This is a genomic window from Vibrio pacinii DSM 19139 (genome assembly GCF_000711795.1).
Lineage (GTDB): Bacteria > Pseudomonadota > Gammaproteobacteria > Enterobacterales > Vibrionaceae > Vibrio > Vibrio pacinii.
Window position 1 is genome coordinate 238,605 of record NZ_KL543977.1, and the last position, 57,671, is coordinate 296,275.

Genomic DNA, 57,671 nt, shown 5'->3' on the forward strand with positions numbered 1-57,671 from the left:
GCATGCTGAACGCGCGTTTGCCCGCTTCACTCGAAGAGAGTAATCACAAGTTTGAAAAATGGCATGTGGGTGAACTTATTCATGAGCCGCTCAACGATCGATTACGTTTTGTGATGATCGATATCCCTTTCTTACGCAACATGTACTTGCAACATGGCTATCAAGAAGGGCTAAAACTGGAGCGTGCTTTTGGTGATTTTCTAAAAGAGCGAGTGACGCACCCGGCGCGAATCTACCACTTCTCAGATGCTAATTTGCTTTATATCGAACCGAACAGTGAACAGAACACACAACCTGAGCAAGTGTTTGAAAAAATCCAACAATGGATCTTAGAGTTTGAACCTGAGCGTCACATCAATCGAATTATTCGTATCGGCATGGCGGACTACCCATTCCTACCCAGAGCTTACACCGCGGTCAATGATAAGGAACTGATTGATGTGCTACTTATGTCAACAAGCACTGCACGCACACTCAGTATGAAAGAACATTGCAGTCAGTGGGTCTATTTACGGGCGATTGAAAACGCTCCAGCCGCCAGTTTAGCCACCGGAAATATCCGCAAAGCATGTAAACATTCGATAAATCAAGGCTTGATCAAAGTCCACTCTTCGTTCAAGAATGAGGACAGTATCAAAAAACTATTAAAAGATGAGTAAAAGCTCGGCAATCGCACTCACTAAGTCGTGACGGCCCCGATTTATTTGATATTATCGACAGATTAATAAATAGCATTAGAATCCAACTTAAGTTTATTCATGGGTGTTCTTGAGCAAGATCTTCAGTCACAGCTGCACAAGCTGAAATCTCAATTGGAACAAGTCCGATTGACACAGCGGGACACCTCGTTCAAATTTAAAAGAGAACAGAAGGTCCTTCAGCGCATCATTGCGTCGCTAAGTTGTGCCTATAAAACTGAAAACCCGCGTTTAAACGCAGGGTTAACTGAGCTCAAACAAGCTATCGAGCAACAGCAAGACGTCAGTACTCTAATTCCAAAACTAGCCGTTTTGGAGCGTTTGCTTAAACAACAAGGCTTGGCTATGGATAAACACACCGATCATCTTGACTCGCAAATAAAACACAGCGGTGAAACCTTGTTGAGGCTGACGGGTTTACCGGCCAAGGTCAAACGCGATTTACGCGATTTGCTGAGCTATTCTAATGGCCTTAAGCACCCAAAGGCTGAACAGGCCGTGCGTTTACTGAGCCTGTATGAGCGTTCTGTTAAAATTATCACTGCCAATCCTGAACACACCATCAATCAAATCGCAAATAGCTCAGACCGAGAATTACTACTAAGACTTTCTGATGAACTTCAGCACTTAATCACCGAACTTGATTTCGAAGGTGAGTCGGGAGAGTTGTTGTCCGATATTCGTGCCAAGCTTCTGATTGGAGTTAATAGCCATGTGCTGCTTGAATTAACTCTACAAACTCTGAAACTGGTTATTGATGGCACAAATTATGAGCGTAAAACGTCAGAGCAGTTCTTAGAACAAGTCAACGCAAGCCTCTCTTCGTCTTTAAAAAGCTCAACGCAAAACGTACAGCAGTCGCACAGTTATTTTCAGCATAGACAAGAGATGAGCGGTGAACTCGCCGATCTGATTGACAGTACCCAATCAAAAGTAACACAAGCCACATCACTAGATGGACTCAAAGCTGAAGTTAACCCTTTACTCACTCAACTGAATTCGCTTTCAGAACGTTTGAAGCACGCAGAGCAACGTGAGCAATCCCTGCTTGAACGGATGAGTTATGGCAAAAACCAACTTGAAGCCCTCTTTGAAGTAACCCAAGATTATCGCCGTCGTCTTGAAGATCAAGCGCAACGTATGTTGTTGGATCCACTGACTAAGGTTTACAACCGCGCCGCATTTGGCGACCGTTTAGAGCTAGAGTATCGACGCTGGATTCGTGCTCAGCACCCTTTACGCGTTGTGATACTAGACATTGATGGTTTTAAATCGATTAACGATAGTTTTGGTTACACCGCTGGTGACAAAGCGCTGAAGATTATTGCGCGTACGATTAAAAAAGAGCTGCAAGATACCGATACTGTGGCTCGTTTTTCTGGTGAAGAGTTTATTTTACTGCTCCCAGAGGTCAGTGATAACGATGCGTTTAATGTCATTCAAGCCATTCAAAAACAAGTGGCTAAACTGCCATTCAAGTTCCGCGATCGCCACCTCACCATTACTCTTTCGGCAGCCAGTACCGCCTTTAAAGACTCCGACACACCAGAAGAGATACTCGAACGTTTGAATCTGTGTCTCAACGAAGCTAAAACACTCGGTAACAGCCAACTGGTTTGGCGTTAAAAGCCATTATCCCACCTCGCCCACACTTTGCCTGTCTGCGTCCTCTCTGCATTGACCTATATATATCAATAATTTAACTTTATTATTTGCGATTAACTGCTAAGCTTAAGCTATCTTTGCTCGTCGAATGCTCACGTTAAGCAACTTAAAACAGTACCAATGCAAAGCGATAACAATAACGCAGAAGAATAAAAATAATATAAAACGATAACAATAAATAATAACAGCGATGAAGCTCGATTCCGTTCATCGCCTAAGGGGTCCCCATGATTACTCATATCAGTCCAGCGGGTAGTATGGACTTACTTTCTCAACTTGAAGTTGAGCGTCTTAAGAAAACCGCTACCAGTGATCTGTATCAACTCTACCGCAACTGTACTCTCGCGGTGCTCAACTCTGGTGCGCATACTGACAACTCCAAAGAACTATTAGACAAGTATCAAGATTTTGATGTCAATGTGATGCGCCGTGAACGTGGCATCAAATTAGAACTCATCAATGCCCCTGATCACGCTTTTGTCGACGGAGAGATCATCAAAGGGATCCAAGAACATCTCTTTTCGGTCCTGCGTGACATTGTCTACGTCAATATGCACCTGGCCGACAATCAGCGCCTTAACTTAACTAACCCAAGCCATATCACTAACTTGGTGTTTGGTATATTGCGCAATGCCGGTGCCCTGACGCCAAGGATTGAGCCAAATCTTGTTGTCTGTTGGGGCGGTCACTCCATTAACGCCACCGAATACCAATATACCCGTGAAGTCGGCAATGAGCTTGGGTTACGTGAAATGAACATCTGTACTGGCTGTGGACCTGGTGCAATGGAAGGGCCAATGAAAGGGGCCGCGATTGGGCACGCTAAGCAGCGCTACTATGATCAGCGTTATCTTGGCTTAACCGAACCCTCCATCATTGCTGCTGAGCCGCCCAACCCTATCGTCAATGAACTGGTGATCATGCCTGATATTGAGAAGCGACTCGAAGCGTTTGTTCGCATGGCGCACGGTATTGTCATCTTCCCTGGCGGTGCAGGTACAGCCGAAGAGCTGCTCTACATTCTCGGCATTATGATGCACCCAGAGAATGCCGAACAGCCACTCAGAATTGTTCTCACCGGACCAAAGGAAAGTGAAGAGTATTTCTTTTCGATTGACCAGTTCATTGGTGAGACACTAGGCAGTGAAGCGCAAAAACACTATCAAATTGTTATCGATGATCCTGCCAAAGTAGCGCAAATTATGAAGCAAGGTATGGTCGATGTACGCCAACACCGCAAAGACCATGGCGATGCCTACAGCTTTAGTTGGTCGCTCAATATTGAACCTGAATTCCAGATGCCATTTGAACCGACCCACGCCAATATGGCGAGCCTTGACTTGCATCTCGATCAACCACCGGAAGCGTTAGCCGCAGCGCTGCGACGCGCTTTCTCAGGTATTGTTGCAGGTAACGTAAAATCAGAGGGTATTCTAGAGATCGAACAGCATGGTCCATATCAATTAGATGGCGATCCTCGCTTAATGGCTAAGATGGACAAATTGCTCAAAGATTTTGTTGCTCAAGATAGAATGAAGCTGCCCGGCGGCACGGCATACGACCCTTGCTATAGAATCAAAACCAGCAACTAGTGGTAATCTATCACTCATCCGATACAATAAGGGCTTGATGCCCTTATTTTTTTGCTTGCTATGTCTATTCACTTGGTCATTATTGACGCTTTAAATCTGATTCGCCGAGTTCACTCAGCACAACCCGACCCGACCGATATAGCCAGAACGATCACCACGACTTCGCGCACCTTGCAACGAATTCTTAATGAGGCGCAACCGACGCATATCATCGCCGTCTTCGATCATCACCTGCAAGAGCGCGGCTGGCGAGCGGAAATCTTGCCTGAATACAAACAAAACCGTAAACCTATGCCGGAGCCACTGCTTAATGGCCTTGAAGCGATACAAGACGCCTGGTGGAAAATGGGGATTGACTCGCTGCTTTCTGAAGGTGATGAGGCTGATGATTTAGTCGCGACACTGGCCATCAAGGTGGCAGAGCATCATGAGAAAGTCACTATTATCTCAACCGACAAAGGTTATTGTCAGTTATTGTCACCAACTTTGCAGATCCGTGACTACTTCCAGCATCGTTGGCTAGATGAACCCTTTATTGCCAAAGAGTTTGGCGTTAAACCGTATCAATTGGCTGATTACTGGGGACTCACTGGCATTAGCTCGAGTCAAGTACCTGGCGTGGCGGGAATTGGGCCTAAAGCGGCCAAAGAAATATTAACTCAGTTTAATGATATTGAGCAGGCATACGCGAGTGATGAATTAGCCGCTAAATATCGAAAAAAACTTGATCAACACATCGAGTCGGCTCGGCGATGTAAGCAAATAGCCGCCTTAAAGACCGACATAGAGCTCGGCTTTAATTTGCAAGATTTACGCTTTAATGGGCCAAATGAGTAACAAGAAGGTTTGCAGCGTTGCCAGTTGTGATCGCGTGCTTTGAGCAAGGCAGCGCTTAAGATTGTACAATGTGTAGTAGCAGCGCTCTTGTCTCCAAGAGCGCAACATTTACCGGTTTAGTGCGGCGATATGTTAGACAGACATTGAATGTGTACAGTAATTTCCTCACGGTCGTGATAAAGGTGTTTAGCTTGTAGCTTAAACTTAACCCCGTTTTCCTTAAGGAAGATTTTCAGGTTATCAATATCTTCTAGCACTTCGTCATAGCGCCCTTTCATCGGCAATTTCAGGTTAAAGATCGCTTCTTTTGCCCAACCACTAATGATCCATTCACCCATCAACTGAGCCACGCGTGACGGCTTTTCAATCATGTCACATATCAGCCAAGTGATGTTCTTACGTGCAGGTTCAAACTTAAAACCATCTTCTTGATGGTGTTTAACCTGACCCGTTTCCATCAAACTGTCGGCCATCATGCCGTTATCGACCGAGTGTACAAACATCGAACGCTTCACCAGTTGATAAGTCCAACCACCAGGACAAGCACCTAAGTCAACGCCCCACATCCCCGGCGCTAAACGTTCATCCCACTCTTCACGAGGAATAAAGACATGGAAAGCCTCTTCTAGCTTTAACGTCGAACGACTCGGCGCATCAGACGGAAATTTAAGACGCGGAATGCCCATGAAGAACTGTGAGTTATTTGTCGTCAGCGAGTAACCTATATAGCAATGTCCTGGCTCGACAAAGCACAAGTGCAGAACCGGCTTTTTCGGGCTATCTTTGGCAAACAAAATCTCTTTACCGCGAAGCGCCTGACGCATAGGTACCGTGAACTTACGACAGAACTTAAGCAGCTCTTTCGCTTCGTTAGTATCTGGGGTTTCAATGCGAAGATCGCCACAACGCGGTAAACCGTCAATATCGGCGAGCTGCTGCAAGATAGGAGAAATACGATCTTCACGAGGTAGATCATCAATTTCCACCGCAACGGCAAACATTTGGCGGGCAAAAATTAACGATTTAAAATCGATCTCTTTGACCAGTTTTTGCGCATCGCCCTCTTGATAGCACTCAAAGATAACAAAACCACTGTTCTTTTTAAGGCGAGGGAAACCAAATACTTCTAGCTGAGTGGCACGATCTTGAATTTCACCGGCACACTCTTTCTCAAAGCCACTGCGGCAGTAGAGCATTAACTGTTTCACTGTTTCACCTCTTTAATTTGCAATGCTGCGTAGACAAACAGTCCCCAACCCACCATAAAGCTCAAACCACCTAATGGCGTAATTGGCCCAAACCACTTAATGCTGGTCAACGCGAGTGCGTAGAGACTGCCGCTAAAACAAAAGACGCCGATGATAAAGCAAATTGCCGCAAGGGCGAAATATTTTTGTGACTTAGACGATAATTTTAGCTGGAGCAACAGCCCACAAAGTAAAATCGCCAGCGCATGAATTAATTGATACAACACACCAGTGTTAAACACCTCGATAAGATAGGGTGACAACAGCGTTTTTAATCCATGAGCACCAAGGGCCCCAAGAGCAACGCCTAGCCCACTCAATAGTCCGCCAATCGCGAGTAATTGCCTACTTTGCATCGCAATAAACCTCAAAAATAAACGCCGCCAATGCATCGACTGCCAGCGCGATGTTGCCAAATTCAGTATGACCTGAGACTTTACGCGGCTTAAAGCTGTGATCACCATCGGGAATAAACGTCGTAGTCACACTTTCCGCTAGGGCAAACTCGCTAAATTCTTCGCGCTTACCAAACGTATCTCGCTCACCTTGCAAAATAAGGCAAGGTTTGCTCAGTTTAGCAAGATGAGCACCTTTGTAGTTCTCCGGCTTACCGGGCGGATGGAAGGGAAAACCGAGACAGGCCACACCAGCAACCAAGGAGTCGTCAGCAAGTAAGCTCGCCATGCGTCCACCCATCGATTTACCACCAATAACCACAGGTTGCCCTTGAGCGACATCCTGAATCACCGCTTGGAACGCCTCAAGCAGTTTTGGCGCTCTGTCTGGTGGGCGCTTTTTGCCATCTTCAGCACGTTTGACCATATACGGAAAATTAAAACGCACCACTTGAATGCCCTTGTCGACTAAACCGGTTGCCACCGCCTGCATAAAAGCGTGATCCATACCCGCTCCAGCGCCATGGGCAAAGACAAACACCGGATTACCTGCTTGACCTTCTATCAGATAACTACTCATCAAGCAGATCCTCTTGTTCGCTTTGCGCTTTAGCAAGCATCCAATCACGGAAAGTGGCAATGCGTCCCATATCCGCTTGCTTCTCATGACACACGACGTAAAAAGCATTCTTGGATAGCAGCACTTCATCAAACGGTGCAATCAATCGTCCCGCCTCTAACTCTGGCTGAGCCAATACATTGTTGCCGAGCGCCACACCCTGACCATGCGCTGCAGCCTGCAGTACCATGGTTGAGTGACTGAAGATTGGTCCATGATTGACATTTAACCCCTCGATTCCGGTCTGTTTGGCAAACTGTTTCCAGTCTTTACGTGAGGTGTCGTGCAGCAGGGTATGTTGTTTCAAATCACTTAGAGTTTCTAATGGTTTGTTACCTAAAAGTAATGAAGGTGAACAAAGTGGGATTAAAAATTCTTGGTATAACTTATCGGCGCGCAGTCCCGGCCAATTGCCTCGCCCATAATAAATCGCCACATCAACATCATCGGTTAATGATCCCTCATCCATATCGACCGCCTTGATGCGCACATCAATATCAGGCTCTTGCTGATTAAAGTCCGCCAGCCGCGGCACTAACCACTGGATAGCAAAACTAGGTGGCAAACTTATCGTTAGCGCCCCTTTTTCACTACGCTCTAGAACTTTATCAGTAGCTTCTGCTAGTGATGAAAAAATATCCTTGATATCGAGAAAGTAGCTTTGACCCTCTTCGGTTAATAACAAGGAGCGATTTCGGCGACGAAATAGCTTTAAGCCGAGAAATTCTTCTAGCGCTTTTATCTGATGACTGACCGCAGCTTGCGTCACAAACAGTTCCTCTGCTGCGCGAGTAAAGCTCAAATGGCGCGCCGCAGCTTCAAACACTTTTAAAGAGTTTAATGGAGGCAATCTTCTGGACATGGTGGCCTTCTATATATTGGATTAGTTTTTTTTATCTGAAACATTATAAAATGTCCATTGCCTGACGACCAGAGAAATTCTATATTTCACCCCGCAAAGAGAAGTCAGAACGGCTTGATTCCTTTGGGAATCAATTGACTACTCTTTGCGATGTTGTGTTTGCAAACTCGTATTTCGAGTTCGGTAGGTTTCTACCAGTTTTGTTTCAAGCAGAAACGAAACATATACTTCCTGTATTTATTTTGACCTGTCTGTCAATTTTTTTAGCACCGCCTCTATGGCGGTGTTTTTTTATGTCGCTAAGGTAATAATGCCACTTATTGCCGATCGCTAAATCCAATAACCTCACCTAGTTTTTGCAAAAAAAAAGCACAAATCGAATCAACGATTTGCGCTTTCTAATCAGATTAACGTCTTGTTTTAAGGGCGGTAAACTTTGACGTTACTAAAACCTTGTTCTTGCAAATATAGCGCCTGCAGACGACTCATAACCCCACGATCACAGTAGAGCAGGTACATTTTAGACTGGTCTAGGTCACCAAACTGAGTGCCAAGTTTGAAGAAAGGCAAGTGTTTCACTTCGACATCATCAATCACTAGTGGGTTATCGTCTTGCTCTTCAGCGCTGCGAATATCGAGCACGATGGCATCTTGTTCCACCGCTTGAACTTGCTCCACCTCTGGCGCCGCTTGCTCTGTCTCTTTGGCAATATCGCGAATATCCATCACGCGCGCATCATTGACCACTTGCTCAAGCAGAGCAAAGTCGAATTTGGCTTCTTCCGCTTCTAGTTTCGCTTTTACTGCTTTGACCGTTGGCTTTTTAGAAATGACACCACAATACTCAGGCATGGTTTTCGCAAAATCTTCAGTACCGATATCACGCGCAAGATTAATGATGTCTTCCTTGTCCCAGTTAATCAGTGGACGCAAGATTAATGCATCGGTGACACCATCGATATGACGCAAGTTGGTCAGTGTCTGGCTTGAAACTTGGCCAATCGCCTCACCCGTCACTAACGCTTGAATACCAAACTTATCTGCCACCATGCCAGCGGCGCGCATAAACATACGTTTAAGTACCACACCCATCTGACCGTCATCGACTTTTTCTAAAATTTCAGCCACAACGGGTTCAAAGTCAACCGAGATAAAACGTACCTTGGCCGATGAACCATATTTATTCCAAAGGTAGTGCGAGACCTGCTTTACGCCGATTTCATGTGCTGGGCCACCAAGGTTAAAGAAACAGTAATGTACTTTTGAACCACGTTTGATGTGCAAGTAGCTAGAAACGCCAGAGTCAAAACCGCCAGAAATAAGGCTCAGTACATCTTCTTGAGTACCTAAAGGGAAACCGCCCAAACCTTTATAACGTGCGATCACTTGGTTCAGCTTTTCATTGACCACTTCAAGATTAACCGTGACATCAGGGCGACGCAGTTTAACGCTGGCGCTTTCAATCGATTGGTTAATACCACCGCCAACATAACGTTCAAGTTCAATCGAGGTAAAGTCATGCTTACCACGGCGCTTAGCACGAACAACAAAGGTTTTACCTTCGATTCGAGGACGATTTAGCTCTAACACCTGCTCAAAAATATCATGCAAGTCGGTAAATTCAGACTGCTGAACTTCCAGCACATGGTGAATGCCAGACGTGTGAGTCAAAACGTCTAGCACTTCTTGATGGTATTGAGAAGACTCTGATGTCACCTCAATGTGGTCTCGACGGTTAAAAACAGCAACAGACTCTGTACGACTCTTGATGATGTTACGGATATTACATTCAAGAATCTTTGTGAAGCGCTTACGCACAGACTCACTTTTTACAAAAATTTCTGGATGGGGCTTGACGATAAATTTCATAATTCACTTCACAAGTTAACTGTTTCGCTGATTTTGCTGCTCTAGAGAGCGTAGCAGTTAGTTTTAACACTAAGCTGCTGCTAAGGGCGCAAGATTATACATGAAGCAATGACCATAAAAAAGACGAGCGTTTAAAGCTCGTCTTAGTCTTTGGTTTTATTGACTTTTATTCAGGCTGTAATACCGGCACCTCATCACTGAGCAGCGCTTCGCCTTGCATAATGCTGATTTCAACTCGGCGATTGCGCGAGCGTTGTGCTTCGGTATCATTTGGGCCTAACGGCACCGTATCCGCCATGCCCCGAACCTGTAGCCGTTCGTGATTAAAGCCGCGTACTTTTTCCATCTCTTGCGCCACCGAGACCGCGCGCTGTGCGGACAGATCCCAGTTCGAGCGGTATAACTGCGAGTCTAGGCGCTGATTATCGGTGTGCCCAGACACTCGGACTACACCCGGAATATCTTTGACTAAATCGGCAATCTGGCGCACTAATGGGCGGAACTTAGGTTGTAAGAACGCTGAACCTTCAGGGAACGCGCCTTTTTCACGAATACGAATATCAATTTGTTGACCAAGATTTTCCACCTCAATGGCACCTTGTTCAATTTCGCGCTCAAGCGCTTTCTTAATACTTTCAACCAGCGTTTCAAGCTCTTCAGACATCTGCGCTGCTTGCTGCTGTTGATTATCCGATTCACTATTTTGGTTGTTTTGGGTTGATGTCTCGGGCGATTGGCCCCCATTCAACGTACCTTGGTCGCGTTGGGTTCCCCCTGCGCGATCAGACTCGCCTTCATGAAATTCTAAGGTTTGCTGAGTAATATCAATCGTCTGTTGCATGATGACATCAATCGGCGTCGGCTCTGGTCTGCCCGGTCTAAACTCTTGGGCAATAATACTAGTGCCTTTGGGAATATCTTTGACCTCTAGGCGATTTTGTACACCAAAGGCAAACTTCATCGAACCGGCGATCTGCTTGAACTTAAGCACGTCCATTTCAGAAAACGACAACAAAAGAACAAAGAAACACATCAACAGAGACATCAAGTCAGCAAACGTCCCCATCCATAACGGAAGACCCGGGGGCGGACATTTGCACTCATTTTCTTCTTCCATTGTCATTTCCCTACTCGTTATCTACGTCAAGTGCGCGCTTACCTTCATTGAGATAATTTTTCAGATAGCTGTCAATGACACGCGGGTTTTGACCATCTTGAATAGCAAGCACACCATCCATAATCAAACGACGATTGAGTTTTTCTTGTTCACGGCGTAGCGACAGTTTGTCAGCAATGGGAAAAAACACCATGTTAGACAAAATCGCACCATACAAGGTTGTCAAAAGAGCTACCGCCATGGCCGGGCCGATAGCCTTAGGGTCATCCATGTTAGATAGCATGGCGACAAGACCGACCAAAGTACCAATCATTCCCATTGCGGGGGCAACGTCACCAAACGCACGAAACACTGCACCACCAAACTCGTGACGCTCATCGGTCAGGGCGATATCTTTTTGTAGCGCAGCGCGCACGACGTCCGCGTCATGACCATCCACCAGCAAATCGATGCCTTTTTGCATAAAACTGTTGGTGATTTCCATCTCTTCTAGCGCTAAAAACCCCCCTTTACGGGCGGCATCGGCCATTTCAACAACTTTAGCGATCAAATCCTCTGGCTCGTCAGACTTGAACATGAAGGCTTTTCCCGCGATCTTTGCGGCGCCAAAAAATTGCCCAATTGTGAACTTCATCAGCACCACGAATGTCGAGCCGCCAACCACGATAAGAATCGACGTGACGTCGACAAACATCATGATGCTTCCGCCAAGTATCATCGCCATGACAACGAAAGCCAATCCGCCAATCAGTCCCAGCAGCGTCGCTAAATCCACAAAGCACTCCTCATGCTATCTATAAGCTTCTATCAAATTATATCGGCAACATCTTCAGATCTTTAGTCTTTTATTGATACCGCTTTCACATAACTATAGATGTTTGGCACGTAACACATAACTAGACTTTAGCGTTATCACTTACCGACACACAACCATAGACCGCTTTATCTCGATTTTTCTAACAAATTTACTCGGTTAAATTTGACCATCATTATCGGCTAAGGTAACTTTCGTCCATCTTTGTCAAAGTAGAACCGTTATGGCGAGCAAGAAACCAGAAAACATGACTTTCGAGGCAACCATTGAAGAACTCGATGTGATTGTCGAAAACCTTGAAAATGGTGATTTAGCACTAGACGACGCCCTAAAGAAATTTGAGCGTGGTATTACCCTCGCACGTGCAGGTCAGGCTAAACTCAATGATGCCGAGCAACGCGTCAGCATCCTACTGCAAAATGATGACAACTCTGCTCTCAGCGACTTTGATACCACGACGGATTAATTAATTATACCTATGGCTGTTATGCATGAGGCCTTGTCCTCACTTCAACAACGAAATAATGCTCAATTAGAGCTGTGGTTACAGTCTCTACCTCATCAGAACCTGCCTCTGATCGAGGCGATGCGTTACGGTTTGCTACTCGGTGGCAAACGTGCACGTCCATTCTTGGTGTACATTACTGGCCAAATGCTCGGTTGTGAACTCGAAGAGCTCGACACTCCTGCCAGTGCAGTAGAGTGTATTCATGCTTATTCTTTGATTCATGACGACCTGCCAGCCATGGACGACGACGAGTTACGTCGTGGTCAACCAACATGCCACATTAAGTTTGATGAAGCGACCGCGATTCTTACTGGTGATGCACTGCAAACTCTAGCCTTTACTATTTTAGCTGACGGGCCATTGAACCCACGAGCAGAAATTAACCGTATAAAAATGGTAAAAGTGCTCGCACAAGCGTCAGGTGCCAATGGGATGTGTATGGGACAAGCTCTCGATCTTGCAGCAGAAAACAGACAAGTCACCTTAGATGAACTCAAAGAAATTCATCGCAATAAAACGGGTGCTCTGATCAAGGCCGCCATACGTTTGGGAGCCCTTGCCGCAGGTAGCAAAGGGGTGGAGGTGATGCCTCACCTAGACAAGTATGCTGACGCCATTGGCCTTGCATTTCAGGTTCAAGATGACATTCTGGACATCATTAGTGACACCGAAACCTTAGGCAAGCCGCAAGGTTCTGACCAACAAGCCAATAAAAGCACCTATCCAGCACTACTCGGATTAGACGGCGCTATTAACAAAGCTCACACTCTGTTAAATGAAGCACTTCAAGCATTGCAAGCAATCCCATACAATACAGAGTTACTCGAAGAGTTCGCCCGATATGTCATCGAGCGCAAGAACTAACACAATAAGCGCGCAAAAATATGACTCTTGATATTTCAAAGTACCCAACACTGGCTCTCGCAGACACCCCTGAGGAGCTGCGTAGTCTCCCAAGAGAGATACTGCCGAAACTGTGTGATGAGTTACGCACCTATTTACTCAATTCAGTTAGCCAGTCGAGTGGTCACCTGGCCTCTGGATTGGGCACAGTTGAGCTGACTGTTGCTCTACACTACGTCTATAACACACCCTTTGATCAGTTGGTGTGGGATGTTGGCCACCAAGCGTACCCACATAAAATTTTAACTGGTCGTCGCGATCAAATGCCAACCATTCGCCAAAAAGGCGGACTGCACCCTTTTCCTTGGCGTGGCGAGAGTGAATACGACACCTTATCGGTCGGCCATTCATCAACCTCAATCAGTGCCGCACTTGGAATGGCGATTAGTGCCGCACAAGAAGCGCAAGATCGTAAAGTGGTCAGTGTCATCGGCGATGGCGCGATAACCGCAGGGATGGCGTTTGAAGCAATGAACCACGCTGGTGATGTCCATCCTGATATGCTGGTGATTTTGAACGACAATGAAATGTCGATATCAGAGAACGTTGGCGCGCTGAACAACCACCTTGCTCAATTGCTTTCAGGCAATCTATACACCTCTATTCGTGAAGGTGGCAAGAAAGTACTTTCTGGCGTTCCGCCGATTAAAGAATTAGTTCGTCGCACCGAAGAGCATCTAAAAGGGATGGTGGTTCCAGGGACATTATTTGAAGAACTCGGCTTTAACTATATCGGTCCTGTGGATGGCCATGATGTCAATGAGTTGGTAAAAACGCTCAAAAACATGCGTGAGTTGAAAGGCCCACAGTTTTTGCACATCATGACCAAGAAAGGCAAAGGCTACGAGCCAGCCGAAAAAGATCCGATTGGTTATCATGGCGTGCCAAAATTCGATCCAAGCCATAATTCGCTACCAAAAAGCAGCGGCGGCAAACCAAGCTTCTCCAAAATCTTCGGTGACTTCTTGTGTGATATGGCCGCGCAAGATCCGAAGTTAATGGCGATTACGCCAGCGATGCGCGAAGGCTCTGGGATGGTGCGTTTTTCTAAAGAATACCCACAGCAATACTTCGATGTGGCGATTGCTGAGCAGCATGCGGTAACACTGGCGGCGGGAATGGCCATCTCCGGTAACCACCCCATTGTGGCGATTTATTCGACCTTCTTACAGCGTGGCTACGATCAGTTAATTCACGATGTGGCGATCATGAATCTGCCAGTGATGTTCGCCATTGATCGCGCCGGACTGGTCGGTGCCGATGGTCAAACCCACCAAGGGGCGTTTGACCTGAGCTTTATGCGCTGTATTCCGAATATGATGATCATGGCGCCAAGCGACGAAAATGAGTGTCGCCAAATGCTCTATACTGGTCACATACATAATGGTCCAAGCGCCGTTCGTTATCCTCGTGGTAATGGCATGGGTACCGATATTCAAGCTGAATTTACCGCCCTCGAAATCGGCAAAGGCCGCTTGGTTCGTCAAGGCGAAAAAGTCGCAATTTTAAGTTTTGGTACCTTCTTAGCGAACGCGCTTGAGGCTGCAGAGTCCCTCAATGCGACGGTCGCTGACATGCGTTTTGTTAAGCCGCTCGATGAAGCCTTAATCAAACAACTTGTCGCAGAGCATGACGTTATTGTCACGCTAGAAGAAAATGCTATTGCGGGTGGTGCGGGCGCTGGGGTTATTGAATTTATGATGCAAGAAAAACAGGTTAAACCTGTCCTCACTTTAGGGCTGCCTGACAAGTTCATTGCTCAAGGTACACAAGAGGAACTGCATCAAGAACTCGGTTTAGACGCCAAAGGAATCGAAGCAGCGATTCGTCAATACCTTAAAAAGTAGCCTCAGTGTCAATGCTAATAAAAATGCTAATAAAAAAGCCCTCATTTTTGAGTAATGCCGATCAGTTAGTCACTTTATTGAGTAATTATTCACTATTTATTCAATATCTAATGGATATGGCAAAGTACCCGTTAAGCGAGTGAAAGATAGATACAACAAGGGCTCCAGAATGATTATAATAAATCCTTCTGGAGCCCTTATTTTTATTGATGTTCGCTTAACTGACTGGCATTACTCATTTTTGAGGGCTTTTTTGTTTCAATCCATTTTTTCAGTCGATATTACTGAGGTACTTGCCAATCAAACTCAGCGCACAGTGCTTGCCACGTTGAGTCGACACTAGCGCTGATCAACACGTTCTGGCCAGTAAACGGATGGACAAAGGCTAAACGCGATGCATGCAACAACAGCCGATGTGAGTCATATACGTCTCTAAACAGCTTGTTATGTTTTCCGTCACCATGAGTCGTATCACCGACAATGGGATGCCTGAGGTGCGCCATATGCCGCCTCAATTGATGCTTACGGCCAGTCAGTGGTTTCATTTCGATTAAACCATAGCGCGTGGTTGGAAACTTACCCGTTGAGTGCGCAACTTCAACCTGAGCCAATGGCTGGTAGTCCGTCACTGCTTCCTGCGCTTCTTTCTCTTGACTGACATGCTTATCGGCGATTTTATCTAACTCAACCTTGAGCGCATAATCGAGTCGGCCGGGTTGCAAAATCCAACCACGTACAATCGCATGATAGGTTTTTTCCATTTCATGATTGGCAAACATCGGCATCACTTGCGACGCGACTTCACTCGACAGGGCAAAGATCAATACCCCAGAGGTCGGTCTGTCAAGTCGATGAAGCGGAAACACATGCTGGCCAATCTGATCACGCAATGTCTGCATCACAAACTGAGTCTCGTGTTTATCAAGCCAACTGCGATGGACTAACATTCCTGCAGGCTTATTGACCGCAACAAAATACTCATCTTGGAAAACAATCTCTAACATCAAGCACACACCTCATCAATTACTGCCAATCGCGCCAACAATGGTGTGTAATCTGGGTATTGCTGCCAACATTGTTCAAAATACGGAGCAATCGCGAAACCACTTGGTAGTGGTTGCTTAGCATCAATCATGTTGCGCATGCGGCCAATAAAAACCCATTGCAGCCACTGCTCTGGTGCCAGAGTATCAACGGCAAATGGCTGTTCACTTTGCAGTGCCAGCGAACTTGGCGGCTGCTGTTGCCAAAGTTCAAGCGCTTGCATGTCGGCTTGAAGCTGATCAAGCAATTCAATTAATTGGTTCTGTTTCAACATTAATCTTGTTTCTGACCTTGAAAATGGGCTCAAGAATACCATTTATAGAGGAAAGAAAGTTAGGACAAATCGCTAATGGAAACCATTCATACCCTTACCCAATTGCTCACCAACAGTGATTGCCAATACCAAGTCTATGATCTGGGAAGAAAAATCAAGAAAATCGACGCGAAGATGTTTGCCGACACCGAACAGGGGCAAGTCGCCTACCCCTACCCGATGCAGCGCAAAGCCCATCTAGCGATCGTCTATTGGAATCAAGATCAGCAACCTTGGATCTGGTTTCTTAAATTTGACCTTGATGAACGTGGCTTGTTGAAACAAGCCGATGTCGGTAACTTTATCAAGTATGTACTTGAAGCAATGGGCACGCGACTCAATCAAGAGATGACTGAAGAGCAACAACATAAGCTCGCGAATAATCCCTACACTTTTAAGCCTGCTGAAGACAAAATGGCGGTCTTTCATAGTCAAGTTCGTGCAGAGCTAAACTTAGCCTGCAGCCAATACTATGAGCACGCACAACACTATTTTTCTGGCGGGCTTGACTGGGACAAATGGCATAGCGTTGGCTTACAAGGTGTTACCGACATCTGTGCCCGACTCGGCCAAGAGCAAAATGGTGTTAATCTGCGTAAAGCACTAAAACACCTGCCTAGTGAACCTCTCTATGCCCTACTTGGTGCGCTAGAACATACCGAATTATCAGACAAACTCGCACAACGTATCGCCCAAATGGCGCAGGTCGAAATTGACAGCGGCGAGCCTGATCTTTTCTTACTTTCGGCATTAACGCGCGCACTCTCTGGTGCTTCTACACCTATTGCACAATCGATTTATGGTGCGATTTTAGCCAGCCCGAGACTGAGCCATCAAGAAGTGCTGATCGGGATTGCTGGTCGTTGCTGGCATTGGTTAAGCGATGCAAGTACAGCCGAGCAATTCTTGCTGCGCTTAGCTCAAACTGGTGACCAAGCGCTATTCAACCAATTGTTTGCTGACTTAGTCATGCTACCTGAACTGCGGATGGTATTACTGCCGCTATTGCACTCCAGCCCATCACCAGAGTTAGCCGCTGCGCTGATTCGCCTGCAACAATCAGCCAAGGCCTAACTATGATCAGTGACCTTTTCGCCATCCTCGGTTTGGTATGCCTGTGCTTACTCTTTTGGCAACAACGTCGCCAAGCGGAGTTAGTCAAAACGATTGCCGCCCGCCAGTGTAAACAACTGGATTTGCAACTTATCAGCGTTGCTTTAAAAGGTCACAAATTAAAAACGCCAGACGGAGTCTGGCGTTGGCATTCTGTTTATCAATTTGAATTTTCATCACTCGGCGATGATTGCTATCAAGGCAACATCATCATGCAAGGATTTCAGCTAGCGAAGGTTGATCTACCGCCACATCGGATGTAAATCGATATTCGTTATATGGACCGAACGCGTCTTGCTTGCGGACCTTAAACTGAAAGCCCAATTTTTGCAGAATTCGTATCGACGGCTGATGGTCTATATTAGCCGTGGCAACGACATGTGTTAAATTTAAGTCTCTGACTGCTTTTGGAAAAAATGCCTGCAAGGCTTCACTGGCAAAGCCGATTCCCCAATATAACTTATCAAAGATAAAACCTAACTCAGGCTCGCTATCAAGATCACAAATAAAAATATGCCCCACATAGTCACGGCTACGACTATCTAAAACAGCCATCGCATAAAGATTAGGGTCATTGAGCGTTTTCTCAAATAATTGTTTTGCCGACGAAACGGTATGGGCACCATTCATTTGAGCACGATTAATACCACAACAGTTAAGCATGAGAAATTCTGATTGTAGTGATTCGTTATAAGGTACTAATAACGAACGGCGAGTCACAATAGTCATGACACATCCTTGTTAGCAGCTAAAATTGTTTTGAAAAACAAAGCCGAAAAATTAAACCAACGGGCAACAACCGGTATTGATCTGGGTTGTAATTATTGGGATGTTATGAGTCTTTTTTCCCAAGGTGAGATCTAAGAAAGCCCCGACACGTGAGTATCGGGGCTATAGTCTTACTCGCAGCAGTCCGGCTACAAAAGGTGCTCCATGCATCTTCCTTAATAGTTACTGAATCCTTCAGCAATATCCTTACTTCGCCGTCCTAGCGGTGTCCTATTCATCCTGATAGCCAACTATCCTAGTTAGCGCGCATCACTTGTTCCTTGAGCGGTGTCCCTAGTATCATCCTGATACTGTCCTTCCTCAATCTAGAGGTGTCCATTGCTTTCCTTAGTCACTCACATCCTGTCAGTGATTGTATCCTTACAATGTCCTTTCGCTCCATGCTTGACTGACTTTCCTCGTCAACCAATCTTCATCCTGAAGTTTTCCTATCCTTGGTATTTCCTGTTCCGTGTCAGCATCCTTCCGACAGCTATTAATTTACGCTTTTGGCGATTGAAGACAATATACAGCAGAAAAAAAACGCTCGAAACAAGTGTGCAACAATTTAACTTTTCTTTATAAAACAGAAACCTAAGATGTTTTTACTGATATTTCTGCGCAAAAAGAATCTATTCTCGCACACTTGGTGTAAGAGATATCTCACAACCAAATGCCTAATTTACCATTCGCCTATTGGCTCGCTGAGCAGTAAAATACCAATATCAAAGCAAAAGGAGGTTATATGCTGACCCAAGATGTTAGCCAAGAGCTAAAACAGGTACTTGAACAATTACAACATGAAGGCAAAGAGCCAAGCATCGCTTTGGTTAAAGCCCGCTTATCAACATCAGTGCCAATGCCTGCTTTGATCACGACGATTAAAAGTTGGAAAAGTGCCCAACGCGTACCGAAAATAGAAATCGCGGCGCCTGAACAAGCGAATGACAGTGATAAAATCGCTCAGCTCGAAAAACAAGTAAAAGCATTAACCGCGCGATTGACCGTATTGGAAGAGAAACTACGCTAAATCGCCCCCTCGAACCCGTCGCTTAGTCAGCAGGTGACGATTGATGCTTAGCCTATTGATGAATAAAAGCAATGCATAAAAAAAGCTTGGCAAATCAGCCAAGCTTTTTTTCATTTCAATCGATACTTACCAGCCAGTGACTTCACGTAGGCCTTTACCGATATCAGCAAGAGATTTGACGGTTTTAACGCCAGCCGCTTCTAGTGCCGCAAATTTGTCTTCCGCCGTACCTTTACCACCAGAAATGATAGCGCCGGCGTGGCCCATACGCTTCCCTGGAGGAGCTGTTACACCTGCAATGTAAGAAACAACAGGCTTAGTCACGTTTTCTTTAATAAACGCAGCCGCTTCTTCTTCTGCGGTACCACCTATTTCACCGATCATGACGATCGCTTCTGTTTCAGGGTCTTCTTGGAACAATTTCAAAATATCAATGAAGTTTGAACCTGGGATTGGGTCACCGCCGATACCAACACACGTAGACTGGCCGAAACCTTCGTCAGTGGTTTGCTTAACAGCTTCGTACGTTAGCGTTCCTGAGCGAGAGACGATACCGACTTTACCTTTCTTATGGATATGACCAGGCATGATACCGATCTTACACTCATCCGGAGTGATAACACCCGGACAGTTAGGGCCAATCATGCGAACACCCGTTTCTTCTAGCTTCACTTTTACATCGATCATATCGATAGTAGGAATGCCTTCAGTGATGGTCACAATCAGTTTGATGCCTGCGTCAATCGCTTCTAAGATCGCATCTTTACAGAAAGGTGCTGGTACATAGATAACTGTTGCTGTCGCGCCAGTCACTTCAACGGCTTCACGTACTGTATTGAAAACGGGTAGACCAAGATGCGTTTGACCGCCTTTACCCGGAGAAACACCACCCACCATCTGCGTACCGTATGCGATCGCTTGCTCTGAGTGGAACGTACCTTGACCACCAGTGAAGCCCTGACAGATTACCTTGGTGTCTTTATTAATTAGTACAGACATTATTTGCCCTCCGCAGCAGCAACAACTTTCTGAGCTGCGTCAGTTAATGACTCAGCAGCAATGATATCAACATCAGAATTAGCAAGAACTTCGCGACCTAGGTCTGCGTTAGTCCCTTCTAGACGAACAACAACAGGAACAGCAACACCCACTTCTTTCACTGCGCCGATGATGCCTTCTGCAATCATGTCACAGCGAACAATACCGCCGAAGATGTTAACAAGAACCGCTTTCACATTGTCGTCAGATAGGATGATCTTAAATGCTTCTGCTACACGCTCTTTAGTTGCGCCGCCGCCAACATCAAGGAAGTTAGCTGGCTTACCGCCATGAAGGTTGACGATGTCCATAGTGCCCATCGCAAGACCAGCACCGTTAACCATACAACCAACATTTCCGTCTAATGCTACGTAGTTCAGTTCCCACTGAGCAGCGTGTGCTTCGCGCTCATCTTCTTGCGAAGGATCGTGCATCTCACGTAACTTAGGTTGACGGTATAGAGCATTTGAGTCGATGTTGATTTTACCATCAAGACAAAGCAGGTTGCCTTCGGCTGTTACAACCAGTGGGTTAATCTCAAGTAGCGCAAGGTCATACTGAGAGAACATAGTGCCAAGACCCATGAAGATCTTAACAAACTGCTTAATTTGATCGCCAGCTAAACCTAGTTTAAATGCGAGTTCACGGCCTTGATAAGCTTGAGGACCAACCAATGGATCGATCGCTGCTTTATGAATCAACTCTGGCGTTTCTTCAGCAACTTTTTCGATTTCAACACCACCCTCGGTTGATGCCATGAATACAATCTTGCGTGTTGCACGGTCTACCACTGCACCTAGGTACAGTTCGTTTGCAATGTTTGATGCTTCTTCAACTAAGATTTTAGTTACAGGCTGACCATTTGCGTCAGTTTGGTAAGTCACTAGGTTCTTACCTAGCCACTTTTGTGCAAACTCTCTCACGCCATCTTTAGTATCGTGTAGCTCGACGCCACCCGCTTTACCACGTCCACCTGCGTGAACCTGACATTTAACGACTTTCTTCTCCGTTGAGATACGACCTGCTGCTTCAACCGCTTCATGAGGTGTATCACACGCGTAACCTTCCGGTACAGGCAAACCGAATTCTGCAAACAGCTGTTTGGCTTGATATTCATGCAAATTCATTTTGATATTCCGTTTATTTTCCCTTAAGGGATTATTATTTCCATAACGCAGCAGAGCTCTGCAAAACGTCTGTAGGGTCTTCTCAAATAAATCGCTACTTGCTCAATGACACAGCAGCGATTTAGGTGAAGGCCAAACCGTTGAGCTAGTCTAGCCATTGAAACTATCAAACGTCTAGCAGCCTAAGGCAACTAGACGTTTCAGCGATATTAAACGTCTAATAGCAGACGTGCTGGATCTTCAAGTAACTCTTTAATGGTTACAAGGAAGCCGACAGACTCACGACCATCGATCAGACGGTGGTCATAAGAAAGTGCCAAGTACATCATAGGTAGGATTTCTACCTTGCCATCCACTGCCATTGGGCGATCTTGAATCTTATGCATACCCAAGATAGCTGACTGTGGTGGGTTAATGATTGGTGTTGACATTAGCGATCCAAATACACCACCGTTTGTAATAGTGAAGTTGCCGCCCATCAGCTCATCAACCGTCAGCTTGCCATCACGGCCTTTAATCGCTAACTCTTTAATGCCTTTTTCGATATCAGCAAAGCCTAACGTGTCACAGTCTTTAAGAACTGGAGTCACGAGACCACGCGGCGTTGAAACCGCCATGCTAATGTCGAAATAGTTGTGGTAAACGATTTCCTCACCATCAATAGACGCATTGACTTCTGGGAAACGTTTTAGTGCTTCGGTCACCGCTTTAACGTAGAAAGACATAAAGCCTAGACGCGTACCGTGACGCTCTTCGAACTGGTCTTTGTACTGCTTACGAAGATCCATGATTGGCTTCATGTTAACTTCATTAAACGTCGTCAACATGGCGGTGTTATTTTTTGCTTCAAGTAGGCGGTTAGCCACTGTCTTACGTAAACGCGTCATCGGAACACGTTTCTGACTGCGAGCCGCTACTGGCGCTTCTACTGCTGCCGCTTGCGGTGCAGCTTTTGCATTGGCAAGGTGTGCATCAATATCTTCACGAGTGATACGACCACCAACACCAGTGCCTTTGACTTGGTTCGCTTCAAGGCCGTGCTCAGCAAGAAGACGACGTACTGCCGGGCTGAGCGCATCATTGCTCTCTTCTGTTAGCGACGCTTTATGGCGCTTATCTGGCGATGCTTGTGACTCGTCTGTTTTGTCTGTCGTTGGTTCACCAGCAACAGCGCCAGGCTTGAGTTTAGCGAGCAGCTGTTTAGAAAGTACTGTGGCACCTTCTACTTCAAGGATAGCTTCTAGTACACCCGCTTCTGGAGCAGGAACTTCTAGAACAACTTTGTCAGTTTCAATGTCAACCAACACTTCGTCACGTTCAACGACGTCACCTGGTTGTTTGTGCCATGTTGCCACTGTAGCGTCAGCGACGGATTCAGGTAAATCTGGAACCAGAATTTCAATTGTCATATCTGTTTCTTCCTTTAACTTCTAGTTCTTAGTTCGAAGTTTTTTTATTCACGGTAAGTGCGTCTTCTACCAACGCTTTCTGTTGTTTCAAGTGTACTGACATGTAACCAACGGCAGGTGATGCTGATGCTGGGCGACCAGCGTACTTAAGATCTGCACCTGCAGGGATTGCAGCACGGAAGTTGTGTTGGCTACAGTACCAAGCGCCTTGGTTCTGTGGCTCTTCCTGACACCAAACAAAGTCTTCAACATTGGTGTATTGCTCGATGGCAGCGGTCACTTCATCCATTGGGAACGGGTAAAGCTGCTCAATACGAACAATGGCGACATCGTCTTGTTCATTGTTACGACGCTGTTCTAGCAAGTCGAAGTAGACTTTGCCTGAACAGAAGACAACACGTTTGACCTTCGCAGGTTCAAGATTATCCACTTCACCAATCGCCGCTTGGAACGTTCCTTGTGCAAGATCTTCAATTGAAGAGGTACACAGTGGGTGACGTAGCAATGACTTCGGTGACATAACGATCAGTGGGCGGCGCATTGGTCGCACAACCTGACGTCGAATCATGTGGTAAACCTGAGCTGGTGTTGAAGGAACAACCACTTGCATGTTTTGCTCAGCACACAGCTGAAGGTAACGCTCAAGACGCGCTGATGAGTGCTCAGGGCCTTGACCTTCGTAACCATGAGGGAGAAGCATAGTAAGGCCACATAAACGCGCCCACTTCTGCTCACCAGATGAAATAAATTGGTCAATAACTACCTGCGCGCCGTTGGCAAAGTCACCAAACTGTGCTTCCCAAAGCGTCAAGCCACCAGGTTCAGCAGTCGCGTAACCGTATTCAAACGCAAGTACGGCTTCTTCAGATAACACCGAATCAAAGACTTCAAACGGCCCTTGCTTATCATGAACATTCGCTAAAGGAACATACGTGCTGGCATCATTTTGATTATGTAGTACAGAGTGACGGTGGAAGAAAGTACCGCGACCTGAATCTTGGCCTGAGATACGAATACGTTTACCGTCATCAACTAGGGTTGCATAAGCGAGAGTCTCAGCCATTCCCCAGTCAATCGCTTTTTCACCGCTCAACATCGACATACGATCGTTATATAACTTGTTGACTCGGCTTTGTAACTTATGGCTCTCAGGGTACTGACAGATACGGTGACCCAATTCAATCAAACGCTCTTGGTTGAACTCATTGTCCCAATCGACATCCCAGTCGTGACCTAAATAAGGTGACCAATCGACCGAATGCAGTGCCATTGGACGCCACTCTTTGACGACTACATCGCCGCGATCTAGTGCATCGCGATACTCGTTGACGAACTGAGTAGCAGTATCAATACCGAAATCACCGCGCTCCATTAGTACGTCAGCGTATAGCTTACGTGGTGTTGGATGCTTTTTGATTTTCTGATACATCAAAGGCTGAGTCGCATTTGGCTCATCGGCCTCATTGTGACCATGACGACGGTAACAAACTAAGTCGATAACCACATCACGTTTAAATTCGTTACGGTAATCAAGCGCGATACGAGTAACAAACGCAACCGCTTCAGGGTCGTCAGCGTTAACGTGGAAAATCGGTGCCTGTACCATCTTGGCAATGTCAGTACAGTACATAGTTGAACGCGTGTCGCTAGGGTTTGACGTAGTGAAGCCAACTTGGTTGTTAACCACAATACGGACAGTACCACCAACACGGAAACCGCGTGCCTGCGACATATTAAACGTTTCCGCAACCACACCCTGACCAGCAATCGCTGAATCACCATGGATGGTAATAGGTAGAACGGTCGCACCATCTTGGTCGCCTAGACGATCTTGGCGGGCGCGAACAGAACCAATAACAACAGGGTTAACGATCTCAAGGTGAGATGGGTTAAATGCCAAAGCAAGGTGAACATCACCACCAGGTGTGGCAAAGTCAGCCGAGAAACCTTGGTGATATTTTACGTCACCAGTACCCCATGACTCGCCGTGCTTACCTGCAAACTCATCAAACAAGTCTTGAGGCTTTTTACCCAGCACGTTGACGAGCATATTGAGACGGCCACGGTGCGCCATACCAATAACCACTTCGCGCATACCGCTCTTACCAGCATGACGAATCAACTCTTTAGTCATCGGTATCAGTGCATCACCACCTTCCAATGAAAAGCGCTTAGCACCCGGGAACTTAGCCCCTAGGTAACGCTCAAGGCCTTCTGCCGCCGTCAACTCTTCAAGGAATTCTCGTTTCTCTTCTTGACTGAACGATGGTTGGCCAACCACTGATTCTAAACGTTGTTGAATCCAACGTTTTTGCTCAGTGTCTGTCATGTGCATGTATTCAGCACCGATAGAGCCACAGTAGATTTTGTTCAATGAAGAGTGAATATCTTTCAGTTTCATGGTTTCTTTGCCAATGGCAAACGAACCCACGTTGAAAGTTTCTTCTAAATCGTCTTGAGTGAGATTGTGAAATGCAGGGTCTAGCTCCGCCACCGTTGGACGTTGCCATAAACCGAGAGGGTCAAGCTGCGCCGCTTCATGACCGCGGAAGCGGTAAGCGTTAATTAATTGAAGTACTTTTACCTGTTTAACGTCGACATCAGGATCACTAACTTGGACATTGTAATGCTTCGTTTCTTTAGCGAGTCGTCGGAAGTAGTCACGGACACGTGAATGAGGCTGTTCAACCACCTCTTGTGAAGACTTAGGCAAGCCCTCAAAAACACGTTTCCACTCCTCACTTACCAGATCGGGGTCACTTAGATACAGTTCGTAGAGGTCCTCTACATACGTTGCATTGGCGCCAGCCAAGTGTGAAGACTCGAGCCACGCCTTCATCACGCCGTTGTGCATATTTTCCCTTAACCAGTAGTTTTCACGTTTGCTTCGGTCTATGCCGAGCTATTAAGAGCCGACCCAGAATAGGTCGGCAATTTTACTATTCTTTTACTCTATCTTTGTCGAGTTGCGGCTCGGCGATACATGACCGCCAGAGCCGTCTCTATTTAGATACCGAGTAACTTAAACCGAGCGATTGACTAACATGGTCTTAATGTGACCAATCGCTTTGGTCGGATTCAATCCCTTAGGACAAACACTGACACAGTTCATGATGCCATGGCAACGGAAAACGCTGAATGCATCATCAAGATTTGACAAGCGTTCGTCTGTGGCAGTATCACGGCTATCAATTAACCAACGATAAGCCGCTAAAAGACCTGCAGGACCGATAAATTTATCAGGATTCCACCAGAATGACGGACAAGACGTTGTACAACATGCACACATGATACATTCGTACAATCCATCAAGATGAGCCCGATCTTCTGGCGATTGTAAGTTTTCACGAGATGGTGGCAAGGCGCCATCATCAATCAAGAAAGGCTTAACTTTCGTGTAGTTATCGTAGAATTGTGTCATATCAACGATAAGGTCACGCACAACAGGCAGACCAGGTAGTGGGCGAATCACAATCTTGTCACCTTTCAGCGCTGAAAGGGGTGTGATACACGCCAAACCATTTTTACCGTTCATGTTCACACCGTCAGAACCACAAACACCTTCACGACAAGAACGACGGAAAGAGATGCTAGGATCTTGCTCTTTAAGCAGAATCAACGCATCAAGAAGCATCATGTCAGATCCTTCTTCCACTTCTAATGTGTAGTCCTTCATGTACGGCTTTTGGTCGACATCAGGATTGTAGCGGTACAAAGAGAAATTCAGTTTCATAATATTACCCTCCTTTCCTTAGTACGTACGTGCTTTTGGCGGAAATGCTTCACGATGGACGGGTTCCATGTTGACACCACGCTTAGCCATTGACTCTGTTTCCGGATTGTAGACCGAGTGACATAGCCACTGCTCATCGTTACGATCTGGGAAGTCAAAACGGGCGTGAGCACCACGGCTCTCAGTACGGTAGTTCGCCGCAACGGCCGTCGCAAAAGCAGTTTCCATCAAGTTTTCAAGTTCTAGACACTCAATACGTTGCGTGTTGAACTCGGTCGACTTATCCGACAGGTGAGCATTTTTCAGACGCTCACGGATAACTTTCAGCTCTTCTAGGCCTTTTGCCATTGCATCACCTTCACGGAAAACCGAGAAGTTGTTCTGCATACATTGCTGAAGGTCTTTACGAATCTGAGCAGGATCTTCACCGTCAGTGCTGTTTTCCCAACGGTTGTAACGCTCTAGTGAACGCTCAATATCAGCTTCAGTTGCTGGCTTAGCTTCAGCTTGTTTCAGCAGTGTTTCGCCAAGATGCAGGCCTGTAGCACGACCAAATACCACTAAATCGAGCAGTGAGTTACCACCCAAGCGGTTAGCGCCGTGAACCGATACTGATGCAATCTCACCGCATGCGAATAGGCCTTGTACTTCAACATCGCTGCCATCTGCAGTTTGCTTAATCGCCTGGCCAGAAACTTGAGTGGGAATACCACCCATCATGTAGTGACAAGTTGGAATAACTGGAATTGGCTCTTTGACTGGATCAACGTGTGCGAAGGTACGAGACAGTTCACAAACACCTGGTAGACGTGACTCTAGAGTCTCTTTACCTAGGTGATCGAGTTTCAGTTTAATGTGAGGCCCCCATGGGCCATCGCAACCGCGACCTTCGCGAATTTCGATCATCATTGAACGAGCAACCACATCACGGCCAGCTAAGTCTTTAGCATTCGGCGCGTAGCGCTCCATGAATCGTTCACCATCTTTATTAAGAAGGTAACCACCTTCACCACGACAACCTTCCGTGACAAGAACACCTGCGCCAGCAATACCCGTTGGGTGGAACTGCCACATTTCCATGTCTTGCATTGGAACGCCCGCACGCAGCGCCATACCAACACCATCACCTGTATTGATGTGAGCGTTAGTTGTCGATGCGTAAATACGGCCAGCGCCACCAGTAGCTAAGATGGTTGCTTTCGATTTGAAGTAGCATACTTCGCCCGTTTCCATACAAAGCGCAGTACAACCTAAAACTACATCGTCTTCATTTTTAACGATGTCGAGTGCATACCACTCAGAGAATATGGTTGTCTTGTGCTTGATGTTTTGCTGGTAAAGCGTGTGAAGAAGAGCATGACCAGTACGGTCAGCTGCTGCTGCAGTACGTGCCGCTTGCTCGCCACCGAAATTCTTCGATTGGCCGCCAAACGGACGTTGGTAGATACTACCATTATCAAAACGAGAAAACGGAAGGCCCATTTTCTCTAACTCAATCACGGATTCAGGGCCGTTTTTACACATGTATTCGATCGCGTCTTGGTCACCAATATAGTCGGAACCTTTGACCGTATCGTACATATGCTGCTCCCAATGATCTTCGTGCGCATTACCTAGCGCAACCGTAATACCACCTTGAGCAGAAACAGTGTGAGAACGTGTTGGGAACACTTTCGAAAGCAATGCACATGAAAGGCCTTGCTCAGAGATTTGCAGTGCAGCGCGCATGCCTGCACCACCAGCGCCGATTACTACGGCATCAAATTCACGAACTGGAATAGACACTTACGCACCCCACAGAATAAATAGACCAGAGAAGAAGTAACCAAATAGCACAGCGATAACGCCGAGCTGCAGGCCACCACGAAGCTTGGCGCACTTAATATAGTCAGTCAGTACTTGCCATAAGCCGATCCATGCGTGAATCAATACCGACATTAGCGCGAGCATAGTGAAAACCTTGGTGAACGTGCCACCAAAGAACTGGGTCCAAGAGAGGTAAGAAATATCTGTGAAAGCACAGAAGCTAACCAGATAGACAGTGTAGAGCGTCATAATGATAGCGGTAGCACGAATCAATAAATAATCATGCACACCATTACGACCAAAAGATGAAATGTGTTTTACCATACCATTACCCCCGCCAGTAGAGACAGAACGGCTGTTGCTGCGAATGCAACCTTAGCGCTCATTGCGCCAGATTCCAGCTCTTCAAAATGACCCATATCCATCAGAAGGTGACGGATACCACCAGCAATGTGGTAGGCCAATGCCGTTAGGATGCCCCATAAAATGAACTTCACGAAGAAGCCATCGACAAGGTCAACCGCTTGCGCGTAACCCACTGGGGACGATAACGAAATGGATAACAACCAAAGTAGTATTCCGACCGCGACGAACGTAATTACACCAGAAACACGGTGTAAGATTGATGCGATAGCAGTGATCGGAAAGCTAATGGTCTGTAAATCTAGATTAACAGGTCTTGACTTTCTTTCTTTCACGGGCTTGCTCACTCAGCTCCATTGAGCATTTATAGTTATGAACGAATTTTGATTGCAAACCTACAAAAGTTAACATTTATTTAACACTTACCCGCAACAATTCGCTGAGTATTTTGTAAAATATTTGTTAACAACAAGGATTAAAACTTCACCTCACATTTGTTTCAAGCCTTGAATTTATAAGGTTTTCACCAAAATTTACTGCGCCACTATACGGCTGGCAACATTCTAATACAATTGGTGTAACAATTTTTGCTACACAGACCAGATTTTTAACCTTATACGTTCAAAAAACCATAACAAGTGCACACATCGGAGGAGAAAAATTGACTTTGATAACGAACACACGTACAAAAATGTCACACAAACATCCTGGACGGATTAAATAATAAACAAAGGAGATTGTTATGGCAGATAAGAAAGCTACCCTTCATGTCGAAGGTCAAGCGCCTATCGAGCTGCCGATTATGGAAGGTGCGCTAGGTACCCCTGTAATTGATGTTCGTAAACTGGGAGCAAATGGTTACTTTACGTTTGACCCAGGTTTTCTTGCCACTGCATCCTGTGAATCTCAAATCACCTATATCGATGGCGGCAAAGGGATTCTTTTGCACCGCGGTTACCCTATTGATCAGCTAGCGAACAACGCTGATTATTTAGAAGTATGTTATATCCTTCTTTATGGTGAAGCCCCAACACGTGAACAATACGAGAAATTTAAGACAACCGTCACTCGTCACACTATGGTCCATGAGCAAATTGCCAGTTTCTTCCACGGTTTCCGCCGTGATGCTCACCCTATGGCCGTTATGTGTGGTGTCGTTGGCGCTCTTGCAGCGTTCTATCACGATTCACTCGACATTAATAACGACACTCACCGCGAGATTACCGCATACCGACTACTGTCGAAAATGCCAACGCTTGCCGCGATGTGTTACAAATATTCTATCGGTCAGCCGTTTATCTACCCACGCAATGATCTAAGCTACGCAGAAAACTTCCTACACATGATGTTCGCTAATCCATGTGAAGAATATGAAGTGAATCCTGTCGTCGCACGTGCGATGGATAAGATTTTCACTCTACATGCAGACCACGAACAAAACGCATCCACCTCTACCGTGCGTCTTGCAGGTTCTTCAGGCGCTAACCCATTCGCATGTATCGCAGCGGGTATCGCGTCACTTTGGGGCCCTGCTCACGGCGGCGCTAACGAAGCATGTTTGAAGATGCTAGAAGAGATTGGCAGCGTTGAAAACATTCCTGAGTACGTTGAACGTGCGAAAGACAAAGACGATCCATTCCGCCTGATGGGCTTTGGTCACCGTGTCTACAAGAACTACGATCCGCGCGCGACAGTGATGCGCGAAACGTGTCACGATGTACTTAAAGAACTCAATATCCAAGACCCACTGCTTGACGTTGCAATGGAGCTAGAGCGGATTGCATTATCAGACGAATACTTCGTGTCGAAGAAACTCTACCCTAACGTAGATTTCTACTCAGGTATCATCTTGAAAGCGATTGGTATTCCGGTTTCAATGTTTACCGTAATCTTTGCCTTATCACGTACTATTGGCTGGATTGCACACTGGAACGAAATGCATAGCGACCCACTTAACCGTATCGGTCGCCCTCGTCAGCTTTATACTGGTGAAGCTCAACGTGAATTTTCGCCAATGCATGAGCGTGAGTAACTAGAAGCTAGAAGCTAGAAGCTAGAAGCTAGAAAGAATAAGGGTTGATGTATAAGCATCAACCCTTTGTTTTTATATCAAATTGACAATGTAGGTACCAAATAGCATTGCTGATTTAAACCGGGTTATCAATATCGATAAACTCAACCTCTAGACCATGTTCACTGGCCAACCATTCCCCCAACGCTTTTACCCCATAACGCTCGGTAGCGTGATGACCAGCGGCAAAATAGTGAATGGCTTGCTCTCGAGCTGAATAGGTCGTACGTTCTGAAATTTCACCCGAAATAAAGGCATCAAGGCCATGTTTTACTGCCAACTCTATGTAGTCTTGACCGCCACCAGTGCACCAACCGACCGTTTCGATCAACTTATCCGCATTGTCTGGCGCAATATGCAGTGGTGCTCGATTGAGCACACGATTGATTTTGGCGCTTAACTCAGCGCCTGTGATTGGTTTGTCTAGTCGGCCATACATGGCAACAGATTGAGGATGCCCTTCTAAACCACCTTCAACTTGGATATCCAGTAAACGAGCCAGTTGCGCGTTGTTACCCAACTGTGGGTGGATATCAAGCGGCAAATGATAACCGAACAAATTGAGATCGTTTTTGATTAACGTGCGAATGCGTTGACCTTTCATACCGCGAATCGGCTCAGGTTCACCTTTCCAGAAGTAACCATGGTGAACTAGCAGCGCGTCAGCGTTAAGTTCAACGGCTTTATCAATCAACGCTTGTGAAGCCGTCACACCAGTAACAATACGCTTAATCGTTGGTTTACCTTCAACCTGTAAGCCATTCGGTGCGTAGTCTTTAATCAACTGAGGCGATAGTTTCTCATTTAATATTTTTTCTAATTGTAAGATGTTCATTTTAGCTTCCAATCACTTATGAGCGTCTCGCTCTTTGATTCTATGTCGCAAAGTGTATTCCAACCATAGCAGTGATGCTAGGGTCTGGTTACAATAGTGATAACTGGTTTTACTAAGGTAAAAGGATGAGCCCTTACCAACGCTTCTATCACTGGATCGCAACCACACCCCCTCTATTCGAGTGCATTGCCCCGTTTGAGTCTCTACAAAAGCTGGCGTTTTCCCCTACCGACACCAGCGACTACTCCGGAAACCCAAGGCTTGGCTTTCTCTATCAGCATTTATGTACCGAGCTGCTCACCAATACCTCGAGCTATTCTGTTGAACTAGAAGAAGTGCAAATCAATAAAGACAACGGTCAGACCTTAGGGGCGATCGACTTGATCCTCAATAACCATCAAACTCGCCGCCAAGAACATTGGGAAGTCGCGATAAAGTTCTACCTGCTTCATCAAGGAACCTGGTTCGGACCTAACGCACATGATCAGCTCGACAAAAAGCTTAAGCGGATGTTAACCCACCAACTTAAAATGAGCACCACACCCGAGTTCTTAGCTCAGTATCCACAACTAACGGGGTTATCTGAACACCTGTTGCTGCAAGGCAGACTCTATACCAACCCGTTTTCACCAGAACCTGTCCCAGACAAGTGTTTAGGTCTCAAACTCAACCAAAGTCAGATTTCAGGCCATTGGTGTTATCAACATCAGTGGGAGCAAATTGGCGAACCACTATACGAGCTCGATAAACCTTTGTGGGCGATAGGACAGACTGAGATCGGTAACCCCGTCGAAAAACCCAATGGTCGCTTTATTCACGCACAGACCGCAAGTGGCCAGTTTTGGTTTGTGGTGCCAGATAGTTGGCCGGGAAAGACATAAAAACCACAAGGGCCGACACATGGTCAGCCCTTGAAATTATTATAAGTGAACGGTATTAAAGACCTGCGGCTGCAAATACTTGATTAACGATCTCTTGCGCTTCAGCTTCAATCTGCTTCAAGTGCTCCGCACCTTTAAAGCTTTCACAGTAGATCTTATAGATATCTTCGGTACCTGAAGGTCGAGCGGCGAACCAGCCGTTTTGTGTTGTCACCTTAAGGCCACCAATCGCGGCCCCATTACCTGGAGCATGCGTTAAGCGCGCCGTGATCGCCTCACCGGCAAGGGTTTGCGCCGTCACCATATCAGCAGAAAGCTTTTTCAATACCTCTTTCTGCGCGCCATTAGCCACCGCCTGAATACGATTGTACTCAGACGCACCATGTTTGGCCGCCAACTCTTCGTAGTACTGTTGCGGATTCTTACCAGTGACAGCGGTAATTTCAGCCGCAAGTAGGCAAAGCAAGATACCGTCTTTATCCGTAGACCAAGGCGTGCCATCTTTACGCAGGAACGACGCCCCTGCACTCTCTTCGCCACCAAAGCCAAACTTGCCTTGATAGAGTCCATCGACAAACCATTTAAAACCAACCGGAACTTCACAAAGCTCACGACCAAGGTCGGCGACCACACGGTCAATTAACGCACTCGATACCAGTGTTTTACCGACGGCAACCTCTTTGCCCCAACCTTGGCGATGACGGTACAAGTAATCAATGCACACAGCCAAGAAGTGATTCGGGTTCATTAACCCTTTTGGTGTCACAATGCCGTGGCGATCGTAATCAGGGTCATTACCAAACGCTAAATCGTATTGGTCTTTTAGCGCCAGTAGACCAGCCATCGCATAAGGAGACGAGCAGTCCATACGCACGACGCCGTCCTTGTCGAGAGACATAAATTGGAATGATGGGTCAATCGCTTCACTGACAAGCGTCAAATCTAAATGGTAAGCTGCGCCAATCTGACGCCAGTAATCAATGCCACTGCCTCCGAGCGGATCGACGCCCAGTTTCAAGTTCGCTTTCTGAATCGCTTCCATATCAATGACGTTAACCAGATCATCAACATACGGTTTAACCAAATCCATTTCAACGAATAGCTCACTGGCCTTTGCCTGGTCGAGCGGCATGCGTTTGACACCCACTAAACCGGCTGCGATCAACGCATTGGCACGATCTTGAATCGCTTCTGTCAGCTCACCTTCTGCCGGACCACCATGCGTTGGATTGTATTTAATCCCCCCATCTTGCGGCGGATTGTGCGACGGTGTTATCACAATCCCATCGGCCTTCGCATCATGTTGCAAGTTGTAAGTCAAAATAGCGTGCGAAATCCCTGGCGTTGGTGTGTAGCCATTGTTTTGTTGAACAATCACGGTCACGCCATTCGCAATCAAGACTTCAACCACGGTTGAAAAAGCAGGCTCTGAGAGTGCGTGGGTATCTTTGCCAACAAATAGCGGCCCTGTAGTGCCCTTTTCAGCACGAACTTCTGCCACCGCCTGAGCAATCGCTAAAATATGATGCTCATTAAAGGTCGACTTATCTGAGCTACCACGGTGTCCAGAAGTACCAAATTCAACTTTATACTCTAACTTGGTTGGATTTGGTTGGAGAAGGAAGTAATTAGAAACTAGGGCTGGAATATTATGAAGATCTTGTTGCTGAGCTTTTTGTCCCGCTCGTGGGTGCATCGCCATGTTGACATCCTTTCTTAAATTACAAAAACAAAAAACCTCATAATACGATAATCAAATCACGCATTATGAGGTTTCAATCAGAATTATTTAAATTGAGTTCGTCACTTTCTCAATTAAATCTGCTGGGAAATTCATTCTTGCCATCAACTGATCAACCATCTGTCTTTTACGACTGGTATTGTTATTGGTGATTACCCAGAAAGGTGAAGCAGGAATAGCCTTTGGCTTGGTGGTGTTGCCATTCGCTAGCAAAATTTGCTCGTTGTCAGCGAAGTAAACGCGTTTACGACCTTTCACTTGAGTCGCTTCAGAAAAGCTATTTGGGTCAATGCGATGCAGCGTGGATAAAACCAACATAAAGCGATCAATCGCTTTCTTAAGACCAGCAAATTCATCGGAAATCAGTAACGAACGCATTTCCTTAACGCCGTCGAACGTTTCTTCTTTTATTGCGTCTTTACTCACCACCACACCTTTAGCTTGTGTCATCTCCTGCGGCTGAGCAACTGGGGCAGGTGCGTCTGTCATCAATAAACGACGCAAAATGTCCGAGGCACTTTCACCAATATGCTGGGTTTGACTTGCGATGTAACGGTATAGATCCTCATCAACCTCAATTGTTTTCATTCGCTTTTCACAATCTCTATGTTTAAACTCTGAGGGATTATAGCGAGATCTTTAAAGAGACTCTACGGTTAACCTGTCACGAATAAAATAAAAATGTCACAACTGCTCAACTATAAAGAAGAAGGTCAGGGTCGACCTATCATTCTGATCCATGGATTATTTGGTAATTTGGACAACCTTGGCCTACTTGCTCGCGATCTTAAAGCCGATCACCGCGTGATCAGCTTAGATCTTCGCAATCATGGCGCATCGTTCCATTCGCCGCAACACGACTACGCCTCGATGGCTCTGGATGTACAACGGCTACTTAAACACCTCGAACTTACCGACACCATAGTGATTGGTCACTCGATGGGGGGCAAAGTTGCAATGAAATTAGCTGAGATTGCAGGTGAGCAGATCGGCAAATTATTAGTGTTGGACATGGCACCTGTGAAATACAGCCAAAGCCGCCATGATAATGTATTTGATGGCCTGCATGCGGTCATCGAGCGCAAGCCAAGCAGCCGTAAAGATGCGCTCGAGATGTTGGCCGAGCACATTGAACTTGAAGGTGTGCGCCAATTTCTCAGTAAATCGCTCTATAACTCAGGTCAACACTTAGCGTGGCGATTTAATGTCGAGAGCTTAGCTAAAAACTACTGGAATATTCTCGACTGGCAACCGATAAAAGCGACTGCCATTGAGACCCTGTTCATCAAAGGAGGCGATTCTGACTACCTAACTGCAGAGCACCAACCAGAGGTTCAAAAGCAGTTTAGTCGCGCCAAAGCGCACGTCATTGCCAATACGGGTCATTGGTTACACGCCGAAAAACCCGCGGAAGTACTGCGTGCGATCCGTAAATTCATTGCGTAAAACAGAATGAGATATCCGTAGTGCTCTGATCGTTAACTTTATCTAGCAACAATGGTATAGTTCGGCCCAAGTAATTTGGCACAAAGGGATTGCATGCTTTACGACTACATGAATATGCTCGAGTCTATCGGTCTCGATCTACTTTTTGCGTCTATCTTTTTCTTAATAGGGATGGCGATAAAAGATGTATTAAAAGCGGGAAATGTCCCCCCTTTCGGTCGTCGCATTGTGTGGTTAGTCCTATTCCTAGGCTGCGCTGGATTTATTGCCAAAGGCATTATTCAGATGAGCTGGGAAGGTGGTGGCATAGGCTGACGCGCCACAGTCACAACATAATTGAGTAAAGGTAACGAATTTATGGCAAGTGTAGGCATCTTCTTTGGTAGCGATACAGGTAATACTGAAGCTGTAGCAAAGATGATTCAAAAGCAACTGGGTAAACAACTGGTTCACGTTCAAGATATTGCCAAAAGCAGCAAAGAAGATATCGACAACTTTGATCTTCTGCTACTTGGCATCCCGACTTGGTATTACGGTGAAGCACAATGTGACTGGGATGATTTCTTCCCTGAGCTTGAGCAAATCGACTTTTCGACCAAGCTAGTGGCAATTTTTGGTTGTGGTGATCAAGAAGACTACGCAGAGTACTTCTGTGACGCAATGGGTACTGTACGCGATATCGTTGAAGCGAAAGGCGGTACAATCCTAGGTTACACATCAACCGAAGGCTATGAATTCGAAGCTTCTAAAGGTCTGGTTGAAAGTGATGATAGCCAGTTCGTTGGTCTATGTATCGATGAAGACCGTCAACCAGAACTCACCGAAGAACGCGTGAAAAACTGGTGTAAGCAAATTTATGATGAGATGTGTCTAGCTGAACTAGAAGGCTAATGCCTCATCGATTAAAAACCTCCGCTGGGAGGTTTTTTTATGCCGTTTGTTGCTGTTCTTCTTCTCTAAACTGCGGTTTTTTGCGCACATACAATTTACGCTGCACTTCGGAAACTACGCTGCCGTGTTTATCTTTGACATAGATAATAAATTCAGGGAAACACTTATCTCCTTCGGCGGTTTTGGCCAAGATATCTTGCAATTGATCTTGAGTGACACAGAACTCGGCATACAAGTCACTTTGTCCTGGCTTGATAAAGTTAATACTTGCCTCTTTATCCCACACGTAATAGCGCTCACCTAGTATCCCCATTAGCATTAACGAGTACACGGGATCTGTGAGTGAGAAAATGCTTCCTCCATATTGGGTTCGATTGGCATTTTTATTCCACCAACGTAGCTTAAGCTGCATTTTCACTTGACGAAAATCATCACTAATCGAAAGGATTTTGATTCCTGAGCCCCAAAATGGTGGCCACGAATTGAGCGCAAACTTAACCACGCCAGGCTTGTAGACTTTTGCCAATGATTTATTCATCGTTCATTCCTAAAGATGATTTACTCAATAAATGTTGCATAATTGTAACTGGTCGGATGTCGTTTATCAGTGACCTCACACTAGTTTATAAAAAAAGAGTAGTAACCCCTTGAAGTTCGTGGTTTATTGTTAGTAGCTACTGCCCTATAATGATAGCAATATTGAATTCTGTTAATTACTGCAGATCATCAACAGGAAAGTATATGTCAGACAATAACCAAGCGCTAAAGGATGCTGGTCTTAAGGTTACTCTACCAAGACTCAAGATTTTAGAAGTACTACAGCAACCAGAATGCCAACATATTAGCGCTGAAGATTTATATAAGAAGCTGATTGATCTAGGAGAAGAGATCGGTCTTGCTACCGTTTACCGTGTCTTAAACCAATTTGATGACGCCGGTATCGTGACACGCCATCACTTTGAAGGTGGTAAGTCAGTATTCGAACTATCAACTCAGCACCATCATGACCACCTTGTCTGCCTAGATTGTGGTGAGGTCATTGAGTTTTCAGACGACGTAATTGAAGAGCGTCAAAAAGAGATCGCGGCAAGATACAACGTAACTCTAACCAACCATAGCCTCTATTTGTACGGCAAGTGTATTGATGGTAGTTGTAAAAACGATCCTAACGCTCACAAAGCAAGATAATAAAAAAGGCGCTCATCAGCGCCTTTTTTGACTAGTTTGATCGAATAAATGCCAGCTCAACGCTGGCATTTATCTTTTTAACGTTATTTAGACTCGATTTTAGCCCAAGTATCACGTAGACCAACCGTGCGGTTGAAGACTAATGCTTGTGGCTTAGAATCTTTACCATCAGCACAGAAATAGCCCATACGCTCAAACTGATAGCCTTTTTCCGCTTGCGCGCTGGCTAAACTCGGTTCTACATAACCCTTAACTGCGAGCAGCGATTCTGGGTTAATCGTGTCGGCAAAGTTATCTGCTGCCGCTGGATTTGGCACAGTAAACAGACGATCATAGAGACGAATTTCTGCCGGTAGACCTTTATCAGCCGATACCCAGTGAATCACGCCTTTTACTTTACGACCATCTTCTGGGTTCTTGCCCAAAGTGTCAGCATCGTAACTACAGAAGATCGTTGTGATGTTGCCTTGGTCGTCTTTCTCGATACGCTCAGCTTTAATCACATACGCACCACGAAGACGTACTTCTTTACCTAGAACAAGGCGTTTGTATTTCTTGTTTGCTTCTTCACGGAAATCTTCACGCTCGATCCATACTTCGCGAGTGAACGGAACTTGACGCTCACCCATCTCAGGCTTATTCGGATGATTAGCAACCGTTAGCGTTTCAACACTATCTTGAGCAAAGTTTTCAATCACAACTTTGACCGGATCTAGCACAGCCATAGCGCGAGGAGCGTTTTCGTTCAAGTCATCACGAATGCACGATTCTAATGAACTAAACTCGATCATGTTCTCTTGCTTGGTGACACCAATTCGCTTACAAAACTCACGAATAGACGCCGGTGTGAAACCACGACGACGAAGACCTGAAATGGTCGGCATACGTGGATCATCCCAACCATTAACCAAATTTTCAGTCACGAGTTGGTTTAGCTTGCGCTTTGACATCACGGTATATTCAAGATTCAGGCGGCTAAACTCGTATTGACGAGGCTGGCAGTCAATCGTGATATTTTCTAACACCCAGTCGTACAAACGGCGGTTATCTTGGAACTCTAGAGTACACAGTGAGTGTGTAATCCCTTCAAGTGCATCCGAAATACAATGAGTAAAGTCGTACATAGGATAAATGCACCACTTGTCACCGGTTTGATGGTGAGTTGCAAAACGCACACGGTAGATCACAGGATCACGCATCACCATGAACGAAGAGCTCATATCAACCTTAGCGCGCAAACACGCTTTGCCCTCTTCAAATCCACCATCACGCATTTTTTCAAATAGTGCGAGGTTTTCTTCAGGCGTACGATCGCGATATGGGCTTGGTTTGCCCGGTTGTGTCAACGTACCACGGTATTCGCGGATCTGCTCTGGACTTAGCTCTTCAACGTACGCTAAGCCTTTGTTAATTAATTCCACTGCATAGCCGTACAACTTATCGAAGTAGTTTGATGAGTAACAGATCTCACCATCCCATTCGAAGCCTAACCAGCTTACATCATTCTTAATTGACTCAACGTATTCAACGTCTTCTTTTTCTGGGTTTGTGTCATCAAAACGAAGGTTACACTTACCCTGATAGTCCTGAGCAATACCAAAGTTCAAGCAAATTGACTTAGCGTGACCAATGTGTAGATAGCCGTTTGGCTCTGGGGGGAAACGAGTATGCACGCTTGTGTGTTTACCATCCGCTAGATCTTTATCGATGATTTGGCGAATGAAATTCGATGGACGAGCTTCAGCTTCACTCATCTATAGCACCTCAATTATTTTAGTATTGTCAGATAAATTCCGCTCTGAGGGCGTTAAAAATGCTCAGAGCACATAGCGACTAATGATCCACAATTCTTTAGTAATACACAACTACAACCGCACGTTAAAGCGTAAATAATCCATCAATTACTATGATAAGGCGCAAAACTAACTCGACTAAGCCTCTCCAGCGAATGCTGCAACCAATTTATGCAAAGTTTTACCACTAAAAATAACAAAGCCTCCCGAAGGAGGCTTTGGTGACTACCGAATTCGCAATGAAACGATTATGGTAGTTTTACATCAGACAGGTCATCGTTCGCACCAATGGCTTTCATTTCGCCAGCGACGATTTCTGCTAGAGGACCAAGGATAACTTGAAGGTTATTTTCACCCAGTTTCACTACCCCTTTAGCGCCAAGTTTCTTAAGTACCGCTTCATCAGCAACAGAGCGATCTTTAAGTGTTAGACGTAAGCGAGTGATACAAGCATCAATCGAAGTCAGGTTATCATGACCACCAAGAGCTTTAAGGTATTGACGCGCTAGGTCGCCTTTCTTCGCGTCAGCAGCTGGGGCTACAGATGTCTCTTCGTCATCATCTTCACGGCCTGGCGATTTCAAGTTGAAAGCGCGGATTGCGAAGGTAAAGGTGAAGAAGTATAGAGCACCAAATGCTAGACCGATAATAAGTAGCGTAACTGGTTTAGTTGCTAGACCCCAGTTCAATACGAAGTCGATAAGACCTGCAGAGAAACCAAAGCCGTGTAGCGTACCAAACATGTTAGCAACCACTAGAGCAAGACCTGTAAATACCGCGTGCATCGCGTATAGGGCTGGAGCTAGGAATACAAACATGAATTCTAGCGGCTCTGTGATACCTGTTAGGAATGAACAGAAAGCCACTGAGAACAATGCGCCACCAACTTGGCTGCGTTTTTCAGCAGGCGCTGCTAGGTACATTGCAAGAGCGGCACCTGGTAGACCAAACATCATCACAGGGAAGAAGCCGTTCATGAATACGCCAGCAGATTTATCACCACCGAAGTAACGGTGTAAGTCGCCAGATTTAACAGTTTCAGTCACTTCTTTTACAGTCGCAGTGATTTCTGGGTTCACAGCGTTAGCGAATTCAAATGTATGAGTTTGACCAGCAACTAATGTCTTCGCTAGTGCAGGGTCTACACACAATTGTTGAAGTGCAGGAAGTGCATTACCCGCCGCTTGCGCGCCAGTGACTAGAACTTCTTGACAGGTACCCATACCGAACCAGAAATATGAGTTCAGAACGTGGTGAAGGCCGACAGGGATAAGCGCACGGTTTAGCGTACCATAAACAAACTGACCAACAGAGCCAGACGTTGATACTGCATGTGCAAGTGCATCAAGGCCACCTTGGATAGAAGGCCAAACCACACCAGCTATCGCACCAGCTACTAACGCAAACAGACCGGCCATAATAGGAACGAGACGTTTGCCAGAGAAGAATGCGAGCCACTCAGGAAGACGAGTTGCATGGAAAGCATTGTAAGAGTGACCAGCAATGATACCAGCGATGATACCGCCAAAGAATGACATGTTGATGTCAGCGTTAATTGTTGTTGCTGTGGCGGTTAATACAAAGTAAGCAACCGCACCGGCTAGGCCAGCAGCACCTTGACCGTCTTTAGAAAGACCAATCGCGATACCAAGACCAAACAGAAGTGGAAGTTCACCGAAGATCGCACCACCAGCTTGCGCCATAAATGGAATGTCAAGCAAGTCGCCTTGACCTAAACGTAGTAAGAGCGCCGCAACGGGAAGCGTTGCAATAGGTAGCATAAGAGCTTTACCTAACTTCTGCGCATATCCGAGAATATTCACCTTAAGTTCCCCCTATAGGATTTTTTGTAGTTTGCAGAGCTACTTTTTTTAGTCGCTCAATTTAGTCCTGTTCAGTTTATGACATTAATTTTGCTCCGCAAATTAAAACCTTATCATTTGTGATCATAATCACCAGAAATGGCCAATATTCAAGGTTTTTGCTAGCGAGATCATAAAACTTATTTTACAATACAAAAAAATAGCAATATATCAGTCAAATTCGCGTTACTCTTGTCCTATATACAAGAGCCTTTAACGTTGTTAGCCAAGGTATTACATGACAATATAAGTCATCAGTAATTCATTTACCAAGCTTACAGCTATTGGGTTTTATAACGATTTTTTACGACTTTTTTTTTCGTTTGCTAGCAATATTTTGCGATCTAATTGATGCTTACAAATAAAGTACATTAATGTTACTTAAATGCTTCAGTTAGATGACTAAAAGTATTATGAATCTAATATAAGGATTAGCTAACCATGTATGCGCTAACTAACTGTAAAATATATACTGGTAGTGATGTTCTCAGCGAGCACGCTATCATCATCAATAACGGCCTTATCGATGCGATTTGCCCACAATCTGAGCTGTCAGATGACGTTGAGACTCGTGACCTAAATGGCGCAAATGTAAGTCCTGGCTTTATCGACCTACAGTTAAATGGTTGTGGTGGTGTCATGCTTAATGATGAAATCACCGCAGAAACCATGCACATCATGCATCAAGCAAATCTTAAATCTGGCTGTACCAGTTTTTTACCGACTTTAATTACCTCTTCTGATGACGATATGCGCCAAGCCGTCACGGCTGCGCGTGACTATCACAGTAAATACCAAAATCAATCGCTGGGTTTGCATCTTGAAGGTCCCTACCTCAACGTGATGAAGAAAGGTATCCATAGTGTCGATTACATCCGCCCATCCGATGACAGTATGATTGACTTCATCTGTGACAATGCCGATGTGATCGCTAAAGTTACCCTAGCGCCTGAACACAATGATCAAGCACATATCGCGCGCTTAAAAGCGGCAGGTATTGTAGTATCGATTGGCCACACTAATGCGACATACACAGAAGCGCGTAAAGGCTTTGAAGCGGGCATCACTTTTGCCACGCACTTATTCAACGCTATGACGCCAATGGTAGGTCGTGAACCGGGTGTGGTTGGTGCCATTTACGATACCTCCGATGTCTATGCGGGTATCATCGCCGATGGCTTCCACGTCGACTATGCCAATATCAGAATTGCGCACAAAATTAAGGGCGAAAAATTAGTATTAGTGACCGATGCCACAGCTCCTGCAGGCGCTGACATGGATTACTTTATTTTTGTTGGTAAGAAAGTATATTACCGAGAGGGTAAGTGTGTTGATGAAAATGGCACACTAGGCGGCTCAGCCCTCACTATGATAGAGGCAGTACAAAACACTGTCGAGCACGTCGGTATCGCTCTGGACGAAGCACTCCGCATGGCTACTTTGTATCCTGCGAAAGCAATCGGTGTTGACCACCAACTTGGCCGTGTTAAGAAAGGCTTAGTTGCAAACCTCACTGTTTTTGATCGTGACTTCAACGTCCAAGCGACTGTTGTTAACGGACAATACGAGCAAAATTAAGCATGAATGGCGGACAAATAGGTAACGTAGATTTAGTAAAACAACTAAATAGTGCAGCAGTGTACAGACTGATCGATCAACAAGGTCCAATTTCAAGGATTCAAGTTGCCGACGTCAGTCAACTGGCTCCTGCCAGTGTTACAAAAATCACCCGCCAACTACTTGAGCGCGGCCTAATTAAAGAAGTCGCGCAACAAGCATCAACGGGCGGTCGACGTGCTATTTCACTTACGACCGAAGTTGAGCCGTTTCATTCGGTTGCTATCCGTATTGGTCGTGATTACATTCAGTTCAGTCTATACGACTTGGGCGGCAAAGCGCTGGCTGAAGATTACACTGAATTTTTCTATACCACTCAAGAAGAGCTGGTTGACGGTCTCCTGTCGCAACTCAAACACTTTATTCACGCCAACCAAACCATGATCAACCAGTTAATCGCGATCGGAATCTCGCTACCTGGTTTGGTTAATCCCGAAACGGGTGTGGTTGAGTACATGCCAAATATCTCGATTGATAATCTTGAACTGGCAGACATTATCCAAAAAAGTTTCCACGTCGAGTGTTTTGTTGGTAATGACGTACGCGGCATGGCGTTAGCTGAACACTATTTCGGTGCTAGCAAAGATTGCCAAGATTCTATTTTAGTCAGTGTTCACCGTGGTACGGGAGCAGGGATTATCGTCAATGGTCAGGTATTTCTTGGTTTTAATCGCAACGTTGGTGAAATCGGCCATATCCAAATCGATCCACTTGGCGAGCAATGTCAATGTGGTAACTTTGGGTGCCTTGAAACCGTTGCCGCTAACCCCGCCATTATCGAGCGCGTCAATAAACTGATCAACCAAGGGTACCAGTCGACTTTATCCGAATTAGACACTATTAGCATTGCAGATGTCTGTGAGCACGCCAATCTCGGTGATGAGCTCGCCAAACAGAGCCTTGTGCGCGTTGGCAACCAACTTGGTAAAGCGATAGCGATTACGATTAACTTATTCAATCCACAAAAAGTCGTCATCGCTGGTGATATTACTCAATGTGAAGATATTCTCTTCCCTGCTATTCGCCGTAATGTTGAAAATCAATCACTCACGACCTTCCACAGTGGCTTACCTATCGTCGCTTCAAAGATCGATAAGCAACCGACTCTTGGCGCTTTTGCCATGATTAAGCGTGCTATGCTCAATGGTGTTTTGTTACAAAAATTGTTAGAAGATTAATCTTCTTAACCAGTAAGCAACTAATTGAGTTAGAATAACGGGCTACACATGTGGCCCGTTTTTTGTAGGACGAAACATCATCAATATGGAACTGATCTTAATTTCAGCGGCATTTCTCGCTGGTTTCATCGCACTTAAATGCAACCTTCCGCCACTGGTTGGCTTCCTATTGGCAGGCTTTGGTTTACATGCCGTCGGATTGCAAACCAACCAGACCATCATCACGTTAGCCGATCTCGGTGTCACCCTGCTGCTGTTCACTATCGGTTTGAAGCTTGATATCAAGACCTTGTTGTCTAAAGAGATTTGGGCAGGCGCGACCTTACACAACCTGCTTTCGACGATACTCTTTAGTGCCGTCCTGATGTGCTTCAAGTTCTTAGGGGTCAGTTCACTGGCAGCGATGTCGATTGATCAAGTGGTGCTACTTAGCTTCGCCCTCTCCTTCTCAAGCACGGTATTTGCCGTTAAGTCACTGCAAGAAAAAGGCGAACTGAACGCCACTTACGGTACCATCGCTATCGGTATTTTGGTCATGCAAGATATCTTTGCCGTGGTATTCTTAACCGCCTCAACGGGCAAATTACCTGAATGGTACGCGATCGGTTTATTCGCCTTGCCATTAGTGCGCCCACTACTGTACAAATTGCTCGACTGGGTTGGCCACGGGGAAATGTTAGTATTACTAGGCATTTTCTTTGCTCTAGTGGTTGGCGCGGGGTTATTTGAGCTTGTGGGCATGAAACCCGATCTTGGCGCCCTAATCCTCGGAATGTTGTTAGCGGCTCATAAAAAAGCCTCGGAGCTCTCCAAATCTTTATTTAATCTCAAAGAACTCTTTTTGGTCTGCTTCTTCTTAAATATTGGTTTATCCGCCCAGCCAACTCTGTCTGGTTTTGCCATGGCACTGCTGTTTTTACTATTGCTACCAATCAAGGGCGTGCTCTATTTCGCTGTGCTCAACGGATTTAAATTCCGCGTTCGCACTTCTCTATTAGCTTCATTAAGTCTGTTTAACTTCAGCGAGTTTGGCTTAATTGTCGGTGGTCTAGCATTTAAAATGGGGTGGATGAGTGGCGATATCTTGGTCGCTCTTGCAATGGCGGTATCCATTTCCTTTATCGTCTCGGCCCCGCTTAACCGTCACGGACATGCGCTTTATCAACGTTCTGGCCGTTGGCTACGAGAGCATGCCGCAGAGAAGCTCAATACGCGCGATCAGTTAATCAACCCAGGTCATGCTCAAGTACTCATTTTAGGTATGGGTCGAATAGGAACTGGCGCTTATGACGAGCTACGACATCGTTATGGAAAAATCAGCTTGGGTATTGAAGTACGCGAAGATGCAGCGCACGAACACAAAGCGCTCGGGCGTAATGTGATTGCTGGCGATGCAACCGACCCAGACTTCTGGGAGCGAATTTTAGATACCGCGAATGTTAAGTTGGTTTTATTAGCAATGCCACATCACCAAGGTAACCAGATCGCATTGCAACAGTTAAAGAGCCGAAACTTCCAAGGCCAAATTGCCGCTATTGCTGAATATCCAGATCAAATGGATACGTTAATTGAAGGAGGTGTCGACGCCGCCTTTAACATTTATCGTGAGGCAGGTAGTGGTTTTGCTCGCCATGTTTGCGACCAACTGCAACCGAAGTTTTCTAAATAGTCACTTTTCTTTAGGTAGCGTTTCGCTACCTTTTTTACCAAAGTGAACAAAAAAAGAACACAACCTAGCTTTCATTCATTAAAATAGCCATTTTGATAAATAATATTTAATGACTAGGCCTTTCTTTAATTCTTTTTATTAATTACGGTTGATTTTTTTAATCAGAATGGCAAATTGAACTCAACAGATTGATATTTATTTAAAGGGAAGTGGTATGTGTTCGATTTTCGGTATTCTTGACATAAAGAGCGATGCTGAGGCATTGCGACCTGTTGCGTTAGAAATGTCTAAGATGCTTCGCCATCGTGGCCCAGACTGGTCAGGCATTTATTCATCTCAGAAAGCGATCCTCGCACACGAACGCTTAGCCATTGTTGGTCTTAATAGTGGTGCCCAGCCTTTATACAGCCCCGATAAAAAACACATCCTTGCGGTTAACGGCGAAATTTACAACCATAAAGAGCTGCGTGCGCGTTACGAAGGCAAATACGACTTCCAAACTGATTCTGACTGTGAAGTGATTCTTGCACTTTATCAAGAGATGGGTGCCGACCTACTTGAAGAGCTCAACGGTATCTTTGCTTTCGTGCTTTATGACGAAGAGAAAGATCAATACTTAGTTGGTCGTGACCACATCGGCATAATCCCGCTTTATCAAGGCCATGATGAGCATGGTAACTACTATGTTGCATCAGAGATGAAGGCACTGGTACCAGTTTGTAAAACAGTCAGCGAGTTTCCTCCTGGCAGCTACCTCAGCTCAACGGATGGCAAACCACAACGTTACTATATCCGCGATTGGAATGAGTACGCCGCTGTTCAAGGTAACAGTACCAGCAAAGAAGAGTTGACCGAGGCACTAGAAGCGGCGGTTAAACGCCAACTAATGACCGATGTTCCATACGGCGTCTTATTGTCTGGAGGCCTAGATTCGTCAATTACCTCTGCCGTTGCTAAACGTTTTGCAGCGATGCGAATTGAAGATGATGAGCAATCAGAAGCATGGTGGCCACAGTTGCACTCGTTTGCTGTTGGTTTAGAGGGCGCGCCGGATCTAAAAGCGGCCCGTGAAGTCGCAGACCAAATTGGTACCGTTCACCACGAAATGACTTACACCATCCAAGAAGGTCTTGATGCCATTCGTGACGTGATTTATCACATCGAAACGTACGATGTCACTACCATTCGCGCCTCAACGCCAATGTTCCTAATGGGACGTAAGATCAAAGCAATGGGCATCAAAATGGTTCTTTCTGGTGAAGGCGCTGACGAAATCTTCGGTGGCTATCTCTACTTCCATAAAGCACCAAATGCCAAAGAATTCCACGAAGAGACGGTACGCAAATTACTCGCACTCAACATGTTTGACTGTGCTCGCGCTAATAAATCATTGGCAGCATGGGGTGTCGAAGGTCGTGTACCTTTCCTAGACAAAGAATTTATTGATGTAGCAATGCGTCTAAACCCTGAAGATAAAATGTGTGGCAACGGCAAGATGGAAAAACATATCCTGCGTGAATGTTTTGAACATTACTTGCCAGAATCTATCGCATGGCGTCAAAAAGAGCAGTTCTCTGACGGTGTAGGCTACAACTGGATTGATACCTTAAAAGAAGTTGCAGAAGCAAAAGTGACGGATCAACAGATGGAAACTGCGCAATTCCGTTTCCCATACAACACACCAACAACCAAAGAGGGTTACGCGTACCGTGAGATCTTCGAAGAGTTGTTCCCGCTACCATCAGCGGCCGAGTGTGTTCCTGGAGGCCCATCTGTAGCTTGCTCATCAGCAAAAGCGATTGAGTGGGACGAGTCATTCAAGAACATGGCCGATCCATCAGGTCGTGCCGTTAAGAGTGTTCATAACGACGCTTATTAACATGGTTAAATAACCAAGATTGCAAGAGGTGCCAGTGGCGCCTCTTTTTTTGCCCACAGACCGCTCTTTTTTGCAAACTTAGTTTGTAGCACGCCACTTATCTGATTACATAAATAACTTCCCTACTCTTTTCAGACAGTTATACGCAATTTATTTAAAGAGCTAAATTTTGCCACCATTGCAGTTAATTACTCTAAGTAGTATATCTAATTACATATAAAAAACTTTAATTGACAACATTAATAAAACTTATGGCAAACCAACAACATCAAATCTTAGGCCATCCTCGCGGTCTATTTCTCTTATTCGGTACAGAACTCTGGGAGCGCTTCTCGTATTATGCAATGCGAGCGATCTTGGTTCTTTATCTCACTGACACCACACTTAACGGCGGCTTAGGCTGGACAACCAAAGAGGCACTCGATCTCTACGGTATCTATACCGGTTTGGTTTATATCACGCCAATGCTCGGTGGATGGCTGGCTGACAACTATCTTGGTCAACGCCGTTCGATCATGATTGGTGGTGCTCTGATGGCCATTGGTCAGTTTACCTTGGCATTACCGGCAGATATGCTCGGCTTGGGCACTGTACATAGTTTTTACCTTGGTTTGGCTCTGCTAATAACAGGTAATGGTCTTTTTAAACCGAACATCTCGACTATGGTGGGTGACTTATACTCAGAAGGTGACAACCGCCGCGATGGTGCCTTTACGATTTTCTATATGGGGATCAATATTGGTGCGCTACTCGCTGGCGTGGTGGCAGGCTCAGCGACCGATTCGTTTGGTTGGAAAGCCGGTTTTGCCGTCGCCGGTATCGGTATGATTATCAGCCTGATCATGCAAATGACGCTTGCTAAGTCTTGGTTAGGTGATATCGGTGTGGTTCCAGCAGCGACACTCGCTCGAGAAAAGCAGCAATCGGCTGACAAGCAACCGTTAACCAAGCAAGAAGTCGATCGCTTAAAAGTCGTGTTACTAATGGGCTTATTTGTGATCGTGTTCTGGGCCGGTTTCGAACAAGCAGGCGGCCTAATGAACATTTACACTCAGCAATACACTGACCGTATGATCGGTGGCTTTGAGGTTCCTGCGGCTTGGTTTCAATCACTTAACCCATTCTTTATTATCACACTCGCGCCAGTACTAGCAGCGCTGTGGGTAAAACTGGGGCCTAAAGAACCGAACTCTCCGGTTAAGTTTGCCTTGGCTCTGTTTTTCCTCGCTCTCGGTTTCTTATGTATGATTGGTGCAGTGCTTGAGCAAGGTGGTGACACTGGCGTAAAAACATCAATGCTATGGCTTGTTGGCGCCTTTTTCTTCCATACCCTTGGTGAACTGTGCTTATCGCCTATCGGTTTATCGCTCGTGACTAAGCTAGCACCGCTTCGCCTAGCATCGCTTATGATGGGTGCATGGTTTGGCTTCAACGCGATTGCTAACTATGTCGCAGGCCTGATTGGTTCACACGTTGGCGAACTAGGAGCACTGCCTATCTTCGGTGGTATTGCCATCGCGGCCACGGTATCTGGTGTGATTCTATTGATGTTCTCAAACACACTAGTTGGTTGGATGCACGGTGCAGAAACACCGATTTCCAACTCACAGCAGATAGAAGAGCAACAAGTCCAGGTTGCTTAACTGCCATAATAATTGCCGATTTGCTAAAAAAAACGCCCGAACATCATTGTCGGGCGTTGTTTTAGACACATGAGAGCTAGCTGACATCCGTCACGCGGCTTGATCTGGTTGAAAAAATGTTCACTAAAGATCACATTTCAAATTCAGGTAGCATAGAATCAAAAGGCCTAATGGGTAATTAAACCTACTCAAAATCACGAAATCATCTTCGTCAAAATCCGTTGAAATAAGGCGATTCAACGTTTTTACACAAATCAGAGGAAGCCTTATGCGTAGACTTATCACCAGTTGCCTGTTACTGCTTTTTGCGCAATCGTCTCACGCAGAGCCTCTCTACTGGCAGGTACAAAAAGGAGGATTGAAATACATTGTCATCGGTTCAGTACACGTCGGTGATGAAAGCATGTACCCACTGCCACAACCTGTATTCAATAACCTTAAAAATAGTCGAGGTCTGATTGTCGAAACTGACATCAGAGAAAACCGTGGGGTAGTTTATCCGCAAGTGACCATCTCCACTCAAGATGTCCTTAACCAGGCCCAGCAGAAAAACATTCTTGGGCTGGCCAATTTGCTTGAGCTTAACGGCAAAGACTTACTGAAGATGCCTCCTTGGGCAGCCGCTCTAACCATTCAGATGCGGCAAATTGATTATCTCGGTTATTCCGCAGCGGATGGGGTCGATTCTCGATTGATGTATAAAGCGGCTCTTTGGGATGTTCCCACTCTAAGTCTGGAATCGGTGCAATTTCAAATTGACTTGTTAACGGGTCAATCGCAAGCAGGTAAAGAGATGTTGGTCAGTATTCTTGATGAGTTTGATCATTCAGAAGACGCGATGCGTTGTTTGATTACCAGCTGGAAAAGCGGTGATATCGAAAAGCTCAACGAATTTGCCAGCCTAACCAAGATGTCACCTGAATTTGAGCACGCGTTTCTAACAACACGAAATGTCGATTGGGCAAAAAAATTATCAGATCCACAATGGCTACCCGAGCAAACAGGCACTTACGTGGTCGTTGTCGGTACTTTACATCTTATTGGTCAACAAAGTGTCTTAGCGCTATTGGCCGCAGACGGCTTCAAGGTGAAGCAATTATCTAACAGCGAACCAGCCCGCTGTGAATTCAAGTTTTGATCACTAAGTCAACTTATAGTTATACGTAGCCTATTAATCTACGTTTACGTGACCTATTAATCTACATAGCCCTGAAACGACGAAAGCCTGCTTTGTGCAAGCAGGCTTTCTAAATATGGTCGCTGAAGAGACATTCCTGAACATCAGACGAACCCCACTCGGGTTCGGGGTCATTATACGTAGCCTATTAATCTACATAACCCTGAAACGACGAAAGCCTGCTTTGTGTAAGCAGGCTTTCTAAATATGGTCGCTGAAGAGACATTCCTGAACATCAGACGAACCCCACTCGGGTTCGGGGTCATATACGTAGCCTATTAATCTACATAGCCCTGAAACGACGAAAGCCTGCTTTGTGTAAGCAGGCTTTCTAAATATGGTCGGTGAAGAGGGATTCGAACCCCCGACCCTCTGGTCCCAAACCAGATGCGCTACCAAGCTGCGCTATTCACCGACATGTTGACTACAGGATTGACGTTAATTAGAGGTTAGCCTCTGATCCGCTATTCCTAAACCTCACAGCACGTTACTAAGTACGCGCTTTACTGAGATGTTTAACTGAGGAGTTTTCCTCGTCAACGGATGGGTATATTACGGATTCTCAATTTGAACGCAAGCCATTTTAGATAACTTTTTTTAACTTTAAGTTCGTTTGACTAAAACATCATCGACGGGCGACAAAGTGTGAGCAAAAACACACCACCACACACAAAGTCGCAACTTAATAACAACATTTGATCCAGATCAGTGTTGCATATTTAACCTGAGATTACTTTAACCCCTGTCATCTCACTTTGTCTGACGGAGGAATTATGGACTTTTGGCTTGATCTCCTATTTGGTAATGCGGTAGGTCTGTCTTCGATGATTGTGATCTTGAGTGCCCTAGGTCTTATGCTGTTCTACGGCGGTTTCATCGTTTACAAAGTGATGAACGACAAATCTCCTCACTAGAATCGCTTAGCCCTATTCTGAGAATAGATATTCGCTATGCACCGAAGTAGATACTTTTTCTGCTTCGGTTTTTTCTTTTTGTTACTTCCTCTCTTGATCACTCCCTTGGTCTATTAGGTATAATAGCAGTATTGTATTTCTACTCTGATATGACGTTATGTCTGACGATGATGACTTCGCGCTATTCCAAGCAATGATGGGCGACGTAAAGCCTATCGAGCAAAATACTGCCGAACACCAAAAACAGCACCAAGTCACCGAGGCGCAATTAGCTAAACGTGAAGCGGCTATTTGGCTTACCGACCATGATCCAGAGTATTTATCGCTCGACCATGCAACGATGCTAAAACCCGACGACATGATTGAATTTAAACGCGATGGTGTTCAAGAAGGTGTCTACCGGAAACTGCGTTTGGGAAAATACCCCATTCAAGCACGCCTAGACCTGCATAGGAAAACGCTCAAAGAGGCGCGTGACGAAGTACTTAAATTCCTTAAGCAGTGTATGAGAATGGACATTCGCACTGTGGTGATCGTTCATGGTCGTGGTGAGCGTTCAAATCCACCAGCATTGATGAAAAGTTATGTCGCTCAATGGCTAATGCAAATTCGCGATGTGCAATGTGTTCATAGTGCCCAGCGGTTCCATGGCGGAACCGGAGCGGTTTACGTCATGCTACGTAAAAGTGCCGATATGAAACTCGAAACACGCGAACGACATCAAAAGCGCTTGGGATAATTCAACCAGCAGTGCTAAACTTACTTTTGCAGCCTAAGGGGCTGCTTTTTCTTTTTCTAACGCCGTTGTGAAACGTAACTTAAGGCAACAATAACATGTCACAAGATTCCGCTAAGCGCTTAAATAAATTCATCAGTGAAACTGGCTTTTGTTCACGCCGAGAGGCCGACAAATTAATCGAACAAGGTCGCGTCACTATTAACGGCCAAGTGCCTGAAATGGGAACCAAAGTGGTACCTGGTGATGATGTCTGCATTGATGGCAAACCAGTCAGCAATAAAGAGAAGCTCATCTACATTGCACTGAACAAACCAACCGGTATCACCTGTACTACCGAGCGCGATATCGCGGGTAATATCGTCGATTTTATTGGCCATCAAAAACGCATCTTCCCTATTGGTCGTCTCGACAAACCTTCTGATGGTCTAATCTTTCTGACCAATGATGGCGATATCGTCAATAAAATTTTACGTGCAGGTAACAACCACGAAAAAGAGTATGTGGTTCGTGTTGATAAACCGATCAGCGATGACTTTATTAAGAAAATGGGGAATGGGGTCAATATCCTCGATACGGTGACGCTGCCTTGCAAAGTGAGCAAAGAGACCAAATACTCATTTCGCATTGTGCTGACTCAGGGGTTAAACCGTCAGATCCGTCGGATGTGCGAGGCCCTGGGTTATGAAGTGTTCAAGCTGCGCCGAGTTCGCATCATGAACATCACCTTAGATGGCATTCCCAACGGCCAATGGCGCTACTTGAGTGACAACGAAGTTGCCGAGATTCTGGCGATGTGCGAAGGTTCGGTGAGCACCGAAGAAGCCTCTAAGATCAATGCTAAAGGGCAACGAATTCGTCGAGCCACCGATGCTAAATTGTTTGACAGTCGTGAAGAAAACCACGATTCAAAAGCACGCCGTAACCAACAACAGCGAACCTTTAAAGGTCAAAATGCTGATGAGTTCCGCCACGCCCCAAACTCAAAAAAAGGTCGCAGTGGAGAAGCAAAAAGCAAACCAAACACTGGTAAAAGCTTTTTTAAGTCTGACACAAATAAAGCGCCATCACGTCCAACCAACAAACCACGCAGTGGCGGGACGTTAAGTTTAAAAAAATAGCCGTGATGCTTAAAACGAAAAAGGGAGCCGAGGCTCCCTTTTTTAATCAATTCGGTTAAATTACTGAGTACCGAAGATCTTATCACCTGCGTCACCAAGACCAGGAACAATGTAGCCTTTATCGTTCAGCTTCTCATCAATAGCTGCCGTGTATAGCTCAACATCTGGGTGCGCTTTTTCGAGTGCTTCAATACCTTCTGGCGCAGCAACTAACACTAACACCTTGATTGACTGACACCCTTGCTCTTTTAGCAAGTCGATGGTTGCGATCATCGAGCCACCCGTAGCAAGCATTGGGTCAACAACTAACGCAATACGTTCATCAATGTTTGACGCTAATTTGTTGAAGTAAGGCACTGGCTCAAGTGTCTCTTCATCACGGTAAATACCAACAACACTGATACGTGCACTTGGCATATGCTCAAGTACGCCGTCCATCATGCCAAGACCTGCACGCAGAATAGGGACAACCGTTACTTTCTTACCTTTAATTTGGTCAACTTGTACCGGACCATTCCAACCTTCAATGGTTACTTTTTCCGTTTCAAAGTCCGCTGTTGCTTCATAAGTTAGCAGGCTACCGACTTCAGTAGCGAGCTCACGAAAGCGCTTAGTGCTGATGTCACCTTCTCTCATTAGACCAAGTTTGTGCTTAACAAGAGGATGTTTTACTTCAACAACTTTCATTTCGATCTCCGGATCTAAGGTAAAATTTTATTAAACTTGCAGATTATAAACGATTTCGTCAAAAAATTCTGCTTCTATCGGCAACAAAAAAAGTTGCGCAAACGTTTGCTCTTTGTCTTTAACCACTGTTAGAATAGCGCCGTTTTCATATCCAACTTTAAAACAGAGGACTTCCCTGTGAGTGCTGATAACACATCTCTTAGCTATAAAGACGCTGGCGTTGATATCGATGCAGGCAACGCGCTTGTTGACCGTATAAAAGGTGCTGTAAAACGTACACGTCGCCCTGAAGTAATGGGTGGTATTGGTGGCTTTGGCGCGCTCTGCGAACTGCCAACTAAATATAAGCAACCTGTGCTGGTCTCGGGCACCGACGGTGTAGGCACTAAACTGCGTCTTGCATTGGATATGAAAAAACACGACACCATAGGCATCGACCTTGTGGCGATGTGTGTTAACGATTTAATTGTTCAAGGCGGAGAGCCGCTGTTCTTCCTTGATTACTACGCCACTGGCAAACTTGACGTTGATACCGCAGCTGACGTGGTTTCTGGTATTGCTGACGGCTGTGTTCAGGCTGGCTGTGCACTTATTGGTGGTGAAACAGCAGAAATGCCGGGCATGTACGAAGGCGAAGACTACGACGTCGCTGGCTTTTGTGTCGGTGTGGTAGAGAAAGAGCAAATTATTGATGGTACTAAAGTAGCCGCGGGCGATGCGCTTATCGCTGTAGGTTCTAGCGGTCCACATTCAAATGGTTACTCGTTAATCCGTAAGATCCTTGAAGTTTCTGGCGCTGATAAAAACGAACTGTTAGCTGGCCGCACCATCGGTGAGCACTTACTAGAACCAACCCGCATTTATATAAAATCAGCCCTTAAAATGATTGCAGAGCACGATATCCACGCAATCTCGCACATTACTGGTGGTGGTTTTTGGGAAAACATTCCTCGCGTACTGCCACAAGGCACTAAAGCTGTCGTCGATGGAAACAGCTGGGAGTGGCCTGTCATTTTCAATTGGCTACAAGAGAAAGGCAACGTCACCACACACGAAATGTACCGCACCTTTAACTGTGGCGTTGGTCTTGTGATTGCCCTACCAAAAGATCAAGCAGATGCTGCCGTTGCACTATTAAAAGCGGAAGGTGAAAATGCATGGGTCATCGGCGAAATCGCAACAGCTCAAGCCGGCGAAGAACAAGTAGAGATCAAATAAGCATGAAGAGTATCGTTGTTTTAGTTTCCGGAAATGGCACCAACTTACAGGCGATCATTGATGCCTGTAACAGCAATATCACCAACGGCCGTGTCACCGCTGTCTTTTCAAATAAAGCCAACGTTTATGCGCTAGAACGCGCAGAAAAAGCCGGTGCAGGTGCGCACTTCCTCGATTCTAAAGCATTCGATACTCGTGATGCTTTTGACCACGAGTTAATGAAGCAGATCGATGAGTATCATCCCGATGTCATCGTCCTAGCTGGTTATATGCGAATTTTGAGTGGCGAATTTGTCCGTCATTACATGGGCCGAATGATCAATATTCATCCGTCACTGCTGCCCAAATATCCTGGTCTTAACACTTATCAACGTGCTATTCACGCGGGTGATGAAGAGCATGGTACCAGCGTTCACTTTGTCACAGAGCAACTTGATGGTGGGCCGGTTATCTTGCAAGCCAAGGTGCCAATTTTTGACGAAGACACGGTTGAAACACTCACAGAGCGCGTGCAAAACCAAGAACACCGAATTTACCCTATGGTGGTAAAATGGTTGGTTGAAGAGCGTTTGACAATGAAAGACGGCAAAGAAGCCTACCTTGATGGCGAACGACTCGGTATGCACGGTTACGCGCAAGAGTAGTCGCAACAAATTACGACCCGAGGCGAGCGTTTGCTCGCCTTTTTTGTCTTTGTTACTACAGCGCTTGATTGAGCCGCAACCTGTGCAACTCGAACGTCAGGTAAATTGGTTAGATTAACATCAGATCAAGCTAAGCCTTGCGCTAGGACAAGTGAACACTTTGAGTTTCCAACACAGGGTGTGTATATTTGAGAGCAGTTATCATTTATTGGAGTGGAAGTGATGCAAGTATATGACTGTTGTGGACTCGTTCGCGAACTTTATGCACAAATTGGCAGTGGCGATCAAGGCTACATCCCACAAGCAATCACATGCGCGGTAAAAACGCTCAACGATATTGCTGCGGATGAATCTCTAACGAAAGAGACTCGCGAAAGAGCAGCTTTCGCGGCGGCAAACTTACTGATTTCCGACTTCGAGGACAAGTAATGAACCTAGCAAACTTCGAGTCTATGGATCCGGTGATGCTAATGAGCATCGTCAATATGAAGTTACGCGATGACTTTAACGGTGACTTAGACCAACTGGCGACGTTCTTTGACATAGACCGAGACGCCTTAGAGAGAAAACTCGCAACCGCAGGGTTCGACTTTCTTGTCGAGGTTGGCCAGTTTCGTTAATTGTGCACTTGCCTAATCAATATAAAAAAACCGCCATTCCGGCGGTTTTTTTATGATTATCGGCTTACTCTTCGTCGAAGAAGTCGTCTTCTTCGGTCAATTCGGTTTCGCTTGCCGCTTTTGATTCGGCAATACGGCGCGCTTTTTTCTCAGCGGCTTGCTTAGCCAAACTCTCTTCACGTTCAACACGAACTTTACGCGCTTCACCTTTGCGCTCGTTGCGCGTCGCTTGGTTTTGCACAAAGCCCGCTAGTTCTGTTTCAGCCCAGACTTGCGCCTCGGCTTCCGTAGCAAAGCCCGTTTCACGTTTTGATACAGCGGTCTTACGCGACGTCACTTGACGGGTGATCTCTGCACACCATCCATTGCGCTTTTCGGTCACACGGATAGCAAATTTTTTATTGTTCGACATAGTTATTTCCTAAGGGATTGTTGAGGGATATAGCCATCCCTTGGCAAGCGCGGTATTAGAGCATAATTACATCAACAATACTGCAAAAAATTTAATAAAAAAGCACTGAATTTCGTCAGTGCTTTTGGTCAATTGAGTCGCGCGTTAATCTCGCTTACGAATGCGACTTCACATAGGCTTGCAACTCAGAAATCGATGTCTCGGAAACAAGTTCCCCATCAAGATAGTAGCGAACGTCTTCTCCTTCCTTGGTGCCCACTAATGTGCCTTGCTCGCCATTGTTGTACGTAATAGCCATTTTCAGAGTATTGCTATCAATAGATTCAAACGTACCTTGTTCAATGACTTTATGTTGCGTTAATGGTGAGATGGGGGCATCCGTGAGTGTAGGATCGAGTTTGTGGTTAATCTCTAAATACGTATCAACGTCCGAGTCAAAAATGTGCGGCTTGCCGTTAAGAGGGTTTTTACCCGTCCAAAACTCTACTGAGTTGAAAACGATATAATCTGCAGCAATTGTCAGGCCATAAGCTGGTGACATCAGTATGTTGAGTCCACCTCGAGCATATCGGTTATCGACGGCTTTTAAGTTAACTTCCATTAATTTGCCGGTCACTGCATTGCTACCAACACATCCAGACAATGCTGCGACTGCTGCCACCACAAGCGCTAGTTGTTGCGTTTTATTGTTCAATTTTAAATCCTACTTAATTAAATCGGCGAGATAATAG

General features: G+C 45.6%; 56 protein-coding genes and 1 tRNA gene (1 of these 57 only partly in view). 29 read left to right on the plus strand and 28 right to left on the minus strand.

The features are described 5' to 3' along the window. From BS19_RS17675 to xni, 4 genes are all read left to right on the plus strand, one after another. Positions 1-659: the final stretch of a tetratricopeptide repeat protein gene (locus BS19_RS17675; protein WP_038177141.1), read on the plus strand. The gene continues 1,612 nt to the left of window position 1, outside the view; only the last 659 of its 2,271 coding nucleotides appear in the window; the start codon falls outside the window, past its left edge; it ends in the stop codon at positions 657-659. Between the two features lie 99 nt (positions 660-758). Further along, positions 759-2,324, plus strand: coding sequence for a GGDEF domain-containing protein (locus BS19_RS17680; protein ID WP_038177144.1), 1,566 nt, complete (start codon positions 759-761; stop codon positions 2,322-2,324). Positions 2,325-2,590: 266 nt separating this feature from the next. After that, positions 2,591-3,955, plus strand: a complete 1,365-nt coding sequence (gene ppnN, locus BS19_RS17685) for a nucleotide 5'-monophosphate nucleosidase PpnN (protein WP_038177145.1) — start codon at positions 2,591-2,593, stop codon at positions 3,953-3,955. A 60-nt stretch (positions 3,956-4,015) separates the two neighbouring features. Beyond that, complete coding sequence (xni, locus tag BS19_RS17690) at positions 4,016-4,792, plus strand: flap endonuclease Xni (RefSeq protein WP_038177146.1); 777 nt, start codon at positions 4,016-4,018, stop codon at positions 4,790-4,792. 116 nt (positions 4,793-4,908) lie between these two features. On the opposite strand, the gene rlmM is transcribed toward xni, so the two are convergent. From rlmM to pomA, 7 genes are all read right to left on the minus strand, one after another. Further along, positions 4,909-6,000: a 23S rRNA (cytidine(2498)-2'-O)-methyltransferase RlmM gene (gene rlmM, locus BS19_RS17695; protein ID WP_038177148.1), complete on the minus strand. Its 1,092-nt coding sequence runs from the start codon at positions 5,998-6,000 to the stop codon at positions 4,909-4,911. After that, entirely contained in the window at positions 5,997-6,395 is a 399-nt protein-coding gene (locus BS19_RS17700) for a DUF423 domain-containing protein (protein ID WP_038177149.1), read from the minus strand. The genes rlmM and BS19_RS17700 overlap by 4 nt, the downstream gene beginning before the upstream one ends. Continuing rightward, on the minus strand, positions 6,385-7,014 hold the full coding sequence (locus BS19_RS17705) for an alpha/beta fold hydrolase (protein ID WP_038177150.1): 630 nt from the start codon (positions 7,012-7,014) through the stop codon (positions 6,385-6,387). Before BS19_RS17705 ends, BS19_RS17700 begins: the two co-directional genes overlap by 11 nt. Continuing rightward, the gene (locus BS19_RS17710; RefSeq protein ID WP_038177152.1) at positions 7,007-7,915 is read right to left on the minus strand and encodes a transcriptional regulator GcvA; all 909 of its coding nucleotides are present in this window, start codon (positions 7,913-7,915) and stop codon (positions 7,007-7,009) included. The genes BS19_RS17705 and BS19_RS17710 overlap by 8 nt, the downstream gene beginning before the upstream one ends. A gap of 420 nt (positions 7,916-8,335) precedes the next feature. Further along, positions 8,336-9,784, minus strand: coding sequence for a tRNA uracil 4-sulfurtransferase ThiI (gene thiI / locus BS19_RS17715; RefSeq protein ID WP_038177153.1), 1,449 nt, complete (start codon positions 9,782-9,784; stop codon positions 8,336-8,338). A 166-nt stretch (positions 9,785-9,950) separates the two neighbouring features. After that, positions 9,951-10,901, minus strand: coding sequence for a flagellar motor protein MotB (locus BS19_RS17720; protein WP_038177155.1), 951 nt, complete (start codon positions 10,899-10,901; stop codon positions 9,951-9,953). Positions 10,902-10,911: 10 nt separating this feature from the next. Then, positions 10,912-11,676: a flagellar motor protein PomA gene (gene pomA, locus BS19_RS17725; RefSeq protein ID WP_038177156.1), complete on the minus strand. Its 765-nt coding sequence runs from the start codon at positions 11,674-11,676 to the stop codon at positions 10,912-10,914. 262 nt (positions 11,677-11,938) lie between these two features. Between pomA and xseB the strand changes: the two genes are divergently transcribed. The 3 genes from xseB to dxs are packed head-to-tail and all read left to right on the plus strand — an operon-like array spanning position 11,939 to position 14,973. Next, the gene (xseB, locus tag BS19_RS17730) at positions 11,939-12,181 is read left to right on the plus strand and encodes an exodeoxyribonuclease VII small subunit (RefSeq protein WP_038177157.1); all 243 of its coding nucleotides are present in this window, start codon (positions 11,939-11,941) and stop codon (positions 12,179-12,181) included. A 21-nt stretch (positions 12,182-12,202) separates the two neighbouring features. Next, positions 12,203-13,087, plus strand: coding sequence for a (2E,6E)-farnesyl diphosphate synthase (gene ispA / locus BS19_RS17735; RefSeq protein ID WP_038177258.1), 885 nt, complete (start codon positions 12,203-12,205; stop codon positions 13,085-13,087). A 20-nt stretch (positions 13,088-13,107) separates the two neighbouring features. Next, positions 13,108-14,973 (plus strand): 1-deoxy-D-xylulose-5-phosphate synthase, encoded by a 1,866-nt coding sequence (gene dxs, locus BS19_RS17740; RefSeq protein ID WP_038177158.1) that lies wholly within the window; start codon positions 13,108-13,110, stop codon positions 14,971-14,973. A gap of 281 nt (positions 14,974-15,254) precedes the next feature. Here the strand turns inward: dxs and truC are convergent, their stop codons facing one another. Continuing rightward, the gene (gene truC / locus BS19_RS17745) at positions 15,255-15,977 is read right to left on the minus strand and encodes a tRNA pseudouridine(65) synthase TruC (protein ID WP_038177159.1); all 723 of its coding nucleotides are present in this window, start codon (positions 15,975-15,977) and stop codon (positions 15,255-15,257) included. Continuing rightward, positions 15,977-16,291 (minus strand): YqcC family protein, encoded by a 315-nt coding sequence (locus BS19_RS17750; RefSeq protein WP_038177160.1) that lies wholly within the window; start codon positions 16,289-16,291, stop codon positions 15,977-15,979. The genes truC and BS19_RS17750 overlap by 1 nt, the downstream gene beginning before the upstream one ends. A 75-nt stretch (positions 16,292-16,366) precedes the next feature. On the opposite strand from BS19_RS17750, the gene BS19_RS17755 reads away from it, so the two are divergent. Continuing rightward, a complete protein-coding gene (locus BS19_RS17755; protein ID WP_038177161.1) occupies positions 16,367-17,404 on the plus strand; it encodes a DUF3549 family protein in 1,038 nt (345 codons plus the stop codon). Between the two features lie 2 nt (positions 17,405-17,406). Next, positions 17,407-17,706 carry a DUF3301 domain-containing protein gene (locus tag BS19_RS17760; protein ID WP_038177162.1) on the plus strand — a complete coding sequence of 100 codons (300 nt, stop codon included), beginning with the start codon at positions 17,407-17,409 and terminating at the stop codon, positions 17,704-17,706. Here the strand turns inward: BS19_RS17760 and BS19_RS17765 are convergent. Continuing rightward, positions 17,654-18,172 carry a GNAT family N-acetyltransferase gene (locus BS19_RS17765; RefSeq protein WP_038177163.1) on the minus strand — a complete coding sequence of 173 codons (519 nt, stop codon included), beginning with the start codon at positions 18,170-18,172 and terminating at the stop codon, positions 17,654-17,656. The genes BS19_RS17760 and BS19_RS17765 overlap by 53 nt on opposite strands. Positions 18,173-18,956: 784 nt before the next feature. Here BS19_RS17765 and BS19_RS17770 point away from each other — a divergent pair. Continuing rightward, positions 18,957-19,241: a hypothetical protein gene (locus BS19_RS17770; RefSeq protein WP_038177164.1), complete on the plus strand. Its 285-nt coding sequence runs from the start codon at positions 18,957-18,959 to the stop codon at positions 19,239-19,241. A gap of 126 nt (positions 19,242-19,367) precedes the next feature. Here the strand turns inward: BS19_RS17770 and sucD are convergent, their stop codons facing one another. The 8 genes from sucD to sdhC all read right to left on the minus strand — a co-directional run bounded on the left by sucD (position 19,368) and on the right by sdhC (position 29,064). Continuing rightward, positions 19,368-20,240, minus strand: a complete 873-nt coding sequence (sucD, locus tag BS19_RS17775) for a succinate--CoA ligase subunit alpha (protein WP_038177165.1) — start codon at positions 20,238-20,240, stop codon at positions 19,368-19,370. Then, positions 20,240-21,406 carry an ADP-forming succinate--CoA ligase subunit beta gene (gene sucC, locus BS19_RS17780; RefSeq protein ID WP_038177167.1) on the minus strand — a complete coding sequence of 389 codons (1,167 nt, stop codon included), beginning with the start codon at positions 21,404-21,406 and terminating at the stop codon, positions 20,240-20,242. Before sucC ends, sucD begins: the two co-directional genes overlap by 1 nt. A gap of 209 nt (positions 21,407-21,615) precedes the next feature. Then, positions 21,616-22,815 carry a 2-oxoglutarate dehydrogenase complex dihydrolipoyllysine-residue succinyltransferase gene (odhB, locus tag BS19_RS17785; RefSeq protein ID WP_038177169.1) on the minus strand — a complete coding sequence of 400 codons (1,200 nt, stop codon included), beginning with the start codon at positions 22,813-22,815 and terminating at the stop codon, positions 21,616-21,618. A gap of 28 nt (positions 22,816-22,843) precedes the next feature. After that, positions 22,844-25,669: a 2-oxoglutarate dehydrogenase E1 component gene (gene sucA, locus BS19_RS17790; RefSeq protein ID WP_038177170.1), complete on the minus strand. Its 2,826-nt coding sequence runs from the start codon at positions 25,667-25,669 to the stop codon at positions 22,844-22,846. A gap of 168 nt (positions 25,670-25,837) precedes the next feature. Next, complete coding sequence (locus tag BS19_RS17795; protein ID WP_038177171.1) at positions 25,838-26,548, minus strand: succinate dehydrogenase iron-sulfur subunit; 711 nt, start codon at positions 26,546-26,548, stop codon at positions 25,838-25,840. A gap of 18 nt (positions 26,549-26,566) precedes the next feature. Then, complete coding sequence (gene sdhA / locus BS19_RS17800) at positions 26,567-28,333, minus strand: succinate dehydrogenase flavoprotein subunit (protein WP_038177172.1); 1,767 nt, start codon at positions 28,331-28,333, stop codon at positions 26,567-26,569. Further along, positions 28,334-28,678: a succinate dehydrogenase, hydrophobic membrane anchor protein gene (gene sdhD / locus BS19_RS17805; RefSeq protein ID WP_038177173.1), complete on the minus strand. Its 345-nt coding sequence runs from the start codon at positions 28,676-28,678 to the stop codon at positions 28,334-28,336. It lies immediately after the preceding gene. After that, complete coding sequence (gene sdhC, locus BS19_RS17810; protein ID WP_038177174.1) at positions 28,672-29,064, minus strand: succinate dehydrogenase cytochrome b556 subunit; 393 nt, start codon at positions 29,062-29,064, stop codon at positions 28,672-28,674. Before sdhC ends, sdhD begins: the two co-directional genes overlap by 7 nt. 395 nt (positions 29,065-29,459) lie before the next feature. Here sdhC and BS19_RS17815 point away from each other — a divergent pair, with 395 nt between their 5' ends. Then, positions 29,460-30,749, plus strand: coding sequence for a citrate synthase (locus BS19_RS17815; protein ID WP_038177175.1), 1,290 nt, complete (start codon positions 29,460-29,462; stop codon positions 30,747-30,749). A gap of 115 nt (positions 30,750-30,864) precedes the next feature. Here BS19_RS17815 and BS19_RS17820 read toward each other — a convergent pair whose 3' ends face one another. Next, the gene (locus BS19_RS17820) at positions 30,865-31,623 is read right to left on the minus strand and encodes a Nif3-like dinuclear metal center hexameric protein (protein WP_038177176.1); all 759 of its coding nucleotides are present in this window, start codon (positions 31,621-31,623) and stop codon (positions 30,865-30,867) included. A gap of 125 nt (positions 31,624-31,748) precedes the next feature. Here BS19_RS17820 and BS19_RS17825 point away from each other — a divergent pair, with 125 nt between their 5' ends. Continuing rightward, the gene (locus BS19_RS17825; protein WP_038177177.1) at positions 31,749-32,504 is read left to right on the plus strand and encodes a DUF1853 family protein; all 756 of its coding nucleotides are present in this window, start codon (positions 31,749-31,751) and stop codon (positions 32,502-32,504) included. 55 nt (positions 32,505-32,559) lie between these two features. Here BS19_RS17825 and pgm read toward each other — a convergent pair whose 3' ends face one another. Beyond that, positions 32,560-34,206: a phosphoglucomutase (alpha-D-glucose-1,6-bisphosphate-dependent) gene (pgm, locus tag BS19_RS17830; protein ID WP_038177178.1), complete on the minus strand. Its 1,647-nt coding sequence runs from the start codon at positions 34,204-34,206 to the stop codon at positions 32,560-32,562. Positions 34,207-34,293: 87 nt separating this feature from the next. Beyond that, on the minus strand, positions 34,294-34,833 hold the full coding sequence (gene seqA, locus BS19_RS17835; protein WP_038177179.1) for a replication initiation negative regulator SeqA: 540 nt from the start codon (positions 34,831-34,833) through the stop codon (positions 34,294-34,296). Between the two features lie 93 nt (positions 34,834-34,926). Between seqA and BS19_RS17840 the strand changes: the two genes are divergently transcribed. The 3 genes from BS19_RS17840 to fldA all read left to right on the plus strand — a co-directional run bounded on the left by BS19_RS17840 (position 34,927) and on the right by fldA (position 36,582). Further along, entirely contained in the window at positions 34,927-35,691 is a 765-nt protein-coding gene (locus BS19_RS17840; protein WP_038177180.1) for an alpha/beta fold hydrolase, read from the plus strand. 93 nt (positions 35,692-35,784) lie between these two features. Continuing rightward, complete coding sequence (locus BS19_RS17845) at positions 35,785-36,006, plus strand: DUF2788 domain-containing protein (RefSeq protein WP_038177182.1); 222 nt, start codon at positions 35,785-35,787, stop codon at positions 36,004-36,006. 42 nt (positions 36,007-36,048) lie between these two features. Further along, entirely contained in the window at positions 36,049-36,582 is a 534-nt protein-coding gene (fldA, locus tag BS19_RS17850) for a flavodoxin FldA (RefSeq protein ID WP_038177183.1), read from the plus strand. Positions 36,583-36,619: 37 nt separating this feature from the next. Here the strand turns inward: fldA and BS19_RS17855 are convergent, their stop codons facing one another. Continuing rightward, on the minus strand, positions 36,620-37,120 hold the full coding sequence (locus tag BS19_RS17855) for a DUF4442 domain-containing protein (RefSeq protein WP_038177185.1): 501 nt from the start codon (positions 37,118-37,120) through the stop codon (positions 36,620-36,622). A gap of 203 nt (positions 37,121-37,323) precedes the next feature. Here BS19_RS17855 and fcrX point away from each other — a divergent pair, with 203 nt between their 5' ends. Continuing rightward, a complete protein-coding gene (gene fcrX, locus BS19_RS17860; RefSeq protein WP_038177186.1) occupies positions 37,324-37,770 on the plus strand; it encodes a ferric iron uptake transcriptional regulator FcrX in 447 nt (148 codons plus the stop codon). 83 nt (positions 37,771-37,853) lie between these two features. Here the strand turns inward: fcrX and glnS are convergent, their stop codons facing one another. Next, positions 37,854-39,524, minus strand: a complete 1,671-nt coding sequence (gene glnS / locus BS19_RS17865) for a glutamine--tRNA ligase (RefSeq protein ID WP_038177187.1) — start codon at positions 39,522-39,524, stop codon at positions 37,854-37,856. A gap of 287 nt (positions 39,525-39,811) precedes the next feature. Next, the gene (gene nagE / locus BS19_RS17870; RefSeq protein WP_038177188.1) at positions 39,812-41,386 is read right to left on the minus strand and encodes an N-acetylglucosamine-specific PTS transporter subunit IIBC; all 1,575 of its coding nucleotides are present in this window, start codon (positions 41,384-41,386) and stop codon (positions 39,812-39,814) included. Positions 41,387-41,866: 480 nt separating this feature from the next. Here nagE and nagA point away from each other — a divergent pair, with 480 nt between their 5' ends. From nagA to BS19_RS17900, 6 genes are all read left to right on the plus strand, one after another. After that, positions 41,867-43,003, plus strand: coding sequence for an N-acetylglucosamine-6-phosphate deacetylase (gene nagA, locus BS19_RS17875; RefSeq protein WP_038177191.1), 1,137 nt, complete (start codon positions 41,867-41,869; stop codon positions 43,001-43,003). Positions 43,004-43,005: 2 nt separating this feature from the next. After that, the gene (gene nagC, locus BS19_RS17880; RefSeq protein ID WP_038177196.1) at positions 43,006-44,220 is read left to right on the plus strand and encodes a DNA-binding transcriptional regulator NagC; all 1,215 of its coding nucleotides are present in this window, start codon (positions 43,006-43,008) and stop codon (positions 44,218-44,220) included. Positions 44,221-44,305: 85 nt separating this feature from the next. Then, a complete protein-coding gene (locus BS19_RS17885; RefSeq protein WP_038177197.1) occupies positions 44,306-45,889 on the plus strand; it encodes a cation:proton antiporter family protein in 1,584 nt (527 codons plus the stop codon). Positions 45,890-46,103: 214 nt separating this feature from the next. Continuing rightward, positions 46,104-47,768: an asparagine synthase B gene (gene asnB, locus BS19_RS17890; protein ID WP_038177198.1), complete on the plus strand. Its 1,665-nt coding sequence runs from the start codon at positions 46,104-46,106 to the stop codon at positions 47,766-47,768. A gap of 251 nt (positions 47,769-48,019) precedes the next feature. Beyond that, the gene (locus BS19_RS17895; protein WP_038177199.1) at positions 48,020-49,411 is read left to right on the plus strand and encodes a peptide MFS transporter; all 1,392 of its coding nucleotides are present in this window, start codon (positions 48,020-48,022) and stop codon (positions 49,409-49,411) included. 268 nt (positions 49,412-49,679) lie between these two features. Next, complete coding sequence (locus tag BS19_RS17900; protein WP_038177200.1) at positions 49,680-50,549, plus strand: TraB/GumN family protein; 870 nt, start codon at positions 49,680-49,682, stop codon at positions 50,547-50,549. A gap of 377 nt (positions 50,550-50,926) precedes the next feature. On the opposite strand, the gene BS19_RS17905 is transcribed toward BS19_RS17900, so the two are convergent. Beyond that, positions 50,927-51,003 (minus strand) — tRNA-Pro (locus BS19_RS17905). A 358-nt stretch (positions 51,004-51,361) separates the two neighbouring features. Here BS19_RS17905 and BS19_RS20060 point away from each other — a divergent pair. From BS19_RS20060 to rluF, 3 genes are all read left to right on the plus strand, one after another. Beyond that, positions 51,362-51,502 (plus strand): DUF3149 domain-containing protein, encoded by a 141-nt coding sequence (locus BS19_RS20060; protein ID WP_038177201.1) that lies wholly within the window; start codon positions 51,362-51,364, stop codon positions 51,500-51,502. A 157-nt stretch (positions 51,503-51,659) separates the two neighbouring features. After that, positions 51,660-52,241: a DNA endonuclease SmrA gene (gene smrA, locus BS19_RS17915; protein ID WP_038177202.1), complete on the plus strand. Its 582-nt coding sequence runs from the start codon at positions 51,660-51,662 to the stop codon at positions 52,239-52,241. A 95-nt stretch (positions 52,242-52,336) separates the two neighbouring features. After that, positions 52,337-53,359, plus strand: coding sequence for a 23S rRNA pseudouridine(2604) synthase RluF (gene rluF, locus BS19_RS17920; protein ID WP_038177203.1), 1,023 nt, complete (start codon positions 52,337-52,339; stop codon positions 53,357-53,359). Positions 53,360-53,419: 60 nt separating this feature from the next. On the opposite strand, the gene upp is transcribed toward rluF, so the two are convergent. Further along, positions 53,420-54,046, minus strand: a complete 627-nt coding sequence (gene upp, locus BS19_RS17925) for a uracil phosphoribosyltransferase (protein WP_038177204.1) — start codon at positions 54,044-54,046, stop codon at positions 53,420-53,422. Positions 54,047-54,223: 177 nt separating this feature from the next. Between upp and purM the strand changes: the two genes are divergently transcribed. The 4 genes from purM to BS19_RS17945 all read left to right on the plus strand — a co-directional run bounded on the left by purM (position 54,224) and on the right by BS19_RS17945 (position 56,528). Continuing rightward, positions 54,224-55,264: a phosphoribosylformylglycinamidine cyclo-ligase gene (gene purM / locus BS19_RS17930; RefSeq protein WP_038177205.1), complete on the plus strand. Its 1,041-nt coding sequence runs from the start codon at positions 54,224-54,226 to the stop codon at positions 55,262-55,264. A gap of 2 nt (positions 55,265-55,266) precedes the next feature. Continuing rightward, positions 55,267-55,908, plus strand: a complete 642-nt coding sequence (gene purN / locus BS19_RS17935; protein WP_038177207.1) for a phosphoribosylglycinamide formyltransferase — start codon at positions 55,267-55,269, stop codon at positions 55,906-55,908. Between the two features lie 222 nt (positions 55,909-56,130). Next, positions 56,131-56,337, plus strand: a complete 207-nt coding sequence (locus tag BS19_RS17940; protein WP_038177209.1) for a YaeP family protein — start codon at positions 56,131-56,133, stop codon at positions 56,335-56,337. Next, entirely contained in the window at positions 56,337-56,528 is a 192-nt protein-coding gene (locus BS19_RS17945; RefSeq protein WP_038177210.1) for a DUF4250 domain-containing protein, read from the plus strand. The genes BS19_RS17940 and BS19_RS17945 overlap by 1 nt, the downstream gene beginning before the upstream one ends. A 64-nt stretch (positions 56,529-56,592) precedes the next feature. Here BS19_RS17945 and BS19_RS17950 read toward each other — a convergent pair whose 3' ends face one another. Together BS19_RS17950 and BS19_RS17955 are read right to left on the minus strand one after the other, a co-directional pair. Next, complete coding sequence (locus tag BS19_RS17950) at positions 56,593-56,940, minus strand: DUF3622 domain-containing protein (protein WP_038177211.1); 348 nt, start codon at positions 56,938-56,940, stop codon at positions 56,593-56,595. 154 nt (positions 56,941-57,094) lie between these two features. Then, positions 57,095-57,634: a DUF3332 family protein gene (locus tag BS19_RS17955; protein WP_038177212.1), complete on the minus strand. Its 540-nt coding sequence runs from the start codon at positions 57,632-57,634 to the stop codon at positions 57,095-57,097. Positions 57,635-57,671 lie beyond the last annotated feature (37 nt).

Excerpts from the sequence above, each read along its gene's own strand:
- BS19_RS17680 (WP_038177144.1), top strand. The coding sequence starts at position 759 with ATGGGTGTTCTTGAGCAAGATCTTCAGTCACAGCTGCACAAGCTGAAA.
- ppnN (WP_038177145.1), top strand. The coding sequence starts at position 2,591 with ATGATTACTCATATCAGTCCAGCGGGTAGTATGGACTTACTTTCTCAA.
- xni (WP_038177146.1), top strand. The coding sequence starts at position 4,016 with ATGTCTATTCACTTGGTCATTATTGACGCTTTAAATCTGATTCGCCGA.
- BS19_RS17700 (WP_038177149.1), bottom strand. The coding sequence starts at position 6,395 with ATGCAAAGTAGGCAATTACTCGCGATTGGCGGACTATTGAGTGGGCTA.
- BS19_RS17705 (WP_038177150.1), bottom strand. The coding sequence starts at position 7,014 with ATGAGTAGTTATCTGATAGAAGGTCAAGCAGGTAATCCGGTGTTTGTC.
- BS19_RS17710 (WP_038177152.1), bottom strand. The coding sequence starts at position 7,915 with ATGTCCAGAAGATTGCCTCCATTAAACTCTTTAAAAGTGTTTGAAGCT.
- thiI (WP_038177153.1), bottom strand. The coding sequence starts at position 9,784 with ATGAAATTTATCGTCAAGCCCCATCCAGAAATTTTTGTAAAAAGTGAG.
- BS19_RS17720 (WP_038177155.1), bottom strand. The coding sequence starts at position 10,901 with ATGGAAGAAGAAAATGAGTGCAAATGTCCGCCCCCGGGTCTTCCGTTA.
- xseB (WP_038177157.1), top strand. The coding sequence starts at position 11,939 with ATGGCGAGCAAGAAACCAGAAAACATGACTTTCGAGGCAACCATTGAA.
- ispA (WP_038177258.1), top strand. The coding sequence starts at position 12,203 with ATGCATGAGGCCTTGTCCTCACTTCAACAACGAAATAATGCTCAATTA.
- dxs (WP_038177158.1), top strand. The coding sequence starts at position 13,108 with ATGACTCTTGATATTTCAAAGTACCCAACACTGGCTCTCGCAGACACC.
- truC (WP_038177159.1), bottom strand. The coding sequence starts at position 15,977 with ATGTTAGAGATTGTTTTCCAAGATGAGTATTTTGTTGCGGTCAATAAG.
- BS19_RS17750 (WP_038177160.1), bottom strand. The coding sequence starts at position 16,291 with ATGTTGAAACAGAACCAATTAATTGAATTGCTTGATCAGCTTCAAGCC.
- BS19_RS17755 (WP_038177161.1), top strand. The coding sequence starts at position 16,367 with ATGGAAACCATTCATACCCTTACCCAATTGCTCACCAACAGTGATTGC.
- BS19_RS17760 (WP_038177162.1), top strand. The coding sequence starts at position 17,407 with ATGATCAGTGACCTTTTCGCCATCCTCGGTTTGGTATGCCTGTGCTTA.
- BS19_RS17765 (WP_038177163.1), bottom strand. The coding sequence starts at position 18,172 with ATGACTATTGTGACTCGCCGTTCGTTATTAGTACCTTATAACGAATCA.
- BS19_RS17770 (WP_038177164.1), top strand. The coding sequence starts at position 18,957 with ATGCTGACCCAAGATGTTAGCCAAGAGCTAAAACAGGTACTTGAACAA.
- sucD (WP_038177165.1), bottom strand. The coding sequence starts at position 20,240 with ATGTCTGTACTAATTAATAAAGACACCAAGGTAATCTGTCAGGGCTTC.
- sucC (WP_038177167.1), bottom strand. The coding sequence starts at position 21,406 with ATGAATTTGCATGAATATCAAGCCAAACAGCTGTTTGCAGAATTCGGT.
- odhB (WP_038177169.1), bottom strand. The coding sequence starts at position 22,815 with ATGACAATTGAAATTCTGGTTCCAGATTTACCTGAATCCGTCGCTGAC.
- sucA (WP_038177170.1), bottom strand. The coding sequence starts at position 25,669 with ATGCACAACGGCGTGATGAAGGCGTGGCTCGAGTCTTCACACTTGGCT.
- BS19_RS17795 (WP_038177171.1), bottom strand. The coding sequence starts at position 26,548 with ATGAAACTGAATTTCTCTTTGTACCGCTACAATCCTGATGTCGACCAA.
- sdhD (WP_038177173.1), bottom strand. The coding sequence starts at position 28,678 with ATGGTAAAACACATTTCATCTTTTGGTCGTAATGGTGTGCATGATTAT.
- BS19_RS17815 (WP_038177175.1), top strand. The coding sequence starts at position 29,460 with ATGGCAGATAAGAAAGCTACCCTTCATGTCGAAGGTCAAGCGCCTATC.
- BS19_RS17820 (WP_038177176.1), bottom strand. The coding sequence starts at position 31,623 with ATGAACATCTTACAATTAGAAAAAATATTAAATGAGAAACTATCGCCT.
- BS19_RS17825 (WP_038177177.1), top strand. The coding sequence starts at position 31,749 with ATGAGCCCTTACCAACGCTTCTATCACTGGATCGCAACCACACCCCCT.
- pgm (WP_038177178.1), bottom strand. The coding sequence starts at position 34,206 with ATGGCGATGCACCCACGAGCGGGACAAAAAGCTCAGCAACAAGATCTT.
- seqA (WP_038177179.1), bottom strand. The coding sequence starts at position 34,833 with ATGAAAACAATTGAGGTTGATGAGGATCTATACCGTTACATCGCAAGT.
- BS19_RS17840 (WP_038177180.1), top strand. The coding sequence starts at position 34,927 with ATGTCACAACTGCTCAACTATAAAGAAGAAGGTCAGGGTCGACCTATC.
- BS19_RS17845 (WP_038177182.1), top strand. The coding sequence starts at position 35,785 with ATGCTTTACGACTACATGAATATGCTCGAGTCTATCGGTCTCGATCTA.
- fldA (WP_038177183.1), top strand. The coding sequence starts at position 36,049 with ATGGCAAGTGTAGGCATCTTCTTTGGTAGCGATACAGGTAATACTGAA.
- BS19_RS17855 (WP_038177185.1), bottom strand. The coding sequence starts at position 37,120 with ATGAATAAATCATTGGCAAAAGTCTACAAGCCTGGCGTGGTTAAGTTT.
- fcrX (WP_038177186.1), top strand. The coding sequence starts at position 37,324 with ATGTCAGACAATAACCAAGCGCTAAAGGATGCTGGTCTTAAGGTTACT.
- glnS (WP_038177187.1), bottom strand. The coding sequence starts at position 39,524 with ATGAGTGAAGCTGAAGCTCGTCCATCGAATTTCATTCGCCAAATCATC.
- nagA (WP_038177191.1), top strand. The coding sequence starts at position 41,867 with ATGTATGCGCTAACTAACTGTAAAATATATACTGGTAGTGATGTTCTC.
- nagC (WP_038177196.1), top strand. The coding sequence starts at position 43,006 with ATGAATGGCGGACAAATAGGTAACGTAGATTTAGTAAAACAACTAAAT.
- BS19_RS17885 (WP_038177197.1), top strand. The coding sequence starts at position 44,306 with ATGGAACTGATCTTAATTTCAGCGGCATTTCTCGCTGGTTTCATCGCA.
- asnB (WP_038177198.1), top strand. The coding sequence starts at position 46,104 with ATGTGTTCGATTTTCGGTATTCTTGACATAAAGAGCGATGCTGAGGCA.
- BS19_RS17895 (WP_038177199.1), top strand. The coding sequence starts at position 48,020 with ATGGCAAACCAACAACATCAAATCTTAGGCCATCCTCGCGGTCTATTT.
- BS19_RS17900 (WP_038177200.1), top strand. The coding sequence starts at position 49,680 with ATGCGTAGACTTATCACCAGTTGCCTGTTACTGCTTTTTGCGCAATCG.
- BS19_RS20060 (WP_038177201.1), top strand. The coding sequence starts at position 51,362 with ATGGACTTTTGGCTTGATCTCCTATTTGGTAATGCGGTAGGTCTGTCT.
- smrA (WP_038177202.1), top strand. The coding sequence starts at position 51,660 with ATGTCTGACGATGATGACTTCGCGCTATTCCAAGCAATGATGGGCGAC.
- rluF (WP_038177203.1), top strand. The coding sequence starts at position 52,337 with ATGTCACAAGATTCCGCTAAGCGCTTAAATAAATTCATCAGTGAAACT.
- upp (WP_038177204.1), bottom strand. The coding sequence starts at position 54,046 with ATGAAAGTTGTTGAAGTAAAACATCCTCTTGTTAAGCACAAACTTGGT.
- purN (WP_038177207.1), top strand. The coding sequence starts at position 55,267 with ATGAAGAGTATCGTTGTTTTAGTTTCCGGAAATGGCACCAACTTACAG.
- BS19_RS17940 (WP_038177209.1), top strand. The coding sequence starts at position 56,131 with ATGCAAGTATATGACTGTTGTGGACTCGTTCGCGAACTTTATGCACAA.
- BS19_RS17945 (WP_038177210.1), top strand. The coding sequence starts at position 56,337 with ATGAACCTAGCAAACTTCGAGTCTATGGATCCGGTGATGCTAATGAGC.
- BS19_RS17950 (WP_038177211.1), bottom strand. The coding sequence starts at position 56,940 with ATGTCGAACAATAAAAAATTTGCTATCCGTGTGACCGAAAAGCGCAAT.